Genomic DNA, 42569 nt, shown 5'->3' with positions numbered 1-42569 from the left:
AGCACCGGACGCAGCCACACGGGTACGCGCACCCGCGGCAGGACGAGGGCGGCCAGCGCACCGAGATCGGTCCATTGATTGACCGATCTCAAAGCAACCGACCGAACTCGAACTACGGCGGAGGCAACCGACCGATCTCGCGACCACTCGACCCTGTGCCGCCCGACCCCCGTGTCCCTCGGGGCCGCATCCGCTAGGGCAGTCGCGCGAGCTGAATCCCGTTCAAGAGGGTCTTGACGACCACAACCCTCGGGGTTCCGGCACCCTGGCGCCTACTGAAGCCGACCTGGAGAACCTTAGCGGTGGCGGCGGGCCCAGAGCAGGCCGAGAGCGCCGAGCGCCATGCCCGTTCCGCAGATCCACACGGGTTCCAGGCCGCCGCGCCCCGTGAGGTGGAGGATCAGCGTCACGATCAGCCCGACGGCGAACAGCACGATGCCCGCGCCGAAGACCCGGAAGAGGTCGGCGCGCGGAGCCGGCGGGCTGGGCCGGCGCTCCTCGGGGTGGGCCAGCAGGGAGCGGATCGTTGGCACGCTGCCAGTCTACGGACAAGGGCTCGGCGAGCCCGTCGACACCTGCCGCGTGACCGCGGGTGAACTGTGCCGGTCAGGCGCGGCGGTCAGGAACGGAGCGCCGCCATCATCGGGGTCAGCGCGTCGAGGATCTGGTCGTAGCTGCGGCGATACGTGTCGGCCGAGCGCCGGTAAGGGTCGATCACCTCGTCGTCGTGGTGCCGGCCGACGTGGTGGGGCCGTTCGAGGAGCGCGGCGGGTACGAGGGTGGCGAGCCGGGCGGCGTCGTCCTGCCCGAAGACGCTGCCCGGAGGCAGGGTGCTGGACAGCCGCCCCAGCTCGGCGACGGTGACCGTGCGGTGCACGGCGGACGGTACCGCCCCGACCACCTGGGCGCGGTGGTCTGGCGTCAGGGCCAGGACCAGGTCGGCCTGTTCGACGAGCTCCCGGGTCAGCTGTCGTGCAGCGAACCGGGCGGGCGGGAAACCGCCGGCGGTGAGGAGCTCCGCCATGGGTTCGGCGATCGGGTGTCCGACCAGCGCGTGGGTCCCGGCGCTGCCGACGGTGACGGACGAGTCGAGGACGCTGCGCAGCAAGGTCTCGACGGCGGGGGAGCGGCAGATGTTGCCCGTGCAGACGGCGAGCACGGTAAGCGACATGAGAGATGCCCCTCTCGAAAAGTCTGGTAAGTCCGGCGCCATTCTAAGCATGCATTACTTTGCCTTGACCGGTTTTTCGGTTCTTTACAAGTTAAATCACCCCTTAATGCACCCGCTGAAAGGGCGGGGGTGAATTCTGCCGTGCCCTCTTGACGGGTCGCAGGTAACGTGACGCGGATCGTGCGGACATAGCCATCAGGGGGTCTGGTGACACATCCTGGATGGGGCGACAAGTGGGCGGACGCACCGGCGTTCTCGCCCGTGAACAGCCCTGCTCAAAGTACGCAGGCGGGAAGTACGCAGGCGGCCGAAGGCGCCGACGAGGGCGCCAAGGTCCTGCCCCTCAGAAAGCCTGGGACGAGCGACCTTCCCGCGCCGCGGGCCGGGGGCCTCGCCACGGTCACGAGGGTTCGTCCCGCGCCTCCCGCGCCGGTGCCGTGGACGAAGCCGCCGCTGCCCAGGCGGGTGTACTGGACACGGTCGCGGCGCCGCAACCTGAAGGTGGCCGTCCTGAGCGTCATGGGGCTGCTGGTCGCCCTCGCGGTTCTCGTGGCCTGGGTGGCGTTCGACGCCGTGCGGGCCCGCGACGCGCTGACCCAGGCCGCCCGTGGCGTCTCCACGCTGCAGGCCGATGCGGTCGCCGGCCGCATCAACAACCTGGACACCACCGTGGCCGAGCTGCAGAACCATGCCTCCGACGCCGAGGCGGCGACGGTGGGCCCGCACTGGACACTGGCGAGCCGGCTGCCCGGCGTCGGGCCGACGGTGGAAGCGGTGGCGACCATGGCCGCGGTGGTCGAACGCCTCGCGCAGGGGCCGCTCCCACAGCTCGCGTCGGTCGTCGAGGTGGCGGACCCGGCGACCTTCGCGCCGCACGGTGGCCGCGTGGACCTCACGCCCCTCGAGGGGGTGGCGCCGGACGTGCGGCGCGCCGACCAGTCCGTCGGGTACGAGCAGCAGCGTGTCGAGGAGATCGACCGGTCGCCGATGCTGCCGCAGGTGTCCGCCGCCGTCGCCACCCTGGAAGGGCAGCTCGGCGACCTGCGCAGGTCGACCGCGACGGCGGCCCGCGCGGCGCAGCTGATCCCGCCGATGCTGGGCGCCGACGAGCCGAGGGACTATCTCGTCCTGGTGCAGAACAACGCGGAGCCGCGGGCGCTGGGCGGCGTCGTCGGGACCGTGCTGGTGCTGCACGCCGACCGCGGCAGGATCGAGCTCACCGACCAGATGCACGCCAGCCAGGTGGGGCCCTTCGCGCCACCGCCCGGCACGCTGACGGAGGGTGAGGAGGCGATGTTCGGCGAGGCGGTCGGCGGGTGGATGCAGAACGTGACGTCGACGCCGGACTTCCCGCGGGCCGCTGAGATGGCCCGCGCGATGTGGGAGCGCGAGACGGGGCAGCTCGTGGACGGCGTGCTGTCCGTCGACCCCACCGCGCTGGCCGGGCTCCTGGAGGCCGACGGGTCCGCCTCGGCCGGGGCCGGTGCGGGGCTGCTGGGTGAGGAGCTGGTGAGCTATCTCGTCAACGGCATCTACCTCACGGAGACGCCGGACGACGCCGACCTGATCTTCGCCGACTTCGCGGAGTCGGCGTTCACGTCGTTGTCCGAAGGCTCCGGTGAGCCCGGCGGGATGGTCGACGCCCTGGCGGCGGCCGCGCGGGAGGGTCGGCTGCTCGTGTGGTCGGCACACCAGGCGGAGGCGCACCTGCTCGAGGGCACGGTCCTCGACGGTGGGCTGCGCGGGGTGAACGGCTCCCGGCCGGTGGTCGGCGTCTTCACCCAAGGCCTGCAGACGGCCAAGGTCGGCTACTACCTCGACACCGCGATCGACGTCGTCGAGCGGGGTGCCAGGCCCGACGGAGCGCGGGAGCTCGAGGTGACCGTCGCCTACACGTCGCGTGTCGGCGAGCCCGGCGCGGGCTCGCCCCCGGACTACCTGGCCGGTCAGGACGTGAGCGAGCCGGGCCTGATCCGGCTCCGTTCGATCGTCTATGCACCCGCCGGTGGCGCCGTTCTCGACGCGTCCGAGAACTCGGAGAAGACCGGGATCTCGCCGCAGCGGCACGATGGCCTGTCCAGGGCATTTGACGACATAGAAATTCACCCTGGCGAGACAGTGTCTGTGACCTATGCAATTATCACTGGGAAGCATCAGGACGGCGATGTCATTCTTCGTACGACACCGGGTACACGACCTGCTGAAGTGTCCGTCGGAAAGTGACACCGACCGGCTGATCAAAAGTCACTATCCAGGGGACAGGGCAATGCTTCGACGCTTCATCAGTGCTTTGGTGATCGCCATGGTGATCGTGCTGGCGCCGGCCGGAGCCGCGTATGCGGGCCAGGCGGGCGTCGACCACGGCGAGCACCCGTGTGCCGTCACCGAGTGTGCGGACGGGCCGGACGCCGGCGCGGGCACCGGCCGGGCCACAGGCGGTGCGGAAAGCCGGACGAGCATCGTCGCCACCGGCCCGACGAGCTTCCCGTACCTCGCGATCGCCGGTGGGCTGGTCGTCGCCGGCGTGGCCGCGATCGTCGTCAGCCGGATCCGGACCCGCCAGAACTGATCCTCCAGGGCCATCCGTACGCGGCCTTCCGATCGGCCGTGCACCGCACCTCACCGCCTGGATGGGGCGCAGCGCGCGGCCGTGCTCAGTGCACCAGCCTCGATGTTCCTGTCCAGGGGGAGTGCCTTGACCGTCGAGAACCACCCGAACGCCGCCGACGTCGATCGTGAAGCCGCCGCGCTCAAGGAGCTGGACGACGAGGCGGCACGGCTCGCCGCGTCGATGACCGCACCGGCGCCGCGCAAGGGTCCGGCCGCTCCGTGGCAGGAGATCGTCACCGACCGTGCGCTGTTCGTGGACATCGTGGCGGTGGTGGCGGCCGTGACCCTCGGCTACGTGCTCCGTTTCGACCGGCAGGTCCAGGTCGAGCTCTTCGAGCCGCGCGGCGGCCAGTACGTCCTGATCTCGGTGGCGCTCGCCGAGGCCTGGGTGATCGCGATAGGCCTCGCCGGCGCGCGCAGCCCGCGCATCCTTGGCTCGGGCCGCGAGGAGTACGTCCGGCTTGCGAGGGGTTCCCTCGCACTCTTCGGCCTCACCGCGATCGTCTGCTATCTCGTCAAGTTCGACCTCGCCCGCTCGTACGTCGCGGTGACGCTGCCCGTCGGCCTGGTGTTCCTCGTCGTCGGACGGCGGGTCCTCGCGGCGCGGCTGCACGCCGAGCGCGCGCACGGACGCTTCCAGCGCCGCACGCTGATCGTGGGCGGGCGGGACGCGGTGCTCGACCTCTGCCGCCGCGTGGACCGCGCGCCCGAGGCGGGCTTCCTGGTGGTGGGCATCTGCATACCGGGCGGGGCCGGCGTCCCGTCGCCCGTCGACGGCGTCCCGGTGCTCGGCCGCGTCGAGGACGCCGCCGAGGCCGCCCGCACGATCGACGTCGACGTCGTCGCCGTGACGGCGTCCGACAGCGCGACCCCCGCTGCGCTCAAGCAGCTCGCGTGGGACCTCGAGGTCACGGGCGCCGAGCTGGTGGTCGTCCCTGCGCTGGCCGACGTCGCCGGCCCGCGGATGCTGATCACACCGGTGGACGGCGTGCCGGTGGTGCAGGTCTCGCCGCCCGGTTACACCGGCCTCCAGCACGCGATGAAGCGCGTGTTCGACCTGGTCGTCGCGACGCTGATCGCGGCGGTGGTCGCCGTCCCGATGCTCCTCCTCGCGCTCTGCGTGCGGTTCAGCAGCCCCGGACCCGCCATGTTCCGGCAGCAGCGGATCGGGTTGAACGGCAAGCCGTTCACGCTCTACAAGCTCCGGTCCATGCGGCAGGACGCCGAGGAGAGCCTCACCGACGTGCTCGACGGCGAGGTGGGCATCTACTACAAGCGCAAGGACGACCCGCGCGTCACCTCGCTCGGGCGGTTCCTGCGCAAGTACTCCCTCGACGAGTTCCCGCAGCTGCTGAACGTGATCAAGGGCGACATGAGTCTGGTCGGCCCCCGGCCGCAGGTCGCGCTCGAGGTAGCTCAGTACGACGACGCGCTGCGGCGTCGGCTGTTCGTGAAGCCGGGGCTGACAGGCCTGTGGCAGGTGAGCGGCCGCAACGATCTGACCATCGACCAGGGCACGCGGCTGGACCTGTACTACGTGGAGAACTGGAGCCTGCTGGGCGACATCGGAATCATGCTGCGGACCGCGCGCGAAGTGTTCGCGCCGAGCGGTGCCTACTGAGAGCCCGGATGCGCGGCATTAACCACGGCAATACGATTTAAAACTATTGCCGGTCGGTTGGTTCGCCGGTTTTCTGGGGGCGACAAGTGGGCATTTGTTTGAGCGGGAAAGGGGAATGGTGCGTTCGACGAGCGGCAGAGGGCGGGCTGACGACCCCGCTGACCCCTCGGACGTCGAGACCGCCGTCGGCGTCCGGATCCGGGTGCTCCACGTGCTGCCCGCCCCGAACGGCACCACGCAGTACGTCGACCACATGATCGGCGGCGCACCGCCCGAGATCCAGATCCTCACGTTCTCGTGGCCGCGCGCGATCCTCGGCGCGTACGACGTGCTGCACGTGCACTGGCCGGAGTTCCTCGTGCGACAGCGGACGCCGGTCGGCCGGTTCGTCAAGGTGCTGCTCGCCTACCTGCTCCTGCTGCGGCTCGACCTGACGGAGACGCCGGTGGTGCGCACGGCGCACAACATCGCGCCGCACGAGTCGGGCGGCCGCATGGAGCGGTCGTTCCTGGAGGCGCTCGACCGCCGGACGGTGCTGTGGATCAGGCTCAACCCGACGACACCGCTGCCGCCCGGGGTGCGGAACGCGACCATCCCGCACGGCCACTACCGGTCAGTCTTCCCGCCCGACCCCGGTACGCGGCCCGAGCCGGGGCGGCTGTTCCAGTTCGGCCTGATCCGCCGGTACAAGGGGATCGAACGGCTGCTCGACGTGTTCCGTGCGGTCAACGACCCGGCGATGCGCCTGACGATCGTCGGCAGGCCCGAGGACACGGTGCTCGCGAACCACATCAGGGGGATCGTCGCGGCGGACCACCGGATCGAGGCCAGGCTGGAGTTCGTGCCCGACGACGTGCTGGCGCGCGAGGTGCGCCGCGCGGAGCTCGTGGTGCTGCCCTATCAGGAGATGCACAACTCGGGTGCCGCCCTGCTCGCGCTGTCCCTCGACCGGCCGGTGCTCGTGCCGCGCAGCGCCGCGACCGACGCTCTCGCCCGTGAGGTCGGCGAGGGCTGGGTGATCATGTACGACGGCGTGCTGCAGCCGGCCGACCTGCTGCGGGCGATGGCCGTCGCGCGGATGACCCGCGAGCGAGGGACCCGGCCCCACCTGGACGAGCGCGACTGGGAGCTGGTCGGCAGGCGGCACGCGGAGGCGTACCGCAAGGTAGTGCCGCATCTTGTCGGGCGCCGGTGAGCGGGACGTCCGTCGGCACGGACCGGGCACCGCTCGGCAGGCAGGCGGCTCGGGGCGGCGCCGTGACCATGGGTGGCCAGCTGCTCAAGGTCGGCGTCCAGGCGGTCTCGATAGTGGTCCTGGCGCGGCTGCTGGCCCCGGAGGCCTTCGGCTACCTGGCGATGGTGCTCGCCCTGGTCGGCGTCGCGGAGACGGTACGGGACTTTGGGCTGGCCAACGCAGCCGTCCAGGCGAAGACCCTCTCCGACGCCGAGCGCGACAACCTCTTCTGGCTGAACACGCTGATCGGTGCAGTGCTCACGGGAGCAGGCATCGCGTGTGCGCCGCTGGTCGCGGCCTTCTACGGGCAGCCGGAGCTCGCGGACGTCACCCGCTGGGTGTCGCTCAGCTTCCTGCTGAACGCCGTGGCGACGCAGCACCGGGCGAGCCTCGTCCGCGGGATGCGCCTGGGCGCGGCCGCCCTCGCGGACGTGGCGGGGCCGGCCGCGGGGCTGTGCGCGGCGATCCTGGTCGCCCTCGGGGGCGGCGGCTACTGGGCCCTGGTGGCACAGCAGCTCGTCGGCGCGTTCGTGATGTCGGTAGGGGTGATCGCCGCAGGCCGGTGGGTCCCCGGCCGGCCGCGGCGGGAGGTCTCCGTGCGCCCGTTCGTGCGGTACGGCTCGAACCTGCTGGGGGCCCAGCTCCTCGGTTACGCCACCCGGAACATCGACACCGCGATCCTCGGTGTCCGGTTCGGCGCGGGCGTCGCCGGCCTCTACAGCCGCGTGTACCAGCTCATGGCCCTGCCCATCCGGCAGGCCACCTGGCCGGCCAACCGCGTGGCGCTCCCCGTGCTCTCCCGCGTCCACGACGACCCGGTGCGCTACCGCGAGTTCCTCCTGTTCGGTCAGACGATCCTGCTGCACACGATCGTCCCCGCGCTGATGCTGGCGGCGGCGCTGGCCGGACCGGTCGTCGACGTGGTGCTCGGCGAGCGGTGGTCGTCGGCCGCCCCGGCCTTCGCCGTCCTCGCGGTCGGCGGCGTGTTCGAGGCCGCGGGCTTCGCCCCGGGCTGGGTGTTCCAGTCGGAGGGGCGGACCGGTGCGCTGCTGCGGTTCACGCTGGTGACCAGGCCGGTGGTGCTGCTCGCGATCGGCGGAGGCAGCTTCTTCGGCATGACCGGTGCCGCGCTCGGCTATGCGGTGTCGACGGCCGTGGTGTGGCCGCTGGGCCTGTGGTGGGTCGGCCGGGTCACCGAGGCGCCCGCGCGGGCGTTGTTCTGGAACGGCGTCAGGGCCTTCGTGAGCCACGGCGTCGGCGCCGCGGCCGCCGGGCTGGTCGCGAGCCGTCTGGCCGACCTGGGCTCGTGGCCCACCCTCGCGGTGGGCCTCCTCGTCTGGGCCGGCGCCGTCGCGCTGCAAGCCCTGCTGTGGCGCAGGCTCCGGACGGACCTTGGCGTGCTGCTGCACGGCGCGCGCCTGCTTTCACGGAAGGGGCAGGCCCGTGAACCCTCCCGCACATGAGACCTCCAGGAGGCAGCACGTGGACGCAGGACCCAGGACGACCCTGGTGTGGCTCGAGGGTGCTGCGGAGTCGGCAGCCGCCGGTGTGCACCTGGACGGGACGCTGAGGCGCCTCGCCGCGCTCGGGATCGAGCCCTACCGTGTGGTCGCCCAGCGCGGACGGTCCGGCGGACGGCTCGCCCGCCTCGTCCGGCTGCTGCTCGACTCCGTGCGGCAGCCGCGGCACGGGCTCGTCATCGTGCGCTGGCACCCGTTCGCGCTGCCTGCGCTGGTCGCGGCACGGCTGCGGGGCGGGGCCTCCGTCGTCTGCGCCCAGGGGGTCCTGGCCGAGGTGGAGGCGGTCCACCCGTGGATCGGCCGCTCCCGCCTCCTGCGGTGGGTGGCGCTGCGCCCCCTCTTCGTGGCGGACCGGGTGGTCGCGCCCTCCGCCGGCATCGCGCGCTGGGTGGTCGAGGTGACGGGCCGGCCCGCCCACGAGGTGACGGTCCTGGAGAACGGCGCCGACGTCGGCCTGTTCGCCGCCGCACGCCGTGCCCCTGAACAGCCGCCCTACTGCGTCTTCGTGGGAAACCTCGCGCCGTGGCAGGGGATCGGCGACCTCGTGGCCGCCGTCCGGCAGCGGGCCTGGCCGGACGGGCTGCGGCTGGTCGTGGTCGGCGACGGCGTCGAACGCGAGCAGGTCCTGGCCGCCAGGGCCGACGGCGTCGAGTGGCGAGGCACGCTCGACCGGGCGGACGTCGCACGCGTGCTGGGCGGGGCGACGCTCGCCTTCGCGACCCGTGGCGCCGTCACGGCGAGCGCGCGGGGCACCTCACCGTTCAAGGTGATCGAGGCAGCGGCCGCCGGCCTCCCGGTGGTGGCGACCGACGTGCCCGGTCAGGCCGAGGTGGTGCGCGACCTCGGCAACGGCCTCGTGGTGCCGCCCGGCGACCCGGCAGCCCTCGCCGCGGCGGCGGCCCGGATCATGGCGGACGGCGGCTACCGCGACCGGCTGCGGCAGTCCGCCGTCGAGCGCGTCGCGGCATACGACTGGACGGCGGGGAGCGACCTGCTCGGCGCGGCGATCAGCGCCGCCGCACGCGCCGTCGGACGCGCACGCTGGGGCCTGGGGCGCCCCGCCGACTCGATGACGGAAGGCCTGGTCGAGACGCGATGACGCATGACACGACGAACGAGACGACGGACGGCACGGCGGACGACGCGGTACGGGGTGCCGCGCCGGGCGCCGCCGGCGCACGGCCCCTCGGCCTGCTCGCCGACCTCGCGGCCAACCGGACGAGCGACGACGGGCGCCGGCCACGTATCGCCGGCGTGCTGCCGACCGTCCTCACGCTGCGCTTCCTCGCGACGTTCCTGTACCGCGCCTCCGCACGAGCCGGCAGCTCCGTCCCCGTGCTCGGCTCGGTGCTCAAGCAGATCAACCACGCGATCACCGGCGCGGACATCGCCTGGTCCGCGCGGATCGGACCAGGGCTGGTGCTGTGGCACCCCACCGGCGTGGTCATCGGTCCCCGGGTGGTCGTCGGCCGCGACGCCCGCGTGCAACAGGGCATCACCCTGGGCGCCGCCCGCTCACGGACCGGGCAGGACGGCGATCCCGTGCTCGGCGACGGCGTCTATGTCGGCGCCGGCGCGCGCGTCCTCGGGCCGGTCCGCGTCGGCGACCGGGCCCGGATCGGCGCCAACGCGGTGGTGCTCACCGACGTCCCGGACGACGCGTCCGCCGTCGGCGTGCCCGCTCGGATCATCGCCTGACGAGATGGGTTCTCGTGCCGCGAGATCGGTCGGACGCACGTGATCCGGAACGAGATCGGTCACTTGCCTTGACATCGGTCGATCAACCGACCGATGTCAAGGCAAGCGACCGATCTCGAACGACAACGCGTGCAAGGGACCGATCTGACGCCCCGGGCTCCCGGTGTGAACGTCAGACGCGGGACGCTAGCGGTCGCCCGGACCGTTCTGGTCGCTCAGGGAGCCGTCCGCGACCTGGACCGTCTGGAGCTTGCTCGTCGGGGCGAGGCCGGAGCCCGCGTCGTCGCTCCGGACCGGTGCCCAGACGGGTGCGATCCGCGGGATCCGCGGGACGGTGGACCGGCGCGGCGGGATGCCGTTCGTCGGTCCGCCGTCGGCGGTGACCGAGGCGCGGTCCGCGGGCCGGCCGGCCCGCCCGGGCCCAGCAGGTCGTGCCGGCTGGGCGACCGGGACCGGCTCCGCCGTGCGCTCGGCAGGTGCTGAGTCCGCCGACCGGGCGCCCGCCGTCGGCTCCTGGGCCGGTGCCGGCCGCGCGGGCCGCATCACCTGCGCCGGCTGTGCCACGTGTGCCACGCGCGCCGACTTCTTCCTGCCGGCGCCGCGGCCCTTCTTGCCGGACCTGCCGCCGGTGTCCTCGGTGCGTGGCCGGTACTCGTAGCCGTAGCTCGCGCCGTAGGTGTCCGCGCTGCGGCCTACCTTGTTCAGGACTATCCCGAGCACCCGGGCGCTGACCGTCGACAGGTTCGCCAGCGACTGTCGCAGCTGTTCGCGGCGGATCTGGCCGGCGCCGGCCACCATGAGCACGCCGCTGGTCATCCGGGCGATCAGCGCCGCGTCGGTGACGGGGAGCAGCGGAGGGGTGTCGATGATCACGTAGTCGAACTGCTCGCTCATCTCGTGGACCAGCCGCGCCATGGCCTTCGAGCCGACCAGCTCGGCCGGGTTCGGCGGCACGGCGCCCGACGGCATGACGAACAGGCCCGCGGAGCCCCAGGGCTGGATGACGTCGTCGACGGTGGCCCGCTGGATGAGGAGGGTCGTGAGCCCCACCGACCCCTCGATGCCGAGGTATCCGGCGACCGAGGGACGACGCAGGTCGGCATCGATCAGGAGGACCCTCGAGTCCGCGTCGGCGAGCGTGATGGCGAGGTTGATCGCGGACGTCGTCTTGCCCTCGTCCGGCACCGACGACGTGACGACGAAGGCCTGCGGGCCCCCGTCCAGATCGAGGAACTGCAGGTTCGTCCGCAGCCTCCGGAACGCCTCGGACCGCGCGTGGTACGGGCTCGTCTGGACGACCAGCGGGTTCTTCTCCGCCTCGTCGTCCATGGTGATGGCACCGATGACCGACGAGTCGGTGACGGCGCGCACGTCCTGCTCCGACCGCACCCGGGTGTCGGCGATCTCCCGCAGGACGGCGAGGGCGATCCCGAGGGCCGCGCCGAGGAGGAAGCCCACGAAGACCATCACGGGGATGTTCGGGTAGCTCGCGGAGCCCGGCGGGGCGGCCTCGCGGACCATCTGCAGCTGGACCGGGGAGTCGACGGTCTGCTGCGGCGTCTCCAGCTCGTCGACGCGCTCCGCGAGGCTCTCGGCGACGGTGTTCGCGATCCGCGCGGCGACCGTCGGGTCGGCGTCGGTGGCGGTGATGTCGATCAGCACCGTGTCGGTCACCGGTGCCGCCTGGACCCGCGTGCCGAGCTCGCCTGCCGTCGTGTCGAGGCCCAGCTCCACGATCACCGGGTCGAGCACCTGGGGGCTCCGCACCAGGTTGGAGTACGACACCACGCGGCGCTGGACATAGCTGGTGCCCGTGGCCAGCTCGGACGTCGACTCGGCCCCGTGGAACGACACGAATACCTGCGAGGAAGTCGTGTACGCAGGGGTCCTGGTCAACGCGAACAGGCTGGCGAGCATGATTCCGGCAAGAGCGACGGCGGCCACAGGAGCCCAGTGCTCACGAGTGATCCGGAGGTATTCGGTAACGTTCAAAGCGTTCCCCTGATGATGCACGATCGTTCGGTTTCGGTCGGCCGAGAAGCGCGCCGATTTGCGTCCTGCCGATTTGCGTCCTACAGGGTCGGGCAGAGTTGCATATCGGGTTTTGTCCCGCGCCCACCTGCGCTTCCGTTGGTAATCTAACTGACGTTCGGTTGAACCGCGCCCGCAGGGATATATGTCCTTTTCGGGGTGAATTATGGCAGGCAGTGGAGGGGCGCAGTTGCGAATTCTGCATGTCACGGACCGGTATTCCGGCGGCGTCGGTCGTGCGATCGACCGCATTACGGAACTGGTTCCCGAAGCCGAACATCATCTGTTGTCCACCGGTATCGAGAGCATTGACGGCCGCGGTTCCTATCGCACCGCCGCACAGCTTCCGGACGGCATATCAGCCCGGGTGCGGGCGGTCCGCCAGGTCATCGACGCGGTGGCGCCCGACGTCGTGCACGCGCACTCGAGCGGTGCCGGGCTGTACACGCGGCTGCGGAGGCTGCCTGTGCCCGTCGTCTACCAGCCGCACTGCTACTACTTCGAGCGGGCAGACCTCCCCGCGCCGGTGCGCGGCGCCGTCCGGGTGCTGGAGCGGGCGCTGGCGGCGAACGGTTCGGTGGTCGCCGCGGTGAGCCGCCGCGAGGAGAGCCTTGCCCTGTCGATGGGCGTGCGAGACGTCGTCCGCATCCCCAACGCGCCGTCGTCGGCCGCGGTCCGGGAGGCCGGGGCCCGCTCCGGCGCGGCGGCGGGGGACCACAGGACGGTGACGATGGTCGGCCGCGTGGTCGCCCAGAAGGATCCGCGCTTCTTCGCGGAGACGGCGCGGTACGCCTACCGGTCCGGCCTCGGGCTGTCCTTCCGCTGGCTGGGCGACGGCGACAAGGCGTTCGTGCGTGAGCTGCGGGACGCCGGGGTCGAGGTCACCGGCTGGCTCACCGCCGACGACGTCATGCGGGAGCTGGTGGCATCCGACGTCTACCTGCACTGCGCCGCGTACGAGGGGTTCCCGATCAGCGTGCTCGACGCCGCCCGGGTGGGCCTGCCGACCGTCGTCCGCCGGATCCCGGCCTTCGAGGGGACCTGTCTCACCACTGCCCGGACCCCGGCCGAGGCGGCCTTCGCCGCCCACGCCGCCGTCGCGGACCCGGAACAGCGGCTCCGCATGATCGCGTCCGGTGACCGGCTCGTCGGCGAGATGGACGAGTCGGCCCTGCACGACGGCGTCGTCGAGGCGTATGCGAAGGCCACCGGCGGGGCGCTGGTGCCGTGACGGCCGATCGGGCCGTGGACGTGCGCGCGGTCGACCCCGACCGCACCCTCAAGCAGGTGCTCGTGGCGCTGCTCCTGGTCGGCAGCGCCTGCTACGTGCTGCTGGGCAGCCCGTTCATACCTGCCCGGTTCCTGTACGACAGCAAGAAGATCGCGACGATCGCGGGCGGCTACCAGGGATACGACTCGGACAAGTCCTTCAGCACGGTCGGCGCGATCTACCGTGCGCTGGGCCTCGCCGAGCAGCCGATGTGGGCTGCGATGCTCGGCTACGTGCTCTTCGTTGCCGTGCTGCTGCTCTCCCTGCGCGGGCGGATCGGCAACGCGGGCCTCATGTCGCTCGCGCTGATCGCGGGCGCGACAGTTCTCGCCGTCGTCTACGTGGGTACGTACTCCAAGGACGTGTTCGTGCTCCCGATCGCGCTGATCGCGCTGTGGCGACGCCGCGGGCCCTGGCCGGAGCTCGTCCTCGTCGGCGCCATGGCGTACTACGCCCACGAGTTCCGTGACTACTGGTACCTCATCATCGGCGGCTACATCGGGTTCCGGGTGGTCATGGCGCGGCGGTTCTCGGTGCGCAGGATGATCGGCACGGCGCTGGCCGCGCTCGTCGTCCTCTCCGTCGTGTTCCAGAACTACCTGGGGGTCGAGCTCGACTTCTACCGGACGAAGGTCAACGAGGTGCGGATCGGCGACGTGGACACACGCACCCTCATCGAGCCGTTCTTCGACCTGGAGGGTCCCGTCGGGAGCCTCCTCAACTCGGCGATCGTGCTCGTCACGTTCGCGGTGCCGCTGCCGCTGTTCCTGCGGCTCTCGCCGTACTACCTGGTGGTCGCCGTGTTCCTGCTGGTGCTGTGGTTCATGTTCGCCCGGGCGGTGCACCTGTCGTCGGCCGAGTCGCGGACCGACCCGCGCTGGGCGCGGCTGGTGGCGCTGGTCCTGAGCCTGACCGTCGTGCAGAGCGTGTTCGAGCCCGACTACGGGTCGTACGTGCGGCACCTGACGCCGTTGCTGCCGCTGATGCTGGCGGTCATCCTGTGGCGGCCGCGTGCGTCGGGTGGGCCGGAGGCTCCGGCGCAGGGAGCTCGCAAGGCGGGGAGCCGGGCGGACCGGACGCTCTTCGTCTGACGCGCTGCGACGCATCTGCATGGTTCCTGCAAGGCACCCTCCCTGCGTTGGGTGTCGGCATGGGTGGACGTGCAGGTGCTACCACCCGCGCTCGGGCCACCGCAAGCCTGTGCACGACGCCGCAAACGCCGATACGCCTCGTTCACCGCCGACTAATCTCTGCCTCCAGGTGCCCTACGCCGAGGCAGGGAGACGATGGTGCGATTCCAGCTTCTAGGTCACGTGTCCGCCCGGAGCGAGCACGGACCGGTCCCGCTCGGCACGGCGCGTCAGCGGGCCGTGCTGGCGGCGCTGCTGATCGAGCCGGGCCTGCCGGTACCGCTCGATCAGCTGGTCGAGCGGGTCTGGGGCACGACGGCGCCGCGCAGTGCTCGGCAGACCCTGCACAGCTACATCTCGCGGCTGCGAAGCGTGCTCGACGACGCGGGTGGCCCGGCGCCGGCGCGTCGGTCGGGCGGCTATGCGCTCGACGTCGACCCGGCCGCCGTGGACCTGCACCAGTTCCGCGCACTGGCCGTTCAGGCCAGGTGCACCGACGACAGCCGCGCCGACGCCTTGTGGCAGGACGCCATGGGCCTCTGGCGGGGCAAGCCGTTCGCCGACCTGGACAGCGCCTGGCTGCGGTCCTTCGCCGTGACGCTCGAGGCGGAGCGGCAGGCGGCCGCGCTCGACCACTTCGACCTGCTGCTGCGTCGCGGCGAGCATGCGCGGCTCCTGCCGGAGGTGGCGGCTGCCGTGCGGGCTCATCCACTCGACGAGCGCCTCGCCGGGCAGCTGATGCTCGCCCTGTACAGGTGCGGGCGTCAGGCTGATGCCCTGGCGCACTTCCGGCTAGTTCAGGAGAGCCTGGCCGACGAGCTCGGCAGCGATCCCGGGTCGGCGCTCTGCGACCTGCATCAGCGGATCCTGCGGCACGATCCCGAGCTGGCCGTGCCCGCTACGGCGTCGGGTCCGGATCCGAGCGTCCCGGCGTCACATGCCGCCGTCCGGGCCTCGCGCCCTGCGCAGCTGCCCCTCGACGTCGCAGGGTTCACCGGACGGGACGCCGATCTGCGGCGCCTGGACGAGCTGTTGTCCGCCCCGGCTGAGGACGGGCCGACGCGGACGGTCGTGATCACCGCGATCCGGGGGACGGCGGGTGTCGGCAAGACCGCGCTCGCGGTGCACTGGGCGCACCGGGTCGCCCACGATTTCCCCGACGGGCAGCTCTACGTCAATCTCCGTGGCTACGACCCGGAGCAGCCGATGCGTCCGGCCGATGCCCTCGCCCGGTTCCTGGGCGCGCTCGGCGTCCCGGAGCGCGAGGTACCACTGGACGACGACGAGCGTGCGGTTCGGTATCGCAGCGAGCTGGCCGGGCGGCGGATGCTGATCGTGCTGGACAATGCGGGCGGGGTGGCCCAGGTGCGGCCGTTGCTGCCCGGCAGCGGTTCCTCGCTGGTGCTGGTGACCAGTCGAGACAGCCTGGCCGGTCTGGTCGCGGTACACGGTGCCCACCAGGTCAGGCTCGACCTGCTCCCCGCAGCGGAAGCCATCGACCTGCTCCGGCGCTTGATCGGGGATCGGGCCATGGCCGAGCCGGAGGCCGTGGTGACGCTCAGTGAGCAGTGCGCCCGGCTGCCGCTGGCGCTGCGGGTCGCCGCGGTGCTGGTCACGTCCCAGCCCGACCGGCTCCTGGCCGACGTCGTGGCCGATCTGGCCGACCGGCAGGAGCGGCTCGAGCTGCTCGATCCCGGCGACGACCCGTACGCGGCCGTCCACGCCGTCCTCTCCTGGTCCGTCCAGCACCTGCCCGAACAGGCGGCGCGTACCTTCCGGAGGCTGGGCCTGCACCCCGGACCGGACCTGGACCAGTACGTGGCCGCCGCACTGACCGGCCTGCCGCCGAACGCGGCTCGCCGGATCCTGGAGACCCTGGTCAGCTCCCACCTGCTGCACCGAACCGGCCTCGGGCGCTACGGCATGCATGACCTGTTGCGCGCCTACGCCACCCACCTGACCCTCACCGAGGACACGGCACAGGACCGCAAGACGGCCGAGGAACGGCTCTTCTCCTACTACCTGACGGCCGCCGTCGTCACGATGGACACCCTCCGTCCAGCGGAGGCGCTCTACCTGCCTGAGGAGTCCGGCCCGAGCCCGGCCGTCCCGGACCTCACCACGCCTGACGCCGCTCGCGGCTGGGCGGAGGCCGAGCGGTTCTGCATCCTGGCGATCGCCGAGCGCGCCGCCGACACCGGCAGGCCCGACTGCGCCGTCGGGCTCGCACGGATCCTGCACCTCTACCTCGTCAACATCCACATCACCGACGTGCTGACGATCAACGGTCACGCCCTGCGTGCCGCCGAAGCCGCCGGGGACTCGGTCGGTCAGGCCCACGTGTTTCGTCATCTCGGCGTGGTCCACGCCAGGCTGGGCCAGCACACCACGAGCGTCGACTACCTGCGGCGAGCTATCGCCCTGTTCCGGCAGGTCGGGGATCTCGCGAGCGAATCCCTGGCGCTGACCGGTCTCGGCACCACCAGGTATCAGCGGGGCGAGCACAAGGCCGCCCTCGAAGATCATCTGAACGCGATCACCATGGCCCGAGAAGCCGGCTCCCGGCGCGGTGAAGCTGTCGCACTGACCAATCTCGGGATCGTTCAGGGACGTCTGGGCGACGACGTCGCCTCGATCGAGACCCAGCACGAGGCGCTCCGGATCGTCCGAGAGCTGGGCTCCCGGCAGTCCGAGTCGATCACGCTGAACAATCTCGCCAGCGTCGAGATGCGGGTGGAGCGATACGCCGAGGCGGCCGGCCATCTGCGCGAGGCGCTGGCGATCATCGAGGATCTGGGGAGCGGCCGAGGCAGGGCCCACGCGCTGGACACCCTCGGCATCCTGCACCTTCGCCTGGGTGAGCCGGGCCCCGCCACCGAGTACTTCCGGCAGGCGCTCGCCGAGTTCCACGGGGTCGGAGAGCGGGTCGGCCAGGCTTGGTCGACCAACGGTCTCGGCGAGGTCGCCCGGTTCACCGGCGATGCCGCCGCCGCACTGGCTCTGCACGACGAGGCGCTCGCGCTCGCCAGCGCCGCCGGCAGCCGTTACCAGCAGGCCCGCGCCCACGCCGGCATCGGACACGCACGCCGGACGACTGGCGATCCTGACCTGGCCCGGGCCCACTATGAGCACGCTCATGCCATCTACACCGAGCTCGGCATGCCCGAGGCCGAGGAGATGCGCGCCATGCTGGGGGAGGTGCGGGCAGCCTGACCACGTCGCCAGATGACGACCCCGCCGGAGGACTACCTCAGCGGTGTCGGCCCGCGGCGTGCGACGTCCCCCAGAGCATCCCCGCGACGCTCTGCCGCATACGGGGCGGCACCACGTCGGCCGGCACCATGCGCGCGATCCGCCGCGCCGGCGACGCGGCGACCTTGCGGTGGACGTACGGGTAGAGGGCACGGAGCCGGTCGAACTCGGCGCGGGTCCCGGCGTCGTCGTGCCCGGGGAGGGAGTCGAGCGCGGCCCACGTGTCGTCGGCCAGCGCGCGCAGCGGCGCGGGCACGGGCACGTCCTGCCAGGTGGCGGCGACGTGGTGCAGCGAAGGGTCGACGAAGGCGTTCGCCCGGGCCACCGCTGCCGCGTCGTCCGGGCGGACCATCGGCAGGCCGAGAGCCGCCGCCGCGGCGAACACCGGCTCGTCCCAGCGGCGGACCAGGTCGCCGTAACGCACGAAGGCACGGGGAGTCGCGCGGGTGGTGAGCTCGGTCCCGAGCATCAGGTTGATCCACCCCGACACCCGGTCGACCAGCCCCCCGCCCTTGTAGAAGGCGGCCCTGCTGCCCGCCACCTCCGCGGGCGGGCGCAGCATCGTGATGCACGACGTCGCGGCCCCCGCCGACACGGCGGCCTCCTGCCAGAGCTCGAAGAACCAGAGCAGCCGCGGATCCTTGATGACGAGGTTCCCGTGCTGTCGGACCTGGGCGGTGAGCCACTCCTGGATCTGGCCGCGCGCGTCCCCTTCGACGCTCGCCCGGTCGACGAGGTGCCATGCGATGGGCCGCGCGTCCGACGTCTGGACGTCTGCCGCCCGCAGCATGCCGTTGTGGAAGTCCACCACCCACTGCGGCTCGGAGAAGCCGCGTGGGGCGGAGGCGTCCGACGCGACCTCCGGTCCCGGTACGTGCAGCCCGAACTCGCGCAGCACCCCGGTGAGCATGCTCGTGCCGCTGCGGCCGGAGCCGGTGACGTAGACGACGCGGACAGGGGCGCTCACCGGCGGTCAGCCGCCAGGATCACCGGTGTGCCGTGCACGACGGGGGCCCACCCGGCCGCCTCGTCCAGCGCGTTCAGGTCGTACCCGTGCGCGCGGATCCGGTCCCCGAGGTGCTCGTTGACGACGTTGCGGTAGCGGGGGAGCAGTGCTGCGTCGGTGACGTCGCGGAGCAGGTCGGCGCGGGGCGTCCCGCGCCGCGACCCGAGGTTCCCGACATGGCTCCGGACCCGTCCGGCCAGCTCCGCCCGCCCGCCGGTCCGCCACAGCTCGGCGTAGCGGTTGCTGCGCCCGGCGTCGACGGCGCCGATCGCGGCGGTGTCGATCTCGATGCCCAGGAACGTGGCCACCCGGCCGAGCTCGACCGCCGGCTCGCGCATCAGGTGCTCGTACCGCACCACGAGCAGGTTCTCGATGTGCAGCGCGTCCTCCGCGAAGACGTCGTGCGCGTGCACCCAGTGCTCGACGAGCCGGGGGAAGCCGTAGGTGAACCGCCCCCGGGTGCTCGTGGCCCACTTGCGCACGGCCAGCGCCTGCACGATGGGGTGCCGCGTCACGACGATGAAGCGAGACCTCGGGAAGATCTCCTGGAAATAGCGCATCTTCGTCAGGTTGGGCGGCGACTTCTCGACGAGCACCGTGGCGTCGAGGTCCCAGTAGGGCGACCAGCTCGCCCAGAGTCGCGCCCCGGCGTCGGGCACGCGGCGTGCGTCCTCCTCGGTGAGGTGCGCCTGCGGGTGAAACGACCATTCGGACGTATTGCCCAGGCCGGCAACATAGGTGTCCTGTATATGCTGACCTTCGTCCATCACGGCGCCCGTTCCGGTCAGTCCGGAAGCGTCGGGGCTCGCGCTGATTATTCGTGCGAGAAGGGCGGTTCCGCTGCGATGAAGGCCACCGACAAAGGTGATGCGACGGTCGTACCAGGGCGTGCTGCTCGTGCGCATACCGGACATCGGGAAACCTAAGCTGGTCGGCTGGAATGGGGTTCGCTGGTGCCCCGCAAAAATATGCGAGGAATGTGCCGCGTGCGACCCGAATCGTCCGGTCGCCGCGTCATTCCGAACTGCAGGACGGCAGCTGTCACCCCAGGATGGTGCCGCACCGCCACACGGGCATATCACGGGGGAAAAGGAAATGGCAGTGAGCGTGGCTCGGCCTGCTCTATCAGCTCGGACGGCATCGGCCGGGGTACCGGAGCGGGGCCCGACGGGCTTCCGCGCGGACGTCCAGGGGCTCCGGGCGGTAGCGGTCCTCGCGGTCGTCGCCGACCACGTGATCGGCTGGCCGCGGGGCGGGTTCGTCGGTGTCGACGTGTTCTTCGTGTTCTCCGGGTTCCTCATCACCGGGCTCCTGCTGCGGGAGTACGAGCGCACCGGCACCATCTCGTTCTCCGCCTTCTACGTGCGCCGGGCCAAGCGGATCCTGCCTGCGGCGGTCCTCGTCCTGCTGGTCACGGTTTGTGCATCGGCCGCCCTGCTGGGCACCGAGCGGTTCCGGAGCGTCGTGAGCGACGCGCTCTTCTCCTTCCTCTTCGTCGGCAACTGGCACTTCGCGCGCGAGGGCGTCGACTACTTCCAGGAGTCGCTGCCGCCGTCCCCGCTCCAGCACTACTGGTCGCTGGGGGTCGAGGAGCAGTTCTACCTGGTCTGGCCGTGGCTCCTGCTGGGGTTGCTGGTCGTCGGCGCGCGGCACCCGGGCTGGCGGCGCGGGCACGCACGCGCGGTCGCGGGGGTGGCGGTCGCCGTGCTCTGCCTGCTCTCCCTGGCCTGGGGCCTGGCCGAGACGACGGCGCAGCCCACCTGGGCGTACTTCACCACGTCGTCGCGGGCCTGGGAGCTGGGCGCCGGCGCGCTCGTCGCCGTCCTGTCGACGCGGCTGAGCATCAGCTCGGGGCGCGTGCGTTCGGCGCTCGCCTGGCTCGGGCTGGCCGGGATCGCCGCGGCGATCCTGGTGACGCCGGAGGGCGAGGGCTTCCCCGTGCCCTGGGCGCTGCTACCCGTGCTGTCCACGGCGCTCGTGATCGCGGCGGGCGTGGGCGGTCCGGTGGCGCTCTGGCCGCTCACGCACCGCGTGGGTCAGTACGTCGGCGAGATCTCCTACAGCCTGTACCTCTGGCACTTTCCGGTGGCGGTCCTGCTGCTCGCCTTCGTGCCGCAGGGTTCGGCGGTCTACCTCGTGCTCGCGCTCGGGCTCACGTTCGTGCTGTCGGCGGCGTCGTACCGCTGGCTCGAGGCGCCCGCCCGCCGCGCCGCGTGGTTCCGGCGCTGCGGCCCTCGCGCCCGGCTCGCGCCGCGGGCGGGGTGGTACCGGTACGCGACGGCGTGCGTCGTCGTCGTGCTGCTCGGGGCAGGGGGCAACGCGGCGGCCAGGGCGGCCGCCCCGCCCCGGCTCGCGATGCCCGACGTCGTCCTGGCTGGCAGCACCGCCGCCGACCCGTCCGACTGCGTGGGGGCGGCCGCGCTCGACCCGCGGCACGACTGCGCCCTGAACACGGGGACCGCCGTCGCGCCCGACCCGGCCGGCGCCTCGTACGACACCGGAGGGGCCTTCGGCTGCTACTCGTACCAGGGCGAGCCCATGAAGACCTGCACGTTCGGCAGCGACCGGCCGACAGCGACCCGCGTAGCGGTGGTCGGCGACAGCCACGCCGCGCAGCTCGTGCCGATGCTGCGGCCCCAGCTCGACGCCGCCGGCTGGCGGGTCGACACCTACGTGGGCAACGGCTGCCGGTGGCGCCTCGTGGAGCGCGACCCGCTGTGCCCCGGCCTGCCGAAGATCCAGGAGGCGCTCGAGCGAGGCGGGTACGACGTCGTCGTGACGACGTCCTCCCGGGCCCACGGCGAGGTGGCGCGCGAGGACTACGTCGCCGCCATGGCGCCCGTCGCCCGGGGCGGTACCCGGGTGGTCGTCCTGGAGGACAACCCCGACGCCTCCGCCGGCTCCACGCGCTGTGTGGCGGCGGTGACCTTCGCCGTGGAGGACGGCTGCGGGACACCGGCCGGCAGCGCGCTCGCCGCACCCGACCTGCTCGCCGCGGCGGCCCGCGACGTACCGGGGGCGCACGTGGTGGACCTGACCGACCTGTACTGCGCGGCGGGCGAGTGCCCGTCGGTGATCGGGAACGTGGTGGTCTACCGCGACACCGGCGGGCACATCACCGGGACCTGGGCCAGGACCCTCGGACCGTACGCCGTGGAGCGGATCCAGGCGGCGCTGCGGGGGTGACCTGCTCCGACCTGCGGTATCGGATCGCTGCGCCCATGATGGTCTCGACCGCGAGCCAGGGGGACACGGGATGATGCGTCCGGAGGACGGTGCGTACCTCGCGGGGCTGCGCTCCGCTACCACCACCGTGCTGGCCGACACCATCGGCCCGGGCCCGGTAGCGCTCCTCGACGCGCCCAACCAGCGCAACGTCGGCGACTCGCTCATCTGGGCCGGTGAGCTGGCGTACCTCAGGCGCCTGGGCATCGAGATCCGGCACGTGAGCGACCTGCGCGGCTATCTGGCGGCGGACGTCCGCGCGGCCATGCCCACCGGCACGATCCTGATCCACGGCGGCGGCAACTTCGGCGACCTGTGGCTCGGGCACCAGGAGCACCGGGAACGCATAGTGCAGGACTTTCCCGGCCACAAGATCGTCCAGCTGCCCCAGTCGGTCTGGTTCCGGTCCGAGCGCCGCGCGGCCGAGGCCGACCGCATCATCGGCGCCCATCAAGACTTCACGCTCCTGGTCCGGGACACCCCGTCGCAGGCGCGGGCCGCCGAACAGCTGCCCAGCGTCCGCGCGGCGTACTGCCACGACATGGCCCTGGGCTGGGAGCCGCCGTTCTTCGACCAGCTCGCTGGCAGCTCGCGGCGCATGCTCGTGCTCGCCCGCGCCGACAAGGAGAACGCCTCGGGGCTCCAGGACGTCACGCCGGACTGGGCGCCAGGCCTGGTCGCCGACCGCACCGACTGGCGGCCCGACGCCGCCGCCGACTGGCGCCACAAGGCGGCACGGCTCGTCGCGACCCTCAGCCACCAGCGCGCCCGGGTGGGCCGCCGGATGCCGCTGCCTGCGCTCGGCGCCGCGAACAGGCCGGTCGCCGCGGCGCTCGCGGCGATCAACACGGTGAACATCGACAGCGGGGTGCTGCTCTTCGCGCCCGCCCGCGGCGCCGTCGTCGACCGCCTGCACGCGCACGTCATGGCCACGCTGCTGGGCATCGAGCACATCCTGCTGGACAACAGCTACGGCAAGCTGCGCGCGATCTACGACGACTACACGGGCAAGTTCAGCACCGCCCACCAGGTGTCCGGCCTCGACGAGGCACGCGAGCTCGCTGCCCGGCTCTGGGGAACCTGATGCTCGCGTTCGTGACGTCGCTGCGCCACCCGCACAACTCAGCGGACTACGGCCGAGTGGAGGAGCTGCTGCGGCTCACGCTCAGGTCGCTGACGGCGCAGACCAGCGACGACTACCTGGTGTTCGTGGTCGGCAACCGCGCGCCGCGGATCGAGCCCGGGCCGGCAGAGCGCGTGCGGTTCGTGCCCGTCGACTTCGCGGCGCCGGAGGCGGCGGACGGCCCGCACGCCGCCCGGTCGCAGTTCGTCCGGGACAAGGGCAGCAAGATCGGCGTCGGGCTGCTGGCCGCGCGGCCTTACGCGCCGGACCACGTGATGATCGTCGACGCCGACGACTTCGTGCACCGCGACCTCGCGGAGTTCACCGCGCGGCACCGTGACCACCCCGGCTGGGTGGTCGACCAGGGCTGGGTGTACTCGCGGGCCCGGTCCGTCTACCGGCGTCAGCCCGACTTCCACCGGACGTGCGGCAGCAGCTTCGTCGTCCCGTTCGACGCGTACGGCGTACCCGGCCACCTCGACGAGACCGCCACGCAGGACGAGGTCCTCGCGGGGTTCGGCGACCGGGTCGAGAACGTCATGGGCGCGCACCGGCACGCGCTCGAGTGGTACGCCCGCCACCAGGGGAGGGTGCTCGAACCCCTGCCGTTCCGCGGCGCCGTCTACCACGTGGACACGGGGGAGAACCACTCGGGCAAGGGGCTGCGCGGGCTCGCCAGGCCGCTCGACCCGGAGTTCGCCGCGCGGTTCGGCCTCCCGCCGGCCCGCCGGACGACCGCGGCGCTGTGGTCCGCCGTCGGGCCACGGGCGGCGGTCGAGACGGCGCTGTCGGTGGGCCGCCGGGCGCTCGGACCGGTGGTCCGCCGAGCGCTGACGGCCGGGGGACGCGCGTGACCGTCGAGGTGGTGCACTGGAACCCCAGGCGGCCGGTGGTGCCAGGGAAGCTCGGCAGGCTCGTCCCCGTCCGGCGCCGGGTCAACAACTTCGGCGACCTGATCGGCCCTGCGCTCGTCGAGCGCATCCTCGCCGCCCGCGGCATCGATCCGGCGGGCGGCGGCGCCCGCAGGCTGCTCACGGTCGGCTCGATCCTGCACCTGGCCGCGCCAGGCGACGTCGTCTGGGGCTCCGGGATCAACGGCAAGGAGGCACACCTGCCGCCCGGCCTGGGGCTGGACGTGCGCGCCGTCCGGGGGCCCCTCACGCACCGGCTCCTGCGCGAGGCGGGGATCGAGGCGCCCCGCGTCTTCGGCGACCCGGCGCTGCTCTGGAGCCGGTTCTGGCCCCGGGAGAGCTACGCCGACGGCGAGCGGCGGGCCGTCGGGTTCGTGCCCAACCTGCACGACTGGGCGCGGCACCGCGACGACCCCCGGACGATCGCGCCGCAGGGCGACCTGCCCGCGATCGCCGGGCAGATCGCCCGGTGCGACCTCGTGGTCGCGACGTCCCTGCACGGCATAGTGCTCGCCGAGTCGTTCGGCATCCCCGCCCGGCTGGTCCCGCCGTCGGCCGAGCCGATGCACAAGTACCACGACTACTACGCGGGGACCGGGCGCGACGAGTTCCGCGTCGCGGCCTCCGTCGACGAGGCGGTGGAGCTGGGCGGTGTCCGCCCACCCGAGTGGGACGGCGACGCCCTGCTGGCGGCTTTTCCGCTCGACCTGTGGGCGTGAACCGGGCTCCTGCCCGCTCTCGGTAGCTTTCGGGGCATTCCGTACGGTAGCGATCGCCGGTATTGTCCGAACTCGTGTCCCCAGCGCGCTGTACGACGTCGTCCGCGTCCCGGCCAGGGCCTGCCCTGCGCGGGGCAGTCGCCCGCGCGGTCCTTGGCGTCGCGGTGGCCGCCTGCCTGACGGCGTGCGCGGGGCTCCTCGACCCCGGCGCCGAGCCGATGCCCGCGCCGGGGATCGCACCCGGGGTGGTCGCCGAGGCGGTGCCCGTCCGGCTGGCGCCCGATCCGCAGCCCTCCTCGGTGGGACCGATCAGGGGGAAGCACACCCAGGAGGCCGCCGCGGTGGACGTGCAGCCAGCGCCGAGCGGTTCGGCGTCGCGCGGCGCGGACCGTACGCCGGTCCCCGGGGCGGACGACGGTGGGGGAGCCGGCGACACCGGGGGAGGCGGTTCCGGCGGGACCGGCGACGGAACGGGCGGGACCGGCGGTGGCGGGACCGGTGGGGGCGCAGGCGGCGGCGAGCCGGACCTGACTGACGCCGTGCAGTACGCGGCGGCCCTGGAGGACGCGGTCAACGGCCATCGCAGCGCCAACGGCCTGGCCGCCCTGGCGCACGACGCGTGTGCCTACGACGTCGCGCTCGAGCGGGCAGAGGCGCTGATCGGCAAGGAGCTGGCGCACGCGCCGCTCGAGCCGATCTTCGAGACCTGCCCCACCTCGGCGGTCGCGGAGAACCTGGCCAAGGGCGGGTGGTCACCACCCGAGGCGGCACAGGGCTGGATGGACTCAGAGGGGCACCGCGCCAACATCCTGAACGGCGACCTGACCAGGGGCGCCGTCGCCTGTGTGCCCGACGGCGGGGACCCCGCCGCGCCCGTCATGATCTGCGCCCACGTGTTCCTGGACTGAGCCCTGAGGTGGCGACAGGACCTCGGCGGACGAGCGGCGCGGCGCCTCGGCTTGTGTGCTCGGGCAGCGCGGTGTCGAATCGACCCCGTGCCCCGCGCCCTGACCCGCCTCGGGATCCCGTTCCTGCTCACCGCCGCGCTGCTGACCGCCTGTACGACGGGGCCGTCCGGCGACCCCTGGGGTACCGAGGCGACGCCCGGTCCCTCGCCGACCTGGACGCCGTCCGGCAGCGTGGACCTGAGCGACCCGGAGCAGTACGCGGCAGCCCTGGAGGAAGGCGTGAACGCGGCACGTGCCCAGCGGGACGTACCGCCGGTGGAGCACGACGAGTGCCTCGCCGCCGTGGCCGTCGAGCGGGCCGGTGCGCTGATCGGTGCGCCGAAGCTCGTCCATGCGCCGTTGGAGCCCGTGCAGGAGAGCTGCCCCGGTGGCGCGTTCGCGGCGGAGAACCTCAGCCGCACCGACCAGCCGCCGCAGGACGTCGTGCAGGCCTGGATCGACTCGCCGTCGCACCGGGAGAACCTCGTGGACCCCGAGCTGCTGCGCGGCGCGATCGGGTGCGTCAGGGCCGGCGGCACGACCGCGGCACCCCTGCTGACGTGCTCTCACGTATTCCTCGGTTGAGCCGCAGCTCTCCTCACATCCTCCTCGATACCCGGTCAGGGTGACCTTGGTGTGCCAGTTATGGTGAGCGGCGCACCCGTCCGGAACGACCGCAGGAGAAAAATGGCGCAGGCGACGACCACCGCCGTCGAGCGACCCACCGGACCGGCTCCGGAGCCGCGCGGGCCGGGTATCGACACGGCTGTTGCCGCCCCGGGCGCCGGCCACCCGTTCCGCACGGACATCAACGGGCTGCGGGCGGTCGCCGTGCTCGCCGTCGTGGTCTTCCACGCGGGGATCGCGATCCCCGGCGGCTTCACGGGCGTCGACATCTTCTACGTGATCTCCGGCTACCTGATCAGCTCGCTGCTGCTGCGCGAGGTGGACCGGAGCGGGAGCGTCGACCTCGTCGAGTTCTGGACCCGCCGCATGCGGCGCCTCGTGCCCGCGCTCGCGCTGGTCGTGACGGTCACGCTGCTCGCGAGCGTCCTGGTCCTGTCGCCGCTGGTCTGGGGGCGCCTCGCCTGGCACGCCGCGTCGGCGATGCTGTTCGTCTCCAACCTGCTGTTCCCGTACCAGGGGCAGGACTACTTCTCCGACGCCGTCACCCCGAGCCCCTACCTGCACACCTGGTCGCTCGGCATCGAGGAACAGTTCTACATCTTCTGGCCGCTGCTCATCCTGCTGGCGGTCGCCGTGGCCCGCCGTACCCGCGTGCCTGCCCGCCGCATGCTGCAGCTCCTGTTCGCCGGAACGTTCGTCCTGTCGCTCGGGACCTCCGTCTGGATGACGGCGGCCGCCCCCGACTGGGCGTTCTACGTGCTGCCGACCCGCGCCTGGGAGTTCGCCGGCGCCGCGCTCGTCGCGACCCTGCCCTGGGGCCGGCTCGCCGAGCTCTCCCGGATGCGGGCGCGACTGGTCCGGGCCCTGCTCGGCACCGCAGGGGTCCTGCTGCTGGCGCTCTCGTTCGTGTTCGTGCACGAGACCGACCCGTTCCCCGGCACCGTGGCCCTGCTCCCCGTGGGCGGCGCGCTGCTGGTGCTCGCCGCAGGCAGCATCCCCGCGGACGGCACCTGGGTGGACCGGGTGCTCGGCCTGCCGGTGCTGCAGCGGATCGGCGACGTCTCCTACTCCTGGTACCTCTGGCACTGGCCGTTCGTGGTGCTCACCACCGCGGTGGTGCAGGACGACGCGATCTGGATCAAGGTGCTCGCCACGCTCGCCGCGCTCGGCGCCGCCGTCGCCACGTACCGCTGGGTCGAGAACCCCGTCCGGTTCAGCGGGGCCATGCGGTCGTGGCGCCGCACCGCCGCGGTGACCCTCGTCATCGGCCTCGCCGTCGGCACCCTCACCGTCGGCACGCGGGTGGCCACCGGAGCCGTGCTGCGGCAGGAGCCGTACGCCACCGCCGTAGCCGCCGGCGCCGAGCCCGAACCGTACGGGTGCACGACGACCATCAACACGACGTCGGGCGTCGAGGTGTGCCTGCTCGGCGACGTCTCCGCCACCACCACCGTGCTCCTCCTCGGCGACTCGCACGCCATGCACTGGCTCCCCGCGTTCGACGCCGCGGCGGCCGACGCCGGCCTGCGCCTCGCCGTCCGCTGGCGGCACGGCTGCCCCGCGGCCCGGGTCGACGTCGAGCAGCCCGCCGAACGCGGGTCGTGCGCCGACTTCCAGGCCGAGTCCCTACGGGTCGTCGACGAGCTGCGGCCCGACGCCGTCGTCGTCAGCCAGGCGCAGATCTACGCCGACCGGATGCAGCACGCCGACGGCAGCCGGATGACGCGTGACGAGGCGCTCGCCGCCTGGACCAGCGCGAACGACGAGCTGTTCGCCCACCTCGTCGCCGCGACCCCCGCCGTGGTGGCGGTCAAGGACAACCCCCGGCTCGACGTCGACCCGCTCGACTGCCTCACCCGACCGCTGCCCGGGCTCGGCGACTGCAGCATGTCGCGCGCAGAGGCCGAGAGCTCGAACGGCGACCTCCCCCGGATCAGCGCCGGGATCTGGAGGAAGTACGGTGTTCCCACCTGGGACGGCGTCTGGTCACAGACGTGCGACGCGAACAGCTGCGGCGTCGGCGACACCGACCACCCCGTCTACCGGGACTACCACCATCTCAGCAGCGACTACGTGCTGACCCAGGTGCGGTCGGTGGAGCAGATGCTCAGGACCGCGGTCAGCGGCACGTCGTCGGGCACCATCGGGTAACGAAGGGCAACATCGGACCATGGCTCACGACCAGGCCCAGGCGCGGGGCGCCATCGACCGGTTCTTCAAGATCAGCGAACGCGGGTCCACGGTATGGACGGAGGTGCGCGGCGGGCTCGTCACCTTCTTCACGATGAGCTACATCGTCGTGCTGAACCCGCTCATCCTGGGCAACGTGCCCGACGGGACCGGCCAGTTCCTCGGCGGCGGCTCCTCGGGCGGCGACCTTGCCGCGATCGCCGCGGCGACCGCACTGGTCGCCGGCGTCATGTCCATCCTCATGGGCGTGGTCGCGAACTTCCCGCTGGCGCTCGCGGCGGGGCTCGGCCTGAACGCCGTCGTCGCCTTCTCCGTGGCGGCACTGCCCGGCATGACCTGGGCCGACGCCATGGGCATCGTGGTGCTGGAGGGCCTGGTCATCCTGATCCTGGTCGTCACGGGCTTCCGGGAGGCCGTGTTCCGGGCCGTGCCGCGCGAGCTCAAGATCGCGATCAGCGTGGGCATCGGCCTGTTCATCACGTTCATCGGCGTCTACGACGCCGGCTTCGTGCGCATCCCCGCCTCGCTGGCGACGCCCACGGAGCTCGGCATGGGCGGCTCCCTCGGCGCCTGGCCGCTGTTCGTGTTCGCGTTCGGTGTGCTGCTGGCCGCCGTCCTCATGGTGCGCAAGGTGCGTGGCGGCATCCTCATCGCGATCGCCGCCTCGACCGTGCTCGCCGTCGTCATCGAGGCCGTGGCGCAGATCGGCAGGCGCACCGAGGACAACCCGGGTGGCTGGTCGCTCAACGTCCCGGCGCTGCCCGACTCGGTGGTGGCCCTGCCCGACTTCTCGCTCATCGGCCAGTTCTCGCTGTTCGGTTCGTTCGAGAAGATCGGCCCGATCGCCGTCATCCTGCTGGTGTTCACGCTCCTCATCGCCGACTTCTTCGACACGATGGGCACGATGGTCGCCATCGGTGGCGAGGCCGGGCTGCTCGACGAGAAGGGCAACCCGCCGCGCACCACCCAGATCCTGATCGTCGACTCGATCGCCGCGTCCGCGGGCGGCATGGGCTCGGTGTCGTCCAACACGGCGTACGTCGAGTCGGCGTCCGGCGTGGGCGACGGCGCCCGCACCGGTCTCGCCGCCGTCACGACGGGCGTGGCGTTCCTGCTGACGACCTTCCTGGCCCCGCTCGTCACCATGGTGCCGCACGAGGCGGCCACGCCCGCGCTGGTGATCGTCGGGTTCCTCATGGTCGTCCAGGTGACGGGCATCGACTGGAAGAACCTCGAGGTCGCGATCCCCGCGTTCCTCACGATGGTGCTGATGCCGTTCGCGTACTCGATCACGGTGGGCATCGGGGCGGGTGTGATCTCGTACGTCCTGCTCAAGGTCGCCGTCGGCAAGGTGCGTGCCGTGCACCCGCTGCTGTGGGTAGCGGCGGCCCTCTTCGTCGTCTACTTCCTCCTCGGCCCGATCCGCGCTGCGGTAGGCATCTGACCCGCTGACCTGCTGCGCGGGTCATCGAATGCACGCTTCTACCCAGTGATCGGGCCCGAACTCAGTGCGAGTCCGGGCCCGACCACTGGGTGCGCGCGCGTCGGTCGACGTCCGGCGTCAGGCAGCCAGGGCCTGGCGGGTCGGGTCCGGCTCTACGTCCGGGTAGGTCACCTGGAGGTACGGGCGCGGGATGCGGTGCGAGCGGGAGAGCCGGGCGCGCACGCGCACGTGCCACGTCCGGTACGCCCACACGGTCGCGGCCAGGGCCACCAGCAGGGTCGCCACGGCGCCGATCAGCACGGCGTACCGCGGGCCGAACGTCTCGCCGACCCAGCCCACCACCGGGGAGCCGAGGGGCGTGGTGCCGAGCACCACCAGCACGTATATCGACATGACCCGGCCGCGCAGCTCCGGGGCCACCGACAGCTGGATCGCCGCGTTGGCCGAGGTCAGCATCGTCAGGGACGCGAAGCCGACCGGGATGCACATCAGCAGGTAGCCGAGGTAGGTCGGCATGACCGCCTGGATCCCCATGGCTATCGCGAACGCGAACGCGGCACCCAGCACGAGCCGCACGCGCGGCCGTTCCCGTCGGGCGGCCAGGAGCGCCCCCGCGAGCGAGCCGATCGCGAGGACCGAGCCGAGGATCCCGTACTCGCTCGCGCCCCGGCCGAACTCGACGCGCGCCATCATGGCCGACGTCAGCTGGAAGTTCAGGCCGAACGTGGAGACAACGCCCATGACGACCATGATCACGACGATGTCGCTGCGGCCGCGGATGTAGGCGAGACCCTCGCGGATCTGCCCCTTGGCGCGTGAGGCGACCGGCAGGGCGTGCAGGTCGCGCATCCGGGTGAGCGAGATGATGACGGCGCCGAACGCGATGCCGTTGATGACGAACACCCAGCCGGTGCCGACAGCGGCGATGAGCAGACCCGCCACAGCCGGCCCGATGAGCCGGGCGGCGTTGAAGTTCGTCGAGTTGAGGCCGACGGCGTTCGCGAGCCGCTTGGTCGGCACGAGCTGGGCGACGAACGTCTGCCGCACGGGGCCGTCGATCGCGCTCACGATGCCCAGCAGGGTCGCGAACACGTAGACGTGCCACAGCTCGGCCGCGCCGGACAGCACCAGCGCACCGAGCCCGAGGCCCAGGACGCCCATGCCCCCCTGCGTCAGCATCAGGAGCTTGCGGCGGTCCACGCGGTCGGCGAGGAGGCCGGCCCACGCGGACAGGAAGATGTGGGGGATGAACTGCAGTGCGGTGACGATGCCGACGGCGACACCGGAGTTGTTGGTGAGGACGGTCAGCACGACCCAGTCCTGCGCCACGCGCTGCATCCAGGTGCCGATGTTGGCGACGAGAGCGCTGGCGAACCAAAGGCGATAGTTGCGGTACTTCAGACTGGCGAAAGTTGCGCTCATCGAGCGGCGATCCGGATCAGGAGCTCGCTGGCTCCTGCAAGGATCTCTCTCTCCTCTCCGGTAAGGGTGGACAGCTGTTTGGTGAGCCAGGCGTCACGGCGACGCCGGGTCTCGGCGACCTCACGCGAGCCCGCTGCGGTGAGCCGGACGACCACCTGCCGGCGGTCCGTCGCGTGCTCCACCTTCTCGACGAGACCGAGCTCGGCGAGGGTGTTCACGGCGCGGGTCATCGACGGCGGCCGGACGCGCTCGTGCTCGGCGAGGGAACCAGGGGACATCTCGCCGTGCTTGTGCAGCACGGTCAGGATGCCGAACTGGCCCTCGGGGAGGTCGGCCTCACCGCGCTCTGCGCGCAGGCGGCGGGAGATGCGGGTCAGGGCGACGCGGAGGTCGCCCCCGACTGTGGCCGGGCTTCGGCTGGATCTGCGGGAGCTCGACACCGCACCAGTCTAGATCATTAGCCTTGCTAACGGTACGTGGGTGTCGTCACACCTCGTCCGCGAAGTAGAGCGCCTGTCCGAGTCTCCCCGGCGACAACCGGGGAGACTCGGACAGGCGCTCTACTTCGCGGGCCTGCCGAGGGTCAGAGCGCGCGGTGCGTCTGCGCGAACTGAGCCGGACCCGGCTGCAGGTCCTGCTGGACGTTCTCGAACCGCTGGCCCTGCTCGCTGTGCGCCTTGAGCCGGTTCTCGAACTCGGCCTGGGTGCGCAGCTCGTCCTCGGTGGGCCAGAGGCCGATGCCGAGGATGAGCAGGAACGTCACGACGCTCACCGCCATGACGAGCGGCACGAGCAGCTGCATCGTCGAGGCGCCGGCGGGAACGTTGTTGATCGGGTTGATCACGGAGACCCCGGCCATCCCGGTGTAGTGCATGCCGGTCACGGCAAGCCCCATCACCAGGGTGGCCACGATCGTGGCGAGCGTGCCGCGGATGTGCACCGTGCACCACAGTGCCGCGGTGGCCGCCACGACGGCGATGACGATCGAGGCGATGACGTAGACCGGGTTGTAGACGACCTCCGCCGACATCTCCATCGCTTCCATGCCCATGTAGTGCATGGCTGCGACGCCGGCACCCGCGAGGGCGCCACCGACGAGCATCGCAGGGAGCTTGCGCTTGCCCAGCTCCGTGATGAAGAGGCCCGCACCCACGACGACGATGGCGATCGCCGCGCTCAGGAGGGTCTCGGGAATGTTGTATCTGATGGTCACGCCGGACGCGGAGAACCCCAGCATGGCGACGAAGTGCATCACCCAGATGCCGGTACCGCCCAGGGCGATGGCGCCGAACACGAGCCACGCCGCGCGCGTGCCGCCCGATGCTGCTCGGGCGCGAGACGTGCACGCAAGGCCCGTCGCTGCGCCGGTACACGAGATCGCGTACGCCAGCAGCGGCGTCACGATCCCGAAGGTGAAGTGGTCGATCACTGGCATGGTGTTGAACAGCCCCTCGAATGGTTCCCTAGGATGCCGAAACGTTACAGAGTCCCCACGGCTCGGACAATAGGCTGAACTCCCCGTCCAAGGGATATTGCGGACGTGATCGTGCTGGTCAGACTGTTTCGACGACGTAGTCGACGCAGGCCGTGAGCGCCGCGACGTCGTCCGGGTCGACCGCGGGGAACATGCCCACCCGGAGCTGGTTGCGCCCCAGCTTGCGGTACGCGAACACGTCCTGCACGCCGTTGGCGGCCAGCTCGGAGATCACCCGTCCCGCGTCGATCTCCTCGGCGAGGTCGATGGTGCCGACCACAGCGGATCGCTCCTCGGGGCGCGCGACGAACGGCGTCGCCCACTCCCGCGACTCGGCCCAGGAGTAGAGGATCTCGGCGGAGGTCGCGCAGCGCTTCGCGGACCACTCGAGCCCGCCCTGGTCGATCAGCCACTCGACCTGGTCGGCCAGGAGCAGCAGCGTCGCGACGGCCGGCGTGTTGAGCGTCTGGTCCTGGCGCGAGTTCTCGATCGCGGTCGTGAGCGACAGGATCTCCGGCACCCAGCGGCCCGAGCCCTCGACGCGTGCGGCCCGCTCGACGGCCGCGGGGGACAGGACGGCGAGCCACAGGCCGCCGTCCGCGGCGAAGGCCTTCTGCGGGGCGAAGTAGTAGGCGTCGGTCTGGCTCAGGTCGACGGGCAGGGCCCCGGCCCCGGACGTCGCGTCGGTGAGCACGACGGCGCCGTCCGGCCCCGACGGGCGCAGCACCGGCGCCATCGCGCCTGTGGAGGTCTCGTTGTGCGGGGTGGCGTACGTGTCGACGTCGTCGGCGGGCTCGAGGTAGGCGACGGCGCCCGGCTCCACCGAGATCACCTGGGAGGGCTCGAGGAACGGGGCGCGCGCCGTTGCGGCGGCGAACTTGCCGCCGAACTCGCCGAACGCGGCGTGCTGCACCTTGCGCTCCACGAGGCACAGCGTGGCGACGTCCCAGAACGCCGTGGCCCCGCCGTTGCCGAGCGCCACCTCGTAGCCGTCGGGCGCGCCGAGCAGCTCCGTGACACCCTCACGAATACGGTGCACCAGGTTCTTCACGGGCGCCCGCCGGTGTGACGTGCCGAGCACGTGCGCGTTCGCGACGAGATGATCCACCTGTTCCGGGCGCACCTTGGAGGGGCCGGAGCCGAATCGGCCGTCGGCGGGCAGCAGGTGTGGCGGGATTGTCAGTGGCACAGAACTAGACTAGAACCTGGGCCGACGCCCGGGCCGCACGTGTCCAGGGCGACTGGGCGGCTGTGCGCATGACGGGAGCTGACGTGACGGATCTGATCGACACCACCGAGATGTATCTCAAGACGATCTACGAGCTCGACGAGGAGGGCATCACGCCCCTGCGTGCGCGCATCGCGGAACGGCTGGGGCACTCCGGACCGACGGTGTCGCAGACCGTCGCCCGCATGGAGCGCGACGGCCTCGTGATCGTGACGGGCGACCGGCACCTCGAGCTTACGGAGCTGGGACACGACAAGGCGATGCGCGTGATGCGCAAGCACCGCCTCGCGGAGCGGCTGCTGACCGACGTCATCAAGCTCGACTGGGAGCACGTGCACGTCGAGGCCTGCCGCTGGGAGCACGTGATGAGCGACCTGGTGGAGAAGCGCCTTGTCGGCCTGCTCGACCACCCGCACCACGACCCGTACGGCAACCCGATCCCCGGGCTGTCGGAGCTCGGCGAGGAATACACCGACGTGCCGTTCCTGACCGGTGTGATCTCGTTGCCCGCCGCGTTCGAGGCGGCGGCGAAGAAGGGCGTCAAGGGCGAGCCGCTCGCGGCGTCGCTCACCCGCATCGCGGAGCCGCTGCAGACGGACATCGAGCTGCTCGCTCGCCTGTCCGAGGCCGGCCTGGTGCCCGGCTCCCGCATCACGGCTGAGCACAGCGGCGGGACCTTCACGGTGGCCGTCGACGGCGCGGGTACGGCGCTCGAGCTCGGCGAGGACGTGGCCCGCCACCTCTTCGTCGCGACGGTCTGATCGGACCCCTCGCGGGCCTCTCGGTCGTCCAGCTGTCGTCGGATTGACGTCCCCTTTGTCTGAAAAGCGAAACCCCTCGTGCGACACGCCCTGGCAGTCGTTGCCGGAACGTGACATCGAGGGTGAGGTCCGGTACGTTCGGACCGCTCCCACGGAGTTATTCGTGGGGGTCCTCGGACGGACGCCGAACTCTGTCACCGGCCGGGGCCCCAAGACGACCGCATGACAGAGGCGGGGGACCCACCAATGGGCGCCAGGGTGCGTCCTCGGGGTGAAGCTGGGTATTCCTTCGGGATGCTCGGCCGGGTGATTTCTCCCACCCGAACCCGACAGCTGACCTCGAAGGCGTTCAAGGAGAGGTACTACGTGACTGCACGTACGACTCGCGCTCGCCATCGGGCTGCGCGACGACCAGTGACTCCGTTCACCGAACTTGCTCAGAACGCCGCAGTAGGCCGCCGCACCGCGGTCGCAGCCGCTGGTGGCGCGCTCCTCGTCTCGACCTTCGGTGGCGCGCTGGTCGCTCAGGCGGCTCCGGTGGAGACCGGCCACGCGAAGATGAACTCGGTCGACCTCAACGCGCTGGCGACGCAGGCCCGTGAGGCGCTGTCGAACGCACCCGTCGTGTCGGTCGCACCCGACGCAGAGCTCAACGTCGAGAAGTCCGCGGTCTCCGTGGTCTCGGCCGCCGAGAACGAGGACTACCAGGCAGAGCTCGCCGCGAACGAGGCGGAGGAGGCGGCTGAGGCTGCCGCCGCCGAGGCTGCTGAGGCCGCCGAGGCAGCCGCCAGCGCCGTCTCCAGCTCGGTCGACATCCCCGCGTCGGCGATCGGCAACTCCGTGATCTCGATCGCGAGCCGCTACATCGGCGTGCCGTACGTCTCCGGTGGCTCCAGCCCGAGCGGTATGGACTGCTCCGGCTTCACCAAGTACGTCTACGGGCAGCTCGGCATCAACCTGCCGCACTCGTCGTCGTCGCAGGCCAGCTACGGCACCCAGGTGCCGGCGTCCGAGGCTCAGCCGGGCGACCTGATGTGGACCCCCGGGCACGTCTCGATCTACGCCGGTGGCAACACGATGATCGACGCGTCCAAGCCGGGCACCGTCGTCGACTTCCGCACCATCTGGCAGTCGAACCCCACGTTCATCCGCCTGGGCTGATCCCAGCCGCGTAGTACCGCACCGCAGAGATCCGCGAAGTAGAGCGCCTGTCCGAAATTCCCTGGTGTCACCAGGGAGACCCGGACAGGCGCTCTACTTCGCGGATCTCTGCTTTGCCTTCGTTCTGCAGTCTTTTTGCCTCTGGTTACCCATAACGCGCGTGCCGCCGGTAGCGTTGGAGTGCAATGGTGCTTGGGCGAAGAGAGGTCTTGCGATGACGCGATCCGAGGTCGTGCTGGTCGGGGTGGACGGGTCGGCCGCGAGCCTGCACGCGCTGGACTGGGCCACCGCCTACGCGCACCGCGTGGGCTGGGCGCTGCACATCGTCTGCAGCTATTCGCTGCCGTCCTTCACGGCCGCGTCGCTCGACGGCGGATACGCCGCCCTCGACGACACGACCATCCAGGAGGGTGCCAAGTCGGTCCTCACCGAGGCGGAGGCGCGCGTGGCGGACGCCGGGGTGCGCGCCACGACCGAGGTCGCGACCGGCGACGCCGCGGGCGTGCTCGTGGAGCTGTCCGGCGACTACGGGCTGGCCGTCGTCGGTACGCGCGGCCGTGGCGGGTTCACCGAGCGGCTGCTGGGCACCGTGTCGTCCGCGCTGCCCGCGCACGCGCGGTGCCCCGTCGTCGTGGTCCCGTTGCGCGCCGAGGCGAACAGGGGTGTCTCCTGGACCGTGCAGGGCTCCGCGTCGGGAGCGGACGCCGAGACGAGCACGACGGCGCCAGGGGCGGCCGAGATCCGGGAGGTGCGCCGGATCGTCGTCGGCGTGGACGGGTCGCCGCAGGCCGAGCGGGCGCTGCAGCACGCGATCCTGCAGGCGAACGCGTGGGGGGCGGAGCTGACCGCCGTCACCGGCGTGCCCGTGGGGAACAGCGGGATGCTCGCGTGGCTGCCGTCCAACATCGACCGTGAGCAGGTGCTCGCCGACATCGGGGCCGGCATGGACGTCCTGGTCGACAAGTACGAGGCACAGAACCCCGGCCTGCGGATCCGGCGGATCGTGCTGGACGGTACCGGCGCGGAGCTGCTGACGGAGTTCTCGACGGCGTCGGACCTGGTGGTTCTGGGGTCACGCGGCCGAGGCGGGTTCCGCGGGCTGCTGCTGGGCTCCACGAGCCAGGCGGTGCTGCACCACGCGGCATGCCCGGTGCTCGTGGTCAACAAGCACTGCACGGACTGACCACGCCGCACCGCCGAAGTAGAACTGCGGCGAAGGAGAACCCCAGCGAAGCGGGTTGCCGCTCGCTGGGGTTCTCCTTCGCCGTCGTTCTCCTTCGCGGTGGTTCTATTTCGAGGCCGCCTCCGCGGCGGCCAGGAGGACGCAGGTCGCCACGCCGTCCATCGCCGTGCGGACCTCGTCCAGCGGGGGCATCGACGGGGCCAGGCGCACGTTCTTGTTCTCCGGGTCCTTGCCGTACGGGTGGGTGGCGCCCGCAGGCGTCAGCGCGATCCCCGCCTCCTTGGCGAGCTGCACCACGCGGGACGCGGTACCCGGAGCGACGTCGAGCGACACGAAGTAGCCGCCCTTGGGCTCCGTCCACGACGCGATGCCGTACCCGCCCAGGCGCTCGTTCAGGATCTGTGCCACTGCCTCGAACTTGGGCGCCAGGATCTCGCGGTGCTTGCGCATGTGCTCGCGCACGCCGTCGGCCGAGCCGAAGAACAGCGCGTGCCGCAGGTGGTTGATCTTGTCCGGGCCGATCGAGGCCGCCGACAGGTGCTTCTTGTACCAGGCGATGTTGGCCGGCGAGCTGGCGAGGAAGGAGACGCCCGCACCGGCGAACGTGACCTTGGACGTCGAGGCGAACAGGATCACGCGGTCCGGGTTCCCGGCCTCCGCGGCCAGCGCGATGGCGTTCGGGCTGGTCACCTCGTCGTCGGTCAGGTGGTGCACCGCGTACGCGTTGTCCCACAGGATGCGGAAGTCCGGAGCCGCGGCGGGCATCGAGACCAGCGCGCGGGCGACGTCCTCGGTGATGACCGCGCCGTCCGGGTTCGAGTAGGTGGGGACCACCCACATGCCCTTGATGGTGGGGTCCTCGGCGACGAGCGCGGCAACGGCCGCGGCGTCGGGCCCGTCCGGCGTCATCGGCACCGGGATCATCTCGATGCCGAGCGCCTCGCAGATCGTGAAGTGGCGGTCGTAGCCCGGCACCGAGCAGATCCAGCGCACCTTCTCCTCGCGCGCCCACGGCTTCGGGGACTCGGGGAAACCGAACAGCTCGGCGTACGCGACGACGTCGTGCATGGTCGTGAGCGAGGCGTTGCCGCCGGCGAGGAGCTGCTCGACCGGCACGTCCAGCAGCTCGGCGAAGATACGCCGGATCGCGAGCCCGCCGTCGAGTCCGCCGTAGTTGCGGGCATCGGTGCCCGTGTCGTCGGCGTGCACGCCGACGCCGGGCAGGGCCAGCATCGGCTCGGCGAGGTCGAGCTGCTCGGCCGACGGCTTGCCACGCGTGAGATCCAGCTTCAGGTTCTTGGCCTGAAGCTCGGCGTAGGCCTGCTGAAGCTCGGGGAGCGCCGGGAGCATGACGGTGGGGGACGACGTCGTAGTGGTCACCTCCCGGAGCCTACGCTCAGCCGGCGGTCGGTGACAGTTCGGAGCGTTCGTCGTTGCCTTCCGTTGCGGCCCTGTCCTCGACGACGTCGGCCGGATCAACGGCTGGGGAGGCGGGCGTTTCGGTCTCCGCGGCAGCGTCCTCGGCCTGGGCCGTGGCGTCAGTGGCGTCCGGCACCTGGTCCGCTACGTCGTCGGCACCGGCGGCCTCGCCGGGGTCTTCACCCAGGTCCTCGCCCGGCTCCTCGGCGGAGATGTCGTCCGTCGCGTCGTCCGCTGCCTCGTCCGCTGCAGTGTCTGTTGCCGTGTCTGCTGCCGTAGCCGGTGCAGCGTCCGCCGACTCCTCGGCTGCCGCGTTCGCCATCTCGTTGGCGGCGGCAGCGGAGTGCTCACCACGGAGCGCGACCAGGGACTCCTCGAGGATGTCCAGCGCCATCTCCAGCTCGGGCTGGACGATCGACAGCGGCGGGGACAGGCGGACCGTCTCGGTACGCGCGTCCTTGGCGAGGACGCCGCGCTCCAGCAGCGCCTCGCAGAGCTCGCGCCCGGTGCCGAGCGCGGGGTCCAGGTCGATGCCCGCCCACAGCCCGATGGTGCGGGCCTCGGCCAGCAGACCCCGTTCGACGAGGGCCTCGAGTCGTTCCGTGAGCACCTTGCCCGACGCCGCCGCGCGGGCCTGGTACTGACCCGTCGAGAGCAGGTCGAGTGCCGCGATGCCGACGGCGCACGCCAGCGGGTTGCCGCCGAACGTCGAGCCGTGCGTGCCAGGGGTCAGGACGCCGAGGATCTCCGGCTTGCCGACCACCGCCGAGACCGGGATGATCCCGCCGCCCAGCGCCTTGCCCAGGCAGACCAGGTCGGGCTGCACGTCCCAGAGCTCACAGGCCAGGGTGGTGCCGGTGCGGCCCAGCCCCGACTGGACCTCGTCGGCCACCAGGGCGATGTCCTGCTTGGCGGTGAGCTCTCGCAGGCCGGGCCAGAAATCGTCCGGTGGCACCACGACACCGGCCTCGCCCTGCACCGGCTCCATCAGGACGGCCACCGTGGTGTCGTCGACGGCGGCGGCCACGGCGTCCAGGTCGCCGAACGGAACCCGCCGGAACCCCGGGGCGAAGGGTCCGAACCCGTCGCGCGCGGTCGGGTTGTCGGAGAGGCCGACGAGGGTGGTGGTGCGGCCGTGGAAGTTGCCGGCGGCGACGATGATCGTCGCCTCGTCCTCCGGCACGCCCCGCACGTCATGACCCCACTTGCGGACCGCCTTGACCGCGGTCTCGACGGCTTCCGCGCCGGTGTTCATCGGCACCACGAGGCTGTCCTCGCCGCCGGTCGTCAGCACCCCCACCACCTCGACGAGCCGCTGGGCGAACTCCTCCAGCCGGTCATGGTCGAACGCACGGGACGTGAGCGTGACCTGGCGCAGCTGCGTCATCGCCGCGGCTACGAGGCCTTGGTGCAGGTGCCCGAAGTTCAGGGCCGAGTACCCCGACAAGAAGTCGAGGAACTCGTTGCCGTCCGTGTCCCATACGTGCGTACCGTGCGCCCGCGCGATAGTGATCGGCAGTGGGTGGTACGTCGGGGCGAGTGCGCCGTGGGTCGTGTCCGCCATGACCCGCAGCCTAGGGCGGGTCATGGCATCCCGCCGAGCAGATGCGTATATGGGTTGCCCAGCCGTGCCTACTTCTGCTCGATGACCCGGGGGAAGTGCTCCGGAGGTGCGCCGAACGCGACGCGGGACTGGGCGATCACGGTGTGTCCGAGGGCGCGTGCGCCGACCCAGCCGACGATCGCGCCGACGCCGAACGGCAGGATGCGCCCCAGCAGCAGGCTGCCCTGCTTGGCGATCTGCTTCTGGATGAACCGGTGCGTGAGCGCCTTGTTCACCTTGTGCAGCGTGGTGCGCGGCATGCTCGTGAGCAGCACCTTGCCCCAGGCGACGCCCGAACCGCCGATGGCGTTCTCGACGTCCTGTGCACCCTGGTCACCGAGCACCGTGGCCAGCAGCAGTGCCCGGCGGCGCGGGACGTCCTGGACCTCGATGCCGTGCACGTCCGCCACCGCGAGGGAGAACGCGGCCGACGAGGCGAAGAACGTCGCGACGTCGCTCGTGGACAGCGCGACGCTCGCCGCCGTGCCGACGGCCGGGATCGCCGCGGCCGCGCCGACCGCGGTGCCCGTCGTCTGGATCACCCGCATGTACTCCTTCTCCAGGAGCTTGATGACCTCTGCCGGGCTGGCGTCGGGGTTGCGCGCCCGCACCTTGTCCACGTGCTTGTGGATGCTCGTCGACGGGATGGTCACCGCCTTGTCGACCAGGTGGTCGAGCGGGCTGTCGGGCTTGTAGTGGACCCAGTCCGCCGGTGTGACCTCGACGCCGTTGTCCGGCTTCAGTACCGCGTCGCCGGGAGTGGGCTTGTTGTCGGACTCCGGTGCCGTCAGCTTCTGCTTGTCGTCGACCATGTCAGTCCTCCGTCGGCTGCTCGAACTGCGCGTTCGGGATCTGGGCGCCCGCCTTGAGCGTGCGGCCCACCGTGCATGCCTTGTCGATCGACCGCTGCGCGATGGTGAGGAGCTTCGCGCGGTCCTCGTCGTCGAGCATGGACAGGTCGATCTCGAACTTCTCCGTGAGCACCGGGTACCGGTCCTCGGCCATGTCCTTCGGGTCCTCGACCCGGATGGTGGTCTTGTAGTCGTCGCCGAGCCGGCGCGCGAACGCCCTGTCGCTGCTCATCCCGGCGCACGCCGCGAGGGCGACCTTCATCAGCTCACCCGGCGTGAACACGGCACCCGCCTCGGCCGGACCGATCTCGACGCGCGCACCGCGGGCCGAGAAGCCCGTGTAGGTGCGGATGCCGTTGCGCTCCACCCAGAGCGGGTCGGTGGGCGATGGGGTCACGGCGTCTGCGGCGCTCGTGGCGCTCGAGGTGGTGATCTGCTCCGTCATGAGGATCATCCTTCCACTGGTCACCGACACGGTCACGGAGTGAGGCCCTGCGCGTCCCGGTCGGTCGGACTAGTGCACAACGCGAACGGGGCCCGCGACGTTCCCGTTCACCGCGCAGAGTGCACCCGACGCTGCGACGATCGTGCTCATGGCGCAGAACCCGAGCGACAGCCCCGAGGCGACCGGCCCGACGCCGATCGGTCCGACGCCGATCGGTCCGACGCCGATCGGTCCGACGCCGACCGGTCCGACGCCGATCGACCCGGCTCCGGCGGGCCCGGCGCCCACCGACCCCGCGGCAGCACAGCCGACGCCTCCGGCCGCCGCACGGTGGCGGCCCGACTGGCGCGACGTCGTGAAGCGGCTCGTCGGCGTCGTCGCGGTGATCGTGGCCGTCTGGCTGATCTACCTGTTCCTCGACGCGTTCCTGCCGCGGTGGTGGGCCCAGGTGATCGGCAACGCGGTGGACGGGTCATTCACCGCGGGTGCCTGGTGGGGTCTCCTGATCGGCGCCGTGTTCACGCTGGCGCCGGTGCTGCTCCTGGCACAGGCGGTCCTCACCAGAAGGTCCTTGCGGGTGCGCAGCGGGTTCCTCATCTTGGCAGTCCTGCTCGCGGTGCCGAACCTCCTGACGCTGGGCATCGTCCTCGGCACGTCGGCAGCGGCGCACGCCGGCGAGCGCATCCTCGACGTCGACGGGCCGGCGTTCCGCGGCGGGACCGCCTGGGGCGCGGTCATCGGCGGCCTCGTCGCGCTGACGATAGTGACGATGAGCATGCTCTACCGGCGTCGCGGCACACAGCTCAAGCAGCTCCGGGCGAAGCAGAACTGACGGCGGTGCGCGTCGCGGGCCGCCGGAGCGATCGACGTAGGCTTGCCGCATGACCGCGATCGACACCCCGTACGAGGACCTGCTGCGCGACGTGCTCGAGAACGGGACCCACAAGGGTGACCGGACCGGCACGGGGACGCGCAGCGTCTTCGGGCGGCAGATCCGGTACGACCTGGCCAAGGGCTTCCCGCTGATCACCACCAAGAAGGTGCATCTGAAGTCGGTCGTGTACGAGCTGCTGTGGTTCCTCCGTGGTGACTCCAACGTGCGCTGGCTGCAGGAGCGCGGGGTCAAGATCTGGGACGACTGGGCGGACGATTCGGGCGAGCTCGGCCCCGTCTATGGTGTCCAGTGGCGCTCCTGGCCCACGCCCGACGGCGGGCACGTGGACCAGATCGCGAAGGTCGTCGAGCAGATCCGCACCAACCCGGACTCGCGGCGGCACGTCGTGACGGCGTGGA

The 42569-nt window shown here is 71.6% G+C and carries 36 protein-coding genes and 1 riboswitch (1 of these 37 only partly in view); of the genes, 23 read left to right on the top strand and 13 right to left on the bottom strand.

All coding sequences use genetic code 11. The annotated features are described in order from the left end of the window. Positions 1-296 precede the first annotated feature (296 nt). Positions 297-533, bottom strand: a complete 237-nt coding sequence (locus AB0I32_RS19395) for a DUF2530 domain-containing protein (protein WP_357508918.1) — start codon at positions 531-533, stop codon at positions 297-299. A gap of 86 nt (positions 534-619) precedes the next feature. After that, on the bottom strand, positions 620-1171 hold the full coding sequence (locus AB0I32_RS19390) for a low molecular weight phosphatase family protein (RefSeq protein WP_357508916.1): 552 nt from the start codon (positions 1169-1171) through the stop codon (positions 620-622). Between the two features lie 207 nt (positions 1172-1378). On the opposite strand from AB0I32_RS19390, the gene AB0I32_RS19385 reads away from it, so the two are divergent. From AB0I32_RS19385 to AB0I32_RS19355, 7 genes are all read left to right on the top strand, one after another. Beyond that, positions 1379-3394 carry a DUF4012 domain-containing protein gene (locus AB0I32_RS19385; protein ID WP_357508915.1) on the top strand — a complete coding sequence of 672 codons (2016 nt, stop codon included), beginning with the start codon at positions 1379-1381 and terminating at the stop codon, positions 3392-3394. A 43-nt stretch (positions 3395-3437) separates the two neighbouring features. Next, complete coding sequence (locus tag AB0I32_RS19380) at positions 3438-3740, top strand: hypothetical protein (protein ID WP_357508913.1); 303 nt, start codon at positions 3438-3440, stop codon at positions 3738-3740. A gap of 126 nt (positions 3741-3866) precedes the next feature. After that, positions 3867-5402 (top strand): sugar transferase, encoded by a 1536-nt coding sequence (locus AB0I32_RS19375; RefSeq protein ID WP_357508911.1) that lies wholly within the window; start codon positions 3867-3869, stop codon positions 5400-5402. A gap of 115 nt (positions 5403-5517) precedes the next feature. Next, entirely contained in the window at positions 5518-6597 is a 1080-nt protein-coding gene (locus AB0I32_RS19370) for a glycosyl transferase (protein ID WP_357508909.1), read from the top strand. Then, positions 6594-8099, top strand: coding sequence for a lipopolysaccharide biosynthesis protein (locus tag AB0I32_RS19365; RefSeq protein WP_357508907.1), 1506 nt, complete (start codon positions 6594-6596; stop codon positions 8097-8099). The genes AB0I32_RS19370 and AB0I32_RS19365 overlap by 4 nt, the downstream gene beginning before the upstream one ends. A gap of 19 nt (positions 8100-8118) precedes the next feature. Beyond that, on the top strand, positions 8119-9255 hold the full coding sequence (locus AB0I32_RS19360; protein ID WP_357508905.1) for a glycosyltransferase family 4 protein: 1137 nt from the start codon (positions 8119-8121) through the stop codon (positions 9253-9255). Continuing rightward, positions 9252-9854, top strand: coding sequence for a serine acetyltransferase (locus AB0I32_RS19355; protein ID WP_357508903.1), 603 nt, complete (start codon positions 9252-9254; stop codon positions 9852-9854). The genes AB0I32_RS19360 and AB0I32_RS19355 overlap by 4 nt, the downstream gene beginning before the upstream one ends. 186 nt (positions 9855-10040) lie before the next feature. Here the strand turns inward: AB0I32_RS19355 and AB0I32_RS19350 are convergent, their stop codons facing one another. Then, the gene (locus tag AB0I32_RS19350; protein ID WP_357508901.1) at positions 10041-12137 is read right to left on the bottom strand and encodes a polysaccharide biosynthesis tyrosine autokinase; all 2097 of its coding nucleotides are present in this window, start codon (positions 12135-12137) and stop codon (positions 10041-10043) included. 34 nt (positions 12138-12171) lie between these two features. On the opposite strand from AB0I32_RS19350, the gene AB0I32_RS19345 reads away from it, so the two are divergent. The 3 genes from AB0I32_RS19345 to AB0I32_RS19335 all read left to right on the top strand — a co-directional run bounded on the left by AB0I32_RS19345 (position 12172) and on the right by AB0I32_RS19335 (position 17498). Then, positions 12172-13116, top strand: a complete 945-nt coding sequence (locus AB0I32_RS19345) for a glycosyltransferase (RefSeq protein WP_357508899.1) — start codon at positions 12172-12174, stop codon at positions 13114-13116. Further along, the gene (locus AB0I32_RS19340; protein ID WP_357508897.1) at positions 13113-14246 is read left to right on the top strand and encodes a hypothetical protein; all 1134 of its coding nucleotides are present in this window, start codon (positions 13113-13115) and stop codon (positions 14244-14246) included. The genes AB0I32_RS19345 and AB0I32_RS19340 overlap by 4 nt, the downstream gene beginning before the upstream one ends. Positions 14247-14468: 222 nt before the next feature. Next, positions 14469-17498 carry a tetratricopeptide repeat protein gene (locus tag AB0I32_RS19335; RefSeq protein WP_357508895.1) on the top strand — a complete coding sequence of 1010 codons (3030 nt, stop codon included), beginning with the start codon at positions 14469-14471 and terminating at the stop codon, positions 17496-17498. Positions 17499-17535: 37 nt separating this feature from the next. Here the strand turns inward: AB0I32_RS19335 and AB0I32_RS19330 are convergent, their stop codons facing one another. Beyond that, the gene (locus AB0I32_RS19330) at positions 17536-18504 is read right to left on the bottom strand and encodes a hypothetical protein (protein WP_357508893.1); all 969 of its coding nucleotides are present in this window, start codon (positions 18502-18504) and stop codon (positions 17536-17538) included. Further along, positions 18501-19448: a sulfotransferase gene (locus tag AB0I32_RS19325; protein ID WP_357508928.1), complete on the bottom strand. Its 948-nt coding sequence runs from the start codon at positions 19446-19448 to the stop codon at positions 18501-18503. Before AB0I32_RS19325 ends, AB0I32_RS19330 begins: the two co-directional genes overlap by 4 nt. Before the next feature lie 196 nt (positions 19449-19644). Here AB0I32_RS19325 and AB0I32_RS19320 point away from each other — a divergent pair, with 196 nt between their 5' ends. The 8 genes from AB0I32_RS19320 to AB0I32_RS19285 all read left to right on the top strand — a co-directional run bounded on the left by AB0I32_RS19320 (position 19645) and on the right by AB0I32_RS19285 (position 29729). Further along, a complete protein-coding gene (locus AB0I32_RS19320; RefSeq protein WP_357508891.1) occupies positions 19645-21729 on the top strand; it encodes an acyltransferase family protein in 2085 nt (694 codons plus the stop codon). 70 nt (positions 21730-21799) lie between these two features. Beyond that, a complete protein-coding gene (locus AB0I32_RS19315) occupies positions 21800-22852 on the top strand; it encodes a polysaccharide pyruvyl transferase family protein (RefSeq protein ID WP_357508889.1) in 1053 nt (350 codons plus the stop codon). After that, the gene (locus AB0I32_RS19310; protein ID WP_357508887.1) at positions 22852-23745 is read left to right on the top strand and encodes a hypothetical protein; all 894 of its coding nucleotides are present in this window, start codon (positions 22852-22854) and stop codon (positions 23743-23745) included. Before AB0I32_RS19315 ends, AB0I32_RS19310 begins: the two co-directional genes overlap by 1 nt. Then, on the top strand, positions 23742-24521 hold the full coding sequence (locus AB0I32_RS19305; RefSeq protein WP_357508885.1) for a polysaccharide pyruvyl transferase family protein: 780 nt from the start codon (positions 23742-23744) through the stop codon (positions 24519-24521). The genes AB0I32_RS19310 and AB0I32_RS19305 overlap by 4 nt, the downstream gene beginning before the upstream one ends. Positions 24522-24595: 74 nt before the next feature. Beyond that, positions 24596-25429: a CAP domain-containing protein gene (locus tag AB0I32_RS19300; protein WP_357508883.1), complete on the top strand. Its 834-nt coding sequence runs from the start codon at positions 24596-24598 to the stop codon at positions 25427-25429. 87 nt (positions 25430-25516) lie between these two features. Next, positions 25517-26053: a CAP domain-containing protein gene (locus AB0I32_RS19295; RefSeq protein WP_357508881.1), complete on the top strand. Its 537-nt coding sequence runs from the start codon at positions 25517-25519 to the stop codon at positions 26051-26053. Between the two features lie 102 nt (positions 26054-26155). After that, on the top strand, positions 26156-28246 hold the full coding sequence (locus AB0I32_RS19290) for an acyltransferase family protein (protein ID WP_357508879.1): 2091 nt from the start codon (positions 26156-26158) through the stop codon (positions 28244-28246). Between the two features lie 19 nt (positions 28247-28265). Beyond that, the gene (locus tag AB0I32_RS19285; protein WP_357508877.1) at positions 28266-29729 is read left to right on the top strand and encodes an NCS2 family permease; all 1464 of its coding nucleotides are present in this window, start codon (positions 28266-28268) and stop codon (positions 29727-29729) included. A gap of 117 nt (positions 29730-29846) precedes the next feature. Here the strand turns inward: AB0I32_RS19285 and AB0I32_RS19280 are convergent, their stop codons facing one another. The 4 genes from AB0I32_RS19280 to serC form a co-directional block, all read right to left on the bottom strand. Further along, entirely contained in the window at positions 29847-31151 is a 1305-nt protein-coding gene (locus AB0I32_RS19280) for an MFS transporter (RefSeq protein WP_357508875.1), read from the bottom strand. Next, on the bottom strand, positions 31148-31591 hold the full coding sequence (locus AB0I32_RS19275; RefSeq protein ID WP_357508873.1) for a MarR family transcriptional regulator: 444 nt from the start codon (positions 31589-31591) through the stop codon (positions 31148-31150). Before AB0I32_RS19275 ends, AB0I32_RS19280 begins: the two co-directional genes overlap by 4 nt. Positions 31592-31734: 143 nt before the next feature. Continuing rightward, the gene (locus tag AB0I32_RS19270; RefSeq protein ID WP_357508871.1) at positions 31735-32586 is read right to left on the bottom strand and encodes an MHYT domain-containing protein; all 852 of its coding nucleotides are present in this window, start codon (positions 32584-32586) and stop codon (positions 31735-31737) included. Positions 32587-32704: 118 nt separating this feature from the next. After that, the gene (gene serC, locus AB0I32_RS19265; RefSeq protein ID WP_357508869.1) at positions 32705-33814 is read right to left on the bottom strand and encodes a phosphoserine transaminase; all 1110 of its coding nucleotides are present in this window, start codon (positions 33812-33814) and stop codon (positions 32705-32707) included. Positions 33815-33897: 83 nt separating this feature from the next. On the opposite strand from serC, the gene AB0I32_RS19260 reads away from it, so the two are divergent. The 3 genes from AB0I32_RS19260 (at position 33898) to AB0I32_RS19250 (ending at position 36958) form a co-directional block, all read left to right on the top strand. Further along, positions 33898-34614 carry a metal-dependent transcriptional regulator gene (locus AB0I32_RS19260; RefSeq protein WP_357508867.1) on the top strand — a complete coding sequence of 239 codons (717 nt, stop codon included), beginning with the start codon at positions 33898-33900 and terminating at the stop codon, positions 34612-34614. A gap of 172 nt (positions 34615-34786) precedes the next feature. Next, a riboswitch (cyclic di-AMP (ydaO/yuaA leader) is annotated at positions 34787-34978 on the top strand. Between the two features lie 50 nt (positions 34979-35028). Further along, positions 35029-35775, top strand: a complete 747-nt coding sequence (locus AB0I32_RS19255) for an NlpC/P60 family protein (RefSeq protein ID WP_357508865.1) — start codon at positions 35029-35031, stop codon at positions 35773-35775. Between the two features lie 214 nt (positions 35776-35989). Further along, positions 35990-36958 (top strand): universal stress protein, encoded by a 969-nt coding sequence (locus tag AB0I32_RS19250; protein ID WP_357508863.1) that lies wholly within the window; start codon positions 35990-35992, stop codon positions 36956-36958. 105 nt (positions 36959-37063) lie between these two features. On the opposite strand, the gene AB0I32_RS19245 is transcribed toward AB0I32_RS19250, so the two are convergent. The 4 genes from AB0I32_RS19245 to AB0I32_RS19230 all read right to left on the bottom strand — a co-directional run bounded on the left by AB0I32_RS19245 (position 37064) and on the right by AB0I32_RS19230 (position 41276). Then, on the bottom strand, positions 37064-38308 hold the full coding sequence (locus tag AB0I32_RS19245) for an aminotransferase class I/II-fold pyridoxal phosphate-dependent enzyme (protein WP_357508926.1): 1245 nt from the start codon (positions 38306-38308) through the stop codon (positions 37064-37066). A 46-nt stretch (positions 38309-38354) separates the two neighbouring features. Then, positions 38355-39941, bottom strand: a complete 1587-nt coding sequence (rocD, locus tag AB0I32_RS19240; protein WP_357508861.1) for an ornithine--oxo-acid transaminase — start codon at positions 39939-39941, stop codon at positions 38355-38357. 68 nt (positions 39942-40009) lie between these two features. Further along, positions 40010-40792: a hypothetical protein gene (locus AB0I32_RS19235; RefSeq protein ID WP_357508859.1), complete on the bottom strand. Its 783-nt coding sequence runs from the start codon at positions 40790-40792 to the stop codon at positions 40010-40012. A 1-nt stretch (position 40793) separates the two neighbouring features. After that, entirely contained in the window at positions 40794-41276 is a 483-nt protein-coding gene (locus AB0I32_RS19230) for an OsmC family protein (protein ID WP_357508857.1), read from the bottom strand. A gap of 148 nt (positions 41277-41424) precedes the next feature. Between AB0I32_RS19230 and AB0I32_RS19225 the strand changes: the two genes are divergently transcribed. Together AB0I32_RS19225 and AB0I32_RS19220 are read left to right on the top strand one after the other, a co-directional pair. Continuing rightward, positions 41425-42108 carry a hypothetical protein gene (locus AB0I32_RS19225; protein ID WP_357508855.1) on the top strand — a complete coding sequence of 228 codons (684 nt, stop codon included), beginning with the start codon at positions 41425-41427 and terminating at the stop codon, positions 42106-42108. Positions 42109-42157: 49 nt separating this feature from the next. Next, positions 42158-42569, top strand: partial view of a thymidylate synthase gene (locus AB0I32_RS19220; RefSeq protein ID WP_357508853.1) — the 5' portion only. It continues 392 nt past the right edge of the window; 412 of the gene's 804 nt are visible here — the first part of the coding sequence; the start codon lies at positions 42158-42160; its stop codon lies off the right edge, out of view.

The sequence above is a fragment of the Promicromonospora sp. NPDC050249 genome, from assembly GCF_040656015.1.
GTDB lineage: Bacteria > Actinomycetota > Actinomycetes > Actinomycetales > Cellulomonadaceae > Promicromonospora.
The sequence above is the reverse complement of the archived record's forward strand: the minus strand, read 5'-3'. Positions and strand labels throughout refer to the sequence as shown.

Excerpts from the sequence above, each read along its gene's own strand:
- AB0I32_RS19270 (WP_357508871.1), bottom strand. The coding sequence starts at position 32,586 with ATGCCAGTGATCGACCACTTCACCTTCGGGATCGTGACGCCGCTGCTG.
- AB0I32_RS19390 (WP_357508916.1), bottom strand. The coding sequence starts at position 1,171 with ATGTCGCTTACCGTGCTCGCCGTCTGCACGGGCAACATCTGCCGCTCC.
- AB0I32_RS19235 (WP_357508859.1), bottom strand. The coding sequence starts at position 40,792 with ATGGTCGACGACAAGCAGAAGCTGACGGCACCGGAGTCCGACAACAAG.
- AB0I32_RS19380 (WP_357508913.1), top strand. The coding sequence starts at position 3,438 with ATGCTTCGACGCTTCATCAGTGCTTTGGTGATCGCCATGGTGATCGTG.
- AB0I32_RS19280 (WP_357508875.1), bottom strand. The coding sequence starts at position 31,151 with ATGAGCGCAACTTTCGCCAGTCTGAAGTACCGCAACTATCGCCTTTGG.
- AB0I32_RS19315 (WP_357508889.1), top strand. The coding sequence starts at position 21,800 with ATGATGCGTCCGGAGGACGGTGCGTACCTCGCGGGGCTGCGCTCCGCT.
- AB0I32_RS19285 (WP_357508877.1), top strand. The coding sequence starts at position 28,266 with ATGGCTCACGACCAGGCCCAGGCGCGGGGCGCCATCGACCGGTTCTTC.
- AB0I32_RS19230 (WP_357508857.1), bottom strand. The coding sequence starts at position 41,276 with ATGACGGAGCAGATCACCACCTCGAGCGCCACGAGCGCCGCAGACGCC.
- AB0I32_RS19370 (WP_357508909.1), top strand. The coding sequence starts at position 5,518 with ATGGTGCGTTCGACGAGCGGCAGAGGGCGGGCTGACGACCCCGCTGAC.
- AB0I32_RS19310 (WP_357508887.1), top strand. The coding sequence starts at position 22,852 with ATGCTCGCGTTCGTGACGTCGCTGCGCCACCCGCACAACTCAGCGGAC.
- AB0I32_RS19250 (WP_357508863.1), top strand. The coding sequence starts at position 35,990 with ATGACGCGATCCGAGGTCGTGCTGGTCGGGGTGGACGGGTCGGCCGCG.
- AB0I32_RS19325 (WP_357508928.1), bottom strand. The coding sequence starts at position 19,448 with ATGCGCACGAGCAGCACGCCCTGGTACGACCGTCGCATCACCTTTGTC.
- AB0I32_RS19355 (WP_357508903.1), top strand. The coding sequence starts at position 9,252 with ATGACGCATGACACGACGAACGAGACGACGGACGGCACGGCGGACGAC.
- AB0I32_RS19245 (WP_357508926.1), bottom strand. The coding sequence starts at position 38,308 with ATGCTCCCGGCGCTCCCCGAGCTTCAGCAGGCCTACGCCGAGCTTCAG.
- AB0I32_RS19350 (WP_357508901.1), bottom strand. The coding sequence starts at position 12,137 with ATGCGGTCGATCGCACGACCGACGCCGCCGGAATACCGGTCCGTGACA.
- rocD (WP_357508861.1), bottom strand. The coding sequence starts at position 39,941 with ATGGCGGACACGACCCACGGCGCACTCGCCCCGACGTACCACCCACTG.
- AB0I32_RS19225 (WP_357508855.1), top strand. The coding sequence starts at position 41,425 with ATGGCGCAGAACCCGAGCGACAGCCCCGAGGCGACCGGCCCGACGCCG.
- AB0I32_RS19290 (WP_357508879.1), top strand. The coding sequence starts at position 26,156 with ATGGCGCAGGCGACGACCACCGCCGTCGAGCGACCCACCGGACCGGCT.